At 61.3% G+C, this 42,587-nt stretch carries 37 protein-coding genes and 4 pseudogenes (1 of these 41 cut by a window edge); 20 read left to right on the top strand and 21 right to left on the bottom strand.

Annotated elements, in window-relative coordinates:
- The 4 genes and pseudogenes from scpB to C8D77_RS01855 all read left to right on the top strand — a co-directional run.
- On the top strand, positions 1-681 hold the 3' portion of the coding sequence (gene scpB / locus C8D77_RS01845; protein ID WP_109658889.1) for an SMC-Scp complex subunit ScpB. The gene continues 18 nt to the left of window position 1, outside the view; the window shows 681 of its 699 coding nt (coding positions 19-699); its start codon lies off the left edge, out of view; it ends in the stop codon at positions 679-681.
- Positions 682-920: 239 nt separating this feature from the next.
- Positions 921-1,067 (top strand): annotated as a pseudogene (locus C8D77_RS37450) (hypothetical protein); the annotation flags it as partial.
- A 294-nt stretch (positions 1,068-1,361) separates the two neighbouring features.
- Positions 1,362-2,216 (top strand): annotated as a pseudogene (locus C8D77_RS01850) (serine hydroxymethyltransferase); the annotation flags it as partial.
- Between the two features lie 106 nt (positions 2,217-2,322).
- Positions 2,323-3,720, top strand: a complete 1,398-nt coding sequence (locus C8D77_RS01855) for an L-serine ammonia-lyase (RefSeq protein WP_109658891.1) — start codon at positions 2,323-2,325, stop codon at positions 3,718-3,720.
- A 104-nt stretch (positions 3,721-3,824) separates the two neighbouring features.
- On the opposite strand, the pseudogene C8D77_RS01860 reads toward C8D77_RS01855, so the two are convergent.
- Positions 3,825-4,611: pseudogene (locus C8D77_RS01860) on the bottom strand (Tn3 family transposase); the annotation flags it as partial.
- Positions 4,612-4,729: 118 nt separating this feature from the next.
- On the opposite strand from C8D77_RS01860, the gene C8D77_RS01865 reads away from it, so the two are divergent.
- Positions 4,730-5,080, top strand: coding sequence for a transposase (locus C8D77_RS01865; RefSeq protein ID WP_146211758.1), 351 nt, complete (start codon positions 4,730-4,732; stop codon positions 5,078-5,080).
- Positions 5,059-5,877: an IS3 family transposase gene (locus C8D77_RS01870; RefSeq protein ID WP_245951679.1), complete on the top strand. Its 819-nt coding sequence runs from the start codon at positions 5,059-5,061 to the stop codon at positions 5,875-5,877. Before C8D77_RS01865 ends, C8D77_RS01870 begins: the two co-directional genes overlap by 22 nt.
- 632 nt (positions 5,878-6,509) lie before the next feature.
- Here the strand turns inward: C8D77_RS01870 and C8D77_RS01880 are convergent.
- The 9 genes from C8D77_RS01880 to C8D77_RS01920 form a co-directional block, all read right to left on the bottom strand.
- Positions 6,510-7,955, bottom strand: coding sequence for an amidase (locus tag C8D77_RS01880; RefSeq protein WP_109658893.1), 1,446 nt, complete (start codon positions 7,953-7,955; stop codon positions 6,510-6,512).
- Positions 7,956-8,019: 64 nt separating this feature from the next.
- Complete coding sequence (locus tag C8D77_RS01885) at positions 8,020-8,847, bottom strand: polysaccharide deacetylase family protein (protein WP_210266351.1); 828 nt, start codon at positions 8,845-8,847, stop codon at positions 8,020-8,022.
- Between the two features lie 11 nt (positions 8,848-8,858).
- Positions 8,859-9,593, bottom strand: a complete 735-nt coding sequence (locus C8D77_RS01890; RefSeq protein WP_210266352.1) for an SDR family NAD(P)-dependent oxidoreductase — start codon at positions 9,591-9,593, stop codon at positions 8,859-8,861.
- Complete coding sequence (locus C8D77_RS01895; RefSeq protein WP_170136650.1) at positions 9,586-10,341, bottom strand: SDR family NAD(P)-dependent oxidoreductase; 756 nt, start codon at positions 10,339-10,341, stop codon at positions 9,586-9,588. Before C8D77_RS01895 ends, C8D77_RS01890 begins: the two co-directional genes overlap by 8 nt.
- On the bottom strand, positions 10,338-11,054 hold the full coding sequence (locus tag C8D77_RS01900) for an ABC transporter ATP-binding protein (protein ID WP_109658896.1): 717 nt from the start codon (positions 11,052-11,054) through the stop codon (positions 10,338-10,340). Before C8D77_RS01900 ends, C8D77_RS01895 begins: the two co-directional genes overlap by 4 nt.
- Entirely contained in the window at positions 11,047-11,847 is an 801-nt protein-coding gene (locus C8D77_RS01905) for an ABC transporter ATP-binding protein (RefSeq protein WP_109658897.1), read from the bottom strand. The genes C8D77_RS01900 and C8D77_RS01905 overlap by 8 nt, the downstream gene beginning before the upstream one ends.
- Entirely contained in the window at positions 11,844-12,752 is a 909-nt protein-coding gene (locus tag C8D77_RS01910; RefSeq protein ID WP_210266353.1) for a branched-chain amino acid ABC transporter permease, read from the bottom strand. The genes C8D77_RS01905 and C8D77_RS01910 overlap by 4 nt, the downstream gene beginning before the upstream one ends.
- A gap of 1 nt (position 12,753) precedes the next feature.
- Positions 12,754-13,626: a branched-chain amino acid ABC transporter permease gene (locus C8D77_RS01915; protein ID WP_109658898.1), complete on the bottom strand. Its 873-nt coding sequence runs from the start codon at positions 13,624-13,626 to the stop codon at positions 12,754-12,756.
- Between the two features lie 82 nt (positions 13,627-13,708).
- Entirely contained in the window at positions 13,709-14,860 is a 1,152-nt protein-coding gene (locus C8D77_RS01920; protein ID WP_109658899.1) for an ABC transporter substrate-binding protein, read from the bottom strand.
- A gap of 113 nt (positions 14,861-14,973) precedes the next feature.
- Between C8D77_RS01920 and C8D77_RS01925 the strand changes: the two genes are divergently transcribed.
- Entirely contained in the window at positions 14,974-15,741 is a 768-nt protein-coding gene (locus C8D77_RS01925; RefSeq protein WP_109658900.1) for an IclR family transcriptional regulator, read from the top strand.
- 28 nt (positions 15,742-15,769) lie between these two features.
- On the opposite strand, the gene C8D77_RS01930 is transcribed toward C8D77_RS01925, so the two are convergent.
- Entirely contained in the window at positions 15,770-16,582 is an 813-nt protein-coding gene (locus C8D77_RS01930) for a MerR family transcriptional regulator (protein WP_109658901.1), read from the bottom strand.
- Positions 16,583-16,726: 144 nt separating this feature from the next.
- Between C8D77_RS01930 and C8D77_RS01935 the strand changes: the two genes are divergently transcribed.
- The 11 genes from C8D77_RS01935 to C8D77_RS01980 all read left to right on the top strand — a co-directional run bounded on the left by C8D77_RS01935 (position 16,727) and on the right by C8D77_RS01980 (position 29,535).
- Positions 16,727-18,007, top strand: coding sequence for a 4-aminobutyrate--2-oxoglutarate transaminase (locus C8D77_RS01935; RefSeq protein WP_109658902.1), 1,281 nt, complete (start codon positions 16,727-16,729; stop codon positions 18,005-18,007).
- Positions 18,008-18,009: 2 nt separating this feature from the next.
- Positions 18,010-19,494 carry an NAD-dependent succinate-semialdehyde dehydrogenase gene (locus C8D77_RS01940; protein WP_109661157.1) on the top strand — a complete coding sequence of 495 codons (1,485 nt, stop codon included), beginning with the start codon at positions 18,010-18,012 and terminating at the stop codon, positions 19,492-19,494.
- Between the two features lie 727 nt (positions 19,495-20,221).
- Positions 20,222-21,769, top strand: a complete 1,548-nt coding sequence (locus C8D77_RS01945; protein ID WP_109658903.1) for an ABC transporter substrate-binding protein — start codon at positions 20,222-20,224, stop codon at positions 21,767-21,769.
- A 61-nt stretch (positions 21,770-21,830) separates the two neighbouring features.
- The gene (locus C8D77_RS01950; RefSeq protein ID WP_109658904.1) at positions 21,831-22,769 is read left to right on the top strand and encodes an ABC transporter permease; all 939 of its coding nucleotides are present in this window, start codon (positions 21,831-21,833) and stop codon (positions 22,767-22,769) included.
- Between the two features lie 11 nt (positions 22,770-22,780).
- Positions 22,781-23,632 (top strand): ABC transporter permease, encoded by an 852-nt coding sequence (locus C8D77_RS01955; protein WP_109658905.1) that lies wholly within the window; start codon positions 22,781-22,783, stop codon positions 23,630-23,632.
- Complete coding sequence (locus C8D77_RS01960) at positions 23,629-25,281, top strand: ABC transporter ATP-binding protein (protein WP_109658906.1); 1,653 nt, start codon at positions 23,629-23,631, stop codon at positions 25,279-25,281. The genes C8D77_RS01955 and C8D77_RS01960 overlap by 4 nt, the downstream gene beginning before the upstream one ends.
- Positions 25,271-26,722 carry an amidase gene (locus C8D77_RS01965; RefSeq protein WP_109658907.1) on the top strand — a complete coding sequence of 484 codons (1,452 nt, stop codon included), beginning with the start codon at positions 25,271-25,273 and terminating at the stop codon, positions 26,720-26,722. The genes C8D77_RS01960 and C8D77_RS01965 overlap by 11 nt, the downstream gene beginning before the upstream one ends.
- 12 nt (positions 26,723-26,734) lie before the next feature.
- Positions 26,735-27,664 (top strand): MurR/RpiR family transcriptional regulator, encoded by a 930-nt coding sequence (locus C8D77_RS01970; protein WP_109658908.1) that lies wholly within the window; start codon positions 26,735-26,737, stop codon positions 27,662-27,664.
- A gap of 29 nt (positions 27,665-27,693) precedes the next feature.
- The gene (locus tag C8D77_RS01975) at positions 27,694-28,884 is read left to right on the top strand and encodes a serine hydrolase domain-containing protein (RefSeq protein WP_109658909.1); all 1,191 of its coding nucleotides are present in this window, start codon (positions 27,694-27,696) and stop codon (positions 28,882-28,884) included.
- Positions 28,885-29,112: 228 nt separating this feature from the next.
- A complete protein-coding gene (locus C8D77_RS37455) occupies positions 29,113-29,256 on the top strand; it encodes a hypothetical protein (protein WP_170136651.1) in 144 nt (47 codons plus the stop codon).
- Between the two features lie 6 nt (positions 29,257-29,262).
- Complete coding sequence (locus C8D77_RS01980) at positions 29,263-29,535, top strand: hypothetical protein (protein WP_109658910.1); 273 nt, start codon at positions 29,263-29,265, stop codon at positions 29,533-29,535.
- A 335-nt stretch (positions 29,536-29,870) separates the two neighbouring features.
- On the opposite strand, the gene C8D77_RS01985 is transcribed toward C8D77_RS01980, so the two are convergent.
- From C8D77_RS01985 to C8D77_RS02030, 10 genes are all read right to left on the bottom strand, one after another.
- Positions 29,871-31,328 (bottom strand): NAD-dependent succinate-semialdehyde dehydrogenase, encoded by a 1,458-nt coding sequence (locus C8D77_RS01985; protein ID WP_109658911.1) that lies wholly within the window; start codon positions 31,326-31,328, stop codon positions 29,871-29,873.
- An 18-nt stretch (positions 31,329-31,346) separates the two neighbouring features.
- Complete coding sequence (locus tag C8D77_RS01990; RefSeq protein ID WP_109658912.1) at positions 31,347-32,390, bottom strand: tartrate dehydrogenase; 1,044 nt, start codon at positions 32,388-32,390, stop codon at positions 31,347-31,349.
- A 205-nt stretch (positions 32,391-32,595) separates the two neighbouring features.
- Positions 32,596-32,949 carry a cupin domain-containing protein gene (locus C8D77_RS01995; RefSeq protein ID WP_109658913.1) on the bottom strand — a complete coding sequence of 118 codons (354 nt, stop codon included), beginning with the start codon at positions 32,947-32,949 and terminating at the stop codon, positions 32,596-32,598.
- Between the two features lie 193 nt (positions 32,950-33,142).
- Complete coding sequence (locus tag C8D77_RS02000; protein ID WP_109658914.1) at positions 33,143-34,837, bottom strand: GMC family oxidoreductase; 1,695 nt, start codon at positions 34,835-34,837, stop codon at positions 33,143-33,145.
- Positions 34,834-35,631, bottom strand: a complete 798-nt coding sequence (locus tag C8D77_RS02005; RefSeq protein ID WP_109658915.1) for an ABC transporter permease — start codon at positions 35,629-35,631, stop codon at positions 34,834-34,836. Before C8D77_RS02005 ends, C8D77_RS02000 begins: the two co-directional genes overlap by 4 nt.
- A 3-nt stretch (positions 35,632-35,634) precedes the next feature.
- Positions 35,635-36,507 (bottom strand): ABC transporter permease, encoded by an 873-nt coding sequence (locus C8D77_RS02010; protein WP_109658916.1) that lies wholly within the window; start codon positions 36,505-36,507, stop codon positions 35,635-35,637.
- Between the two features lie 82 nt (positions 36,508-36,589).
- Entirely contained in the window at positions 36,590-37,630 is a 1,041-nt protein-coding gene (locus C8D77_RS02015) for a polyamine ABC transporter substrate-binding protein (protein ID WP_109658917.1), read from the bottom strand.
- A 60-nt stretch (positions 37,631-37,690) separates the two neighbouring features.
- Positions 37,691-38,995, bottom strand: coding sequence for an NAD(P)/FAD-dependent oxidoreductase (locus C8D77_RS02020; protein ID WP_170136652.1), 1,305 nt, complete (start codon positions 38,993-38,995; stop codon positions 37,691-37,693).
- Positions 38,996-38,998: 3 nt separating this feature from the next.
- Entirely contained in the window at positions 38,999-39,730 is a 732-nt protein-coding gene (locus tag C8D77_RS02025; protein WP_109658919.1) for an HAD-IA family hydrolase, read from the bottom strand.
- Positions 39,731-39,761: 31 nt separating this feature from the next.
- The gene (locus tag C8D77_RS02030) at positions 39,762-40,853 is read right to left on the bottom strand and encodes an ABC transporter ATP-binding protein (protein ID WP_109658920.1); all 1,092 of its coding nucleotides are present in this window, start codon (positions 40,851-40,853) and stop codon (positions 39,762-39,764) included.
- A 234-nt stretch (positions 40,854-41,087) separates the two neighbouring features.
- Here C8D77_RS02030 and C8D77_RS02035 point away from each other — a divergent pair, with 234 nt between their 5' ends.
- On the top strand, positions 41,088-42,053 hold the full coding sequence (locus tag C8D77_RS02035; protein ID WP_109658921.1) for a LysR family transcriptional regulator: 966 nt from the start codon (positions 41,088-41,090) through the stop codon (positions 42,051-42,053).
- 184 nt (positions 42,054-42,237) lie between these two features.
- A pseudogene (locus tag C8D77_RS02040) lies at positions 42,238-42,587 on the top strand (serine hydrolase domain-containing protein); the annotation flags it as partial.

The raw sequence follows: 42,587 nt of genomic DNA on the forward strand, positions 1-42,587 counted from the left end.
CGCCGCAAGCCGAACGAACAGCCTGTGCTGCTCGACACGGAACTGGACCACCTGCCGCCGGAGCTGCGCTGGCGCGAATGGATGGGCCGCGTCGAAGCGGTGATCTTTGCGGCAAATGAACCGGTGACACGCAGTGTCCTCGCGCGGGTGGTGGGAAGGAATTGCAATCTCGAGCTGATCATCGACGACATCCGCGCCGAACTCACCGGCCGCCCCTATGAACTGGTCGCGGTCGCCGGCGGCTGGCAGCACCGGACCAAAAAGGCCTTTGGCGACGTCATCCACGCCGCCTTCGGCCAGCAAGGCGGCCAGGGCGAAAAAGAGCTGTCGCAGTCGGAGGCTCTTGTCCTCATGTGTATCGCCTATTTCCAGCCGATCACCCGTGGCGAGCTGTCGTCCTTCTTCGGCAAGGAGGTGTCGCGCGACCTGATCGCCGTGCTGCGCGGGCAGGACCTCATCGCCTCGGGGCCGCGCAGCCCGCAGCCGGGGGCGCCCTACACCTATGTGACGACGAAAACGTTCCTGTCGCAGTTCGGGCTCGACACGCTGCGCCAGCTGCCGGATTTCGAGGCGCTCGCGGACGCCGGGCTGCTGTCGAAGGAGAAGCTCTTGGCCGGTGACATTCCGACGAGACTGGCTGCTAATCATTTAGAAGATGAAGAGCTACAATCCAACGCATAGTGTTGCCTGAGCCAGCCAAGTTATTGCAACGGAGCTTGGGATTGTGCCATGCAGTGTCAGGCACTGGTCAATGATTTCGCGGGGGGGTGAATTGGCGGAGGCTCTCATAGCTCATCCGCGGTGGACGGACTACCGCGAAAAGGGTGGTCTCGACCCTCTGGGAATGCAAAATAGCAGCATCGACCTCGTCTCGCTCCAGTATGACGAGGTGACGTGACCCACCATCTTCATCGGCACTCGGACGCTCCACCGCACTCGCCATCGTCGAGGGCGGGCGGACGAAGGCCGGCCAGACCATTCACGTGCCGATGCCGGACAAGACCCAGTCAGCCGAGATCGTCGGCATGGTGTTCGTCGATCCGGAAGATAAGCGCCTCAATGTCTAGGAGACGACCATGCTGCAGGAACGTCACCCGCTGATGGGTCACCGCATCTCACCGGCCGAGGGGGCCTCCCTCGTCATCTACGACGCCGAGGATTCTTCGCGCTTCAACCTCGGCATCGCGCCGGAAAATCTAGGAGCTGCCTCGATAGCCTTTGGCAGCGAACTGCCGGCAACGATCGGCGCGACCACGACTTCGGGCAAAAGGCAGGCGCTCTGCCTCGGTCCGGACGAATGGCAGCTCTACGCGCCAATCGCCGAGAGCACCGCCATTGAGGCCGCGTTCGCCGCTTTCTACACTAACTGTCCGCATAGCCTGGTCGATGTCGGCCATCGCGAAATCGGTATCGCCATCGAAGGACAGCAGAGAGCGCTCGAAACCAAGCCGAAGCTCATCATCGCCGGCGCCTCGGCCTATCCACGCGCGATCGACTTTGCGGCTTTCCGCAGAATCTCCGACGAGGTCGGGGCTTATCTTATGGTCGACATGGCGCACTATGCCGGATTGGTCGCTGCCGGCCTCTATCCAGACCCGCTGCCGCATGCCCATGTGGTCACCACCACGACGCATAAGACGCTACGTGGCCCGCGCGGCGGCATGATATTGACCAATGACGAGACGCTGGCGAAGAAGTTCAATTCGGCAGTGTTTCCGGGCAATCAAGGCGGCCCGCTGATGCACGTCATCGCCGCCAAGGCGGTAGCCTTCGGCGAAGCCTTGCGACCCGACTTCAAGGCCTATGCCGGACAGGTGGTCGCCAACGCCCGGGCTCTGAGCGAGACGTTGATTTCGGGCGGTCTCGACATCGTCTCGGGCGGCACCGACTGCCACATGGTGCTGGTCGATCTGCGCCCCAAGGCCGTCAAGGGCCGTGACGCCGAGCAGGCGCTTGAGCGCGCCGGACTGACCTGCAACAAGAACGCCATTCCGTTCGATCCCGAAAAGCCGGCGGTTACGTCAGGCGTGCGGCTCGGCACCTCGGCCGGCACGACACGTGGCTTCGGCGAAAAAGAATTCCGGCGGATCGGTGCATTGATCCTGTCGGTGGTCGATGCACTAGCCGAGGCTGGGCAGGAGGGCAATCGTGCAGTCGAAGAGAACGTTCTGGCCGAAGTCCGCGACCTCTGCCGCCGTTTTCCTATTTACCAGTAGCGCCAGTTCAATGGCCAAATCTTTCGCGAGTTGTGCCCTGTCCACCCGGCAGGGCGGTCTGGTGATGCACGCTTAATTCGCCAGCCTGATGGGTCGGAGCAGTCAGATGTTTCTCAGTGTATTCGACATGTTCAAGATCGGCATTGGTCCGTCGTCCTCGCACACGATGGGCCCGATGACGGCAGCGGTCCGTTTCCTGCAATCGCTGAACAAGCACGCGGTAGCGCGTGGCGAAACATCCAAGCCCGCCAGCTTGCGCGTTACCCTCTATGGTTCATTGGCCTTTACCGGCAAGGGCCATGCGACGGATCGTGCCGTGGCGACCGGACTGCTCGGTTATACGCCTGCCGACCTCGACCCAGATGAGGCGGAATCGCGGCTCACGGATTTGCAACGCACCAAGACGCTGCGGCCTGTCAATCTGCCGCCGCTTTCGTTCGATCCGGGTCTTGACGTTGTGTTCAACTACGGGCCGGCGTTGCCCGGCCACGCCAATGGGCTTGTTTTCGAAGCTTTCGACGCGGATACCCGTCTGTATTTCGCAGAAACCTTCTACTCGATCGGCGGCGGCTTCGTCGTCACGGCGGCAGAGCGGGAAGCACGTGAGGCGACACCTGCCGGCAAGGTTGCACGCTGGCCTTATCCGTTCGACACAGCGGCGTCGATGCTGCGGATGGCCAGGGACACTGGCCTTTCGATCGCGGCGATGAAGCGGGCCAACGAGCTCGTGGTACGCCAGCCGCGCGACCTCGATGAGGGCGTGGCACGGATCTGGGCGACGATGAGCGCCTGCATCGACCGTGGGCTTGCGCTTGATGGCGAACTGCCGGGCGGCCTTCGCGTCAAGCGGCGCGCCAAGAAGATCCTTGAGCAACTCCAGCAGGAACGCGGCTCAAATCGTGCCCAGCCGCACGTCGCGTCCGACTGGCTCAGCGTCTACGCCATGGCGGTGAACGAGGAGAATGCGGCTGGCGGGAAAGTAGTGACTGCGCCAACCAACGGTGCTGCGGGCGTCGTTCCGGCGGTGCTGCGCTATTATCTCGACCATTGCGTAGGCGCCGACCCGGCGAGGGTGTCTGAGTTCCTTTTGACTGCCGCCGCAATCGGCGGGCTGATCAAGCACAACGCCTCGATCTCGGGCGCGGAAGCCGGCTGCCAAGGCGAGGTTGGGTCGGCTGCCGCAATGGCCGCCGGTGGGCTATGCGCCGTTCTCGGGGGCACACCGGAGCAAGTGGAAAACGCGGCCGAAATCGCGCTCGAACACCACCTCGGCATGACCTGTGATCCAGTTGCAGGGCTTGTCCAGGTGCCCTGCATCGAGCGCAACGGCATCGGTGCTACCAAGGCGGTGGCGGCCGCGTCCCTCGCGCTTCGAGGAGACGGCTCGCATTTCATGCCGCTCGACAATTGCATCGAGGCGATGCGCCAGACCGGCGTTGAGATGAGCACCAAATTCAAGGAAACAAGCCTCGGCGGCCTCGCCGTCAACCTGCCCGAATGCTGAGCAACGCTCCCAAGGATAGGCAGGCGCAACTCAGCCGCGCGCGGGAAGGTTTTTCGCGACTTCGACAAAATGGGGTCAGAACAAGAGCAGTGCGAAATCGTACGCTAAGGTCGAACGAAGTGAGCGGCTCGCCGTAGTCCAGCCGGGAGCCTCAGCGACCGGAATCCCTCCAGCAGATGCTGTTCGCTGTCCCAGGTGTAGATGCCGGTCAGATCGATGTGTTCCCAGCTCAGCGGCGAGATGTGCCTGAGCAGATAATCCGGAACCTGGCGACGCATGCTGCGCAAGACGACCCGTTCTATGTAGACCGTGTTCCAATGGACGATGGCGCTGACGACGAGGTTGGGGCCCGGATGCGCGGAAGGCTTGGCTTTCAATTGATAGGTCCCGGATCTCTCCTCGCTCGTGGAAGAAGACGGCGCGCTTCAGCTTATGCGCGGCCTCGCCCTTGTTGAGGCCGGCCTGACAGCGCCGGCGCAGTGCTGGGCTCGAATACCATTCGATCATAAACAGCGATCGCTCGATCCGGCCAAGTTCCCGTAGCGCCTTTGCGAGCCGACTTCCCTTCGGGGATGCTGACAGCTTCTGCATCACGGCGCGCGTCGTGATCGACGCCGCCAGATGGAGCAGATCGTCCCGATGGTCTAGAATCAGAGTGGCGTTGATCGGTGCCCCGATGTGGTTCGATAGCGCCGGGTATGTATCGCCTTTGTCGAATGTGTGGAATTTCCGGTCCTTGAGGTTGCGCAGCTGAGGCGCAAAGCGGTTGCCGATCAGGGCGAACAGTCCGAAGACATGGTCGCTTGCACCGCCCGTATCGGTGAAGTGTTCCTGGATCTCGAGGATCGTGTCCTGATCGAACAGCCCGTCGAGCACATAGAATCGTCGTGAGCGGCGGTGTGGATCGGCGTGCAAAAAATTGGATGCCGATCTGAGTGCGCCCCCCGGGCCGGACAGATTGAACAAGCGGAATTGACTTGGAAGCCGGGCTTTCGAAGGATGGAAGCCCATGGTGACTTATCGCACGCACAGCATCGAGTTCAAACGTCAAGTAGTGCAGGAGTACCTCTCCGGCGAGACGCTGCATGGTCTCGCCAAGCGGCACAAACTGCCGCGCAACCTGATCCGCATCTGGGTCCAGAAATACGAGGCCGGCTCCTTTGACGAGGACGTGGCGGCGGCTGACACGATGCAGACGTATGAGGCGCGGATCGCAGCGCTGGAGCGACTGGTAGGCCGACAAGCATTGGAAATCGAGTTTCTAAAGGGGGCTCTGAAAAGCGCACCACGTCCCAGAAGCGGGACTACATCCGTAATCACCGGCCCGGCGGTGTCTCCATCGCTGAAGGATGCCGGCTGATGGGGATCGCGCGATCAACCTACTACGATCAGCCGGAAACCGCCGTGGATGACTCAGCGCTCGTCGAGACGATGGGTGAGATCTCCGACAGCTTCGAAGCTTACGGCTATCGCCGCATGCAGGCGGCGCTGCGGCAGCGCGGCATCGTCGTCAACCACAAGAAGGTCAGACGGTTGATGCGCGAGCATGATCTGCAGCCCAGGATTAGGCGGCGCTTCATCGCCACTACGGACAGCGATCACGAGTTGCCGATCTTCCCGAATTTGGCGAAGAACGTGACACCCGACGGCCCGAACCAGCTCTGGCTGAGCGACATAACCTACGTGACGATAGCGGTGGGCTTCGTCTACGTCGCGGTCATTTTGGATGCCTGGTCACGCAAGGTCGTCGGTTACGCCATCGGCCGGTCGATCGATGCGCGCTTGACTGTTGCAGCATTGAAGGCGGCAATCGAACGACGAAAGCCACCGCCGGGCTGCGTCCACCACTCGGATCGAGGGTCGCAATATGCCGCACTCCTCTACCGCAATCTTCTCGCCGAGCACGATCTTATTGGATCAATGGGCCGGCGCGGCAATCCCTACGACAATGCGAAAGCGGAAAGCTTCATGAAGACGATGAAGGTCGAAGCCGTCTATCCGATGGCCTACGAAACCTTCGCCGACGTCGCTGAGGACCTTCCCCGCTTCATTGATGAGGCTTACAACACCCGCCGATTGCACTCAGCGCTCGGCTATCTCAGCCCACAACAGTTCGAGGACCAACAAGCCCGGCAGATGGTCAAAACTGCGGCTTGATCCTGTCCGGCCCGGGGGGGCGCACTACACGCCGCCAAGTTCCTCTCGGAAGAGGATGGCCCACGCGTCACCGTTGTTGCTGGACGTGATGCTATGTCGCCAACCCCGAATGTCTTCATGGAAGCCCTCAAGCAGCACTCCAGACCGGCAGCATTCTTGGCTTCGAAGGCGCCAGGTCCGTTGCCGGCGATATGACGGGCTTCGAACAGCGCTGCGACGTTCTCATTCCGGCGGCGATGGAATTCTCAGCTCGCGCTGTTTGGGTGGCGGGAAGTTGTCATGCTGGATTCTTAAACAAGGATCGTCGTCCACCGGTTATGCATAGCCGACACGACGCCTCATCCACAGACGGCCTCGATCGGCTGAGAGAGCAACGCTCAAGAGAATAGTGCCGGACCAGGCCGTCATCGTCGATCGGAATGGCGAGTAGAGTCTTTCGTTCGTGTTCTTTGAGAAGCGCACCTCGGGCCCACTTTCCACTCCACCCTAGAACGGTAGTGGCCAAGCCTTTATCCAAAGCAGCCTAGCGGTACAGGAGGCAAATGACGTATTCACAGCCAACATCCGGGCGTTCACTTTTCCGCCACAGCGAAAGGTTCTGAACAGCTCTTGTTCTGTCCCCGGGATGCTATCTATAGGAAATTAGTCAAGTCAGGCCATCCCTGGGCTACGCTCCAGAGCGCGCTTCCTTCCAGTTGATGTGACAGGGCCAGCACCATGTCCTCTCGGCCGAAATGACCGATGAGTTGTACGCCGACGGGAAGACCTTCATGCCGCCAAAGTGGTAGACTTGCGGCTGGCTGGCCTGACGCGTTCGCTACTGCCAAAAACGGAGTAAGCTCGCTAGCCTTGCGCCGGAAACCGCGAAAATCAGCCTCTTTGGTTGAAATGGTCCCTAGCGTCGGTGGAAGGGTCGTAAGGGTGGGGGAAAGAACGAGATCGTATCCGTCGATCATCGCGGCCATCATCCGGCCGGTAGCGTGCAGCCTATCGACGGCCGCGACATAGTCAGGTGCCGTAGTGCGTGCACCGATGAAGTAGCCGTCCAGAATAGCTGGCTCAAGCTCGTCCGGTCTTGGATCGCGGCCTAACGCCGAAAGCTTTACACGGACGGAAAGTGCGACGTTAGAAGCCATGACGGTGATAATGGCATCGATGAAGGCACAATAGTCGAAGTCCGGTGGGTCGATGGCGATGATCTCATGGCCAAACGACGCACAAAGCTCGGCCGATTTCCGTACGGCCTCCCGGCAAGGTCCATCCATCGCCAGACCCCATGGATCCTGCCAGACGGCGATCCGTAGGGGGCGCTCCAAAGTTACGTCTAGGCTCGCTTCGAAGCTGCAGCCGGGTGGAGCTGCGTAGGGTGCGCCGGTCTCCATTCCCGCGGTGAGGTCAAGAGCGCGTGCCGTGTCGCGTACTGTGCGAGTCAAAACGCCATCGCAGGCAAGTCCGCCCCAGCCTTCGCCACGAAAAGGGCCCAGCGGAACGCGGCCGCGGGACGGCTTGAGGCCGAAAACGCCGCACGATGAAGCGGGAATGCGAATGGACCCACCGCCATCGCTGCCATGCGCCACCGGGACAACGCCGGCCGCCACGGCGACGGCAGCGCCGCCGGACGATCCGCCGGACGAACGCGTCGGGTCGAAAGGATTGCGGGTAGGGCCGCCATTTCGGCGCGCCTCCGTCGTTGGCGCCATGCAAAGTTCAGGCACCGTAGAGCGCGCAAACGAGATGAAGCCCGCCTCGCGGAACCGCTTGACGAGGGTCGCGTCGCTTTGGGCCTTCGTCGCCTCGAAGAGCGAAGACCCGATACTCGTCGGCAGGTCCGTTGAGGCAAGGCCTGAATCCTTCAGGAGAAACGGCAGGCCGCTGAATTTTCCGGCAACCACCTCATGGCGGAAAGCCTTCGCCAAGGCGCCTTCGTAATCCTTGTAGGACAGCATATTGGTGAGGGCATCGACGCGTTCGGCCGCCTCTATCGCGATCCGCATCAGGTCCAGCGCGCTCACCTCGCCATTGGCCAGAAGTGCGGCAAGAGCTATGCCGTCCCTGGACCGGTACTCTTCAAAATTCATGACATCTCCGTTCGAGAGGAAGCCGTCTTCCTTCGGTGCAGCCTTCTAAAGGTATGAAAAAAGATTACTTTTCGGACTTGCTCCAGGCCTCCGCGACCTGATGTCCCTGGGCGAACCAGACACCGGGGAAGGTTTTTACCCACTGGATGAATTCTCTGAGCAGCGCGATGCGGGACGGCCGGCCGATGACCTGCGGGTGCATCGTCAGATTAAAGAGCCCGCCCCAGCGGTAGATTTCGCGGAACTCGTCCTGCCATACCTTCAGGATATGGTCGTTGGTGACGATGGTGCGTGGCGCGCGCACCGAAAACAGCGCGAATGGCGCGTCGTCCAGGCTCCAGTGAACCGGAAGCTCGATCGGACCATCTGTCCCGTCATCGAGCGTATGCCGATAGGGGTTGATGGTGTCCATGAAGGAGCTGTCGTAGAAAAAGCCGTATCGCTTCAGGAGGCCGATCATATTCGGCGAGGTCTCCCAGGCCGGCGATCGATAACCGGTTGGAACGATCCCCACCGTCTTTTTCAGGGCTTCCTGGCCCTTGACGAGGATTTCCTCCTCCCGTTCCGGCTGGTCGGGGTCGACCCATTCATGCAGGTAACCGTGATGGCCGACTTCGTGGCCTCTGGCGACGATCATCTCCAGGCGGGCGGTGTGTCTTTCGGCCGTCCATCCGGGCACAAAGAAGGTTCCCCGCACACCGGCATCTTCCAGGGTTTCGAGGATCATCGGAACGCCGACTTTGGCGCCATAGACGCCTTGCGACAGCGTCCCCGGACGGCGCGCATTATCGGGATCCCGCGACAGCCAGAGGGTTTCGGCATCGAAATCGAAGGAGAGCATGACTGCAACGCGATGGCCGCCAGGCCATTTGACAGGACCGAAATGTTCCATCTCTCTATTCCTTAGAATGTGCCTCGGGACGAGAGCCAGCCGCCGTCGACGGCAATGATCTGACCATTGACGAAGGATGCCTGATCGGAGCCCAGGAAAGCGATCACTTCAGCCACTTCCATGGGATCGCCGATCCGTCGCAACGGCGTTCCGGCGATCATCGCGCTCCGGTATTCGGCATCCTTGTCAATCTTGTCGCGGGTCATCGCGGTGAGGATGCAGCCGGGTGCGACGGCATTTACCCGTATCCCTTCCGGACCGAGTTCCGCGCTCAATTGCCGTGTCAGCTGCGAGATGCCGCCCTTGCTGGCGGCGTAGGCGGTGGTGCCCACGCGCCCGACCTCGCCATAAACGGATGCGAGGTTGACAATCGCGCCGCCGGGCTGGCGCAGCAACGGCAGCAGTTCCCGCGTCAGCCGGATGACGGAGCGTAGATTGATGCTGAGGATCCGGTCGAGCAGGGCGTCATCGGTTTCGGCGATGCGTTTCGAGCCGCCGACGCCGGCGCAATTGACCAGGAGATCCAGCCCGCCAAGCGCGCTGGCCGCATCGGCGATCCGCTTCGGTGCCGCCTCTTGGGAGAGATCGACGGCGACAACGGTTGCAGCGACGCCGCCGAGCTCGGACACGTCTTGGTCGACCGCCACGATGGAGGTGCCGCGCGCGATGAGCAGATCGAGTGTCGCGCGGCCGATGCCGCTGTTGGCGCCGGTAACGACAGCAGTCTTGCCCTCAAAGCTATGCAAGGCGACCTCCATCGACCGGCAGCGAAACGCCGGTCGTATAGGATGCGGCGTCGCTGGCTAGATAGAGCACGGCCTGCGTCACCTCGTTCGCCTCACCGAAACGTTTCATCGGATGAAGATCCCTATAGATCTGCCGACGCATTTCCGCTTCTGCGCCGGCGGCCGCGAAGTTCCGCTCCAGCATCGGCGACGAGATCGATCCGGGGCAGACGGAATTGACGCGGATGCCTTCCTCGGCGAGCGATAACGCAAGGCTGCGGGTAAGCAGCGCCACGGCTCCCTTGGTCGTCGAATAGGCACCGAGCGCATGCGAACCGGTCAGGCCGGCCGTCGAGCCATAGGTCACAATACATCCCTTGCGATGCCGCAGCGCGCCCAAGGTGAGCTGGACAGCAAACAGTGTGCCGCGCACATTGAGCGACAGCATCTGGTCGAACTCTTCCGGATCGACTTCCAGAAGCGGTTTGCCGCTGCCAAGGGTCCCGCCGGCGGTCACCAGGACGTCGATACCCAACTCTAAATCCATGCCGTCCCAGGCCTGCCGCATGTCGGCAACTGACGTGAGGTCGCAGCGGACCGCAATGGCCGGTCTGCCGATCGCGGCGCGGAGTTCGCCGAGCCGAGCCTCGTCTCGATCGACAAGGTAGAGGCGCTCGGCGCCTTCGCGGGCAAATGCCTGCGACAGATCGGTGCCGAGAGTGCCGGCCGCGCCGGTGATCAGGACCGTTTTCCCGGCAAACCGCGTCACGATTGTCCTTTCCCGAGATAAAATTCGCGCAGTTCCTCGACCTTGAGATCGGGGCCATTCTTGCGCGAATAGGCGAAACGGCCCTCACGCAGGATATGCACCTCGTCAGCGAGTTCGAGCGCCATCGAGACATTCTGTTCGACGAGAAGCATGGTCAGGCCGCGCGCTCTCAGCTTGCGGATAATGTCGGAAATTTCGCCTACCACCTTCGGTGCGAGCGCTGCCGAAGGTTCGTCCAGCAGAAGCATGCTCGGCCGCGCCATCAAAGCGCGACCCAGCGACAGCATCTGCCGCTCGCCGCCGGACAGAAGTCCGGCCGGTGCCTTGTAACGGGCCTTGAGGCGGGGAAATTCGGCATAGACCATCTCGACGTCTTCGGCGATGCCGGGCTTATCCTTGCGCCGGTGATAGGCGCCGACGGTGATATTCTCATGCACGCTCAGGCCGCCGAGGACTTCCTTGCCTTGGGGCACGAGGCATAAGCCCGCCGCCGCCATGGCATGGGCCCCCTTGCCGTCGATCCGCTTGCCGTCGAGCAGGATTTCTCCGCGGGTCGGCTTCACTAGGCCAGCGAGCGTCTTGAGCGCCGTCGACTTGCCTGTTCCGTTGCCGCCGAGAATCGCGCTCAGCCCGCCCTTGGGTACGGTGAAGTCGAGACCGTAAAGGATTTGAACTTTGCCGTATCCGGCATCGATACTTTTGCACTCAAGCATGGGAAGACCGCCCCAATCCGATATAAGCTTCGATGACCTTGGGGTCCTGAACGACGACATCCGGCTTGCCGTCTGCAACTTTTTGTCCGTAATCGAGGACGACAACCCTGTCGCAAACTGCTTGAACGACGCGCATGACGTGCTCGACAAGCAGGATCGTGACGCCGAATTCGTCGCGCATGCGGCGGATCATTTCGATGAGCCGATCGACGTTGATTGGCGAAAGGCCGGCTGCCGGTTCGTCCAGAATGAAGATACGCGGGTTCGTGGCGAGGCCACGCGCCAGTTCGACCATACGCTGCTGTCCGATCGAAAGATCGGTGGCGAGCTTGTGGGCGTGCTTCTCCATTTCGAACAAGGCCAGCATGTCGCGCGCCTTGCAAGCCGCCTTTTCGTGCCACGCCATAGCATTGCGACGGTTCAGGAAGGATGACATGTACCCGGGGCCAGATTGCTCCTGCAGCGCCAATACGATGTTCCGTTCAACCGTCAGGCTCGGGAACAGCCTGATCATCTGGAAGGTGCGGACCACCCCGTGTCTTGCAACGACATGCGGTGCGGCACCGGTAAAATCCTTGCCGTCGATCAGCACACGGCCGCTGGTGGGCGCAAGAACGCCGGTTAAAAGATTGACCACGGTCGATTTGCCCGAGCCGTTTGGACCGATCAGCCCGACGATCTCGCCTTCGTTGACCGAGAAGTCGAACGCATTCAGCGCCACCATCCCCTGGAAGTTCTTAGTGAGTGCTTCCGCCCTGATTATCGGAGCAATGTTTTTCTGTTCACCCGTCATCTTGCTCTCCAACGAGAGAACTTGCCCGCGAGCCCCTGCGGAGCAAACATCGTGACCAGGATCAACACGCCGCCATAAAAGATGTGCTTGTAGTCGGTAAGTATCGAAAGCATTTCGGGCAGTGCGGTCAGCAGCACTGCACCGAGAACTGGACCCCAGAAACGTCCGCGACCGCCAAGAACTACCATTGCCACAATCGATGCCGAAGCGAGGACAGTATAATCGTCAGGCGTCACACCGCGTATGTGATAAGCCAGAAGGACGCCCGCGCCGCCCGCGAAAGCCGACGATATTGCCAATGCGACAAGTTTGACGGCCTTTGTATTCATGCCGATCGTACGCGCCAGGGTCTCGTCGTCGCGGATCGCCTGCAAGGCGTCTCCTAAGCGCGATTGCGTGAGAAAGCGGATCGCAATCAGACAGATCACCGCAATCACCAGCACCAGGTAGAAGTATGACGATAGCGTGGTGAAGCCTGCGACTGGTTCGACTTCGATCCCATATTGTCCGCCGGTGAAATCGGTCCACTGCGACAGAACGAGATAGACGATGGTCTGGAATGCGATTGTCATGATCGCCAGGAAATGTCCTTGTGCCCGCAGGAGCGGCAGGCCGAGCAAGAAACCGAACAGGCCTGCGACGATCATTCCGAGCGGCAGATTGAGCCAGAACGTGGTTCCGAAGTCCCGGCCGAGGATAGCGGCGGTATAGGCGCCTATTCCAAGGAAGGCGGCATGGGCGAAGGAAAAAAGGCCCGTCCAGCCCATCACAATATCGAGGCTGCTGGCCAGGATGACGTAGATGCAGACGACGATGGCGATATTGATCGCGTATCCGCCGCCGAACACCGTCGATACGATGGCAAGCGTCGCCGCAGCGACGAGGATGAGAAAAATCGCACGCACGTCAGGACCGATCCGTCTGGATGCCGAACAGACCTTGCGGACGTATGGTCAGAACGCCCATCACGAAGATGAAGCCGACGATGTCGCGCAGTCCATTGCCGAGATAGCCGGTGACGAGGGATTCGACGATGCCGAGAGCAAGGCCCGCGATGATTGCACCCTCGATGCTCCCCATGCCGGCCAGAACCACGATCACAAAGGCTTTCATGACGATCAGGCTGCCGGCATTTGGCTGAACGGTGAAGACAGTCGCCATAAGCGCGCCGGCCAGTCCGGCAAGAGCCGCGCCGATGGCAAAGGTCACCACGCCGACACGACGGACATTGATGCCGCAAATCCGTGCCACGGTCGCATTTTCCGACATGGCCCGAAGAGACAGGCCGATCCAGGTGTATTTCAGCACCACAAGCAGGGCGGTCACCGTGACGGCTGCGAGGGCTACGATCGCAAGGCGCTCGCTGGTCAGGAAGATGTTGCCGATCTGAATGGCGCCACGTGGCAGGCCGCTCCTGGCAAGCATCGGTTCCGGTCCGGCAATCTTGAGCACGATGTTCTGCAGCAGGATCGACAGTCCGAAAGACGCGATGATGACGTTTGTCGGATCCTTCTTGGCGATCGGCACGAAGATGGCGCGCTCGATGAACCAACCCAACATCACCATCACAACGATAACAAGCACGATCGAGGGAAGGGGGCCGATGCCCAGGACCTGGGTTCCGACCACGGCCACGTAGCCGCCGAGCATGTAGAATTCGCCATGGGCGAAGTTGACGATTTTAAGGATGCCAAAGATGAGCGTCAGGCCGAGCGCGACAAGTACATAGCTCGACCCGACGACAACTCCGTTAGCCAGGAATTGCTGGAAAAGTATCAATGGTGGAATCCCTGTCCGGGCGTGAAGAAAGAAGCGGCTCCCGGGGGCGGAATCTCTCGCCTCGCGAAGCCGTCGCTGCTGCTTAGTCGAAGGGAAGCCATTCGCGCTTACCATTCTTGACAATCGCAAGGCCCACCTTGAACTCGACGCTTCCCTTGTCGTCGAACTTTGCCGTCGTGCGGTCCGGTCCTTGGGACAGCGGGAAGTCCGGCATGTTGAGCAATTGCTTCTGCATCGCGGCACCGTCCGGCTTGCCCGCGCGGCGCGCTGCCTCGATAAGAAGGCCCATGGAATCGAAGCCGATGGCGCTGTAGACGTCAGGCTCTTTCTTGTAGGCGGCCCGGAATTCCTTGGCGAATTCTGCGCCATGCTTGTTCGGCGTGCTGGGTTCGAACATCGAAGATACGGCGAAGCCTTCCGACGCCGGACCGGCAAGTTCGATCAATTTGTCGCTCATCATCGAACCCGATCCGACGATCTGGGTCTGAACGCCGAGTTCGCCGGCCTGCTTGATGATCTGGGCGCCTGAATCCATCAGGCCGGCGATATAAACGGCCGAAGGCGACTGGGCGCGAACGTTGGTCAACGATGAATAGAAGTCTTTGTCGCCAGGATTGTATGCTTCCATGGCAACGACCTTGCCGCCGATACCCTCATAGTTCGACTTGAACTCGTCGGCCAGCGATTTGCCGTAAATCGAGTTTTCGTAGAGCACCGCCACCGTCTTCGCGTTCAGCTTTTTGAGCGTGTCGGAGGCGGTCTGCTTGGCCTGGGCCCTGCTGCCGGGAAAGGCGCGGAAGAACCATGGGTCTCCGGCCGTATTGGCATCGGTGACGGCGGAAGACGTCGAACCGGCCGAGATCATCGGTACCTTGTATTCCTTGGCGACCTTGCTTTCAGCCGCAGCGACGGCGCTAACATAGGTGCCGCTGATGCCGACGACGTGGTCCTGCTCGATGAGCTTGCGGACCGCGGTTACACCCTTCGTCGGATTGCCTTCGTCGTCCTCGATGAACACCTTGACGTCCTGATCGAAGACGCCGCCCTTCTGGTTTGCCTGCTTGACGGCAAACTCGATGCCTTCGCGGATCGATGTGCCGGCAAGCGAAGCCGGGCCGGACAGCGGCAGTGAGACGCCCAGCTTCAGCTGTTCTGCAAACGCTGCGGATATCGCGACGGACGAGATCATTACGGAAAGTCCAGCGGCAGCAGCCGCTTTTACCCAAATAGCCATGTTCACCTCTTTAAGTTGGGCTGCCGCAATTTTTTATATTGTAATGCGATATAACTTATCTTATTATGGTTTAATCGGGCGGTCAAGCGCTGAGCCTATGGAGGGATGCACCTGTGAGCGATGACGATTCGTTGTTCGTGAAATCGCTGGCGAAAGCATTTCAGCTGCTCGAGGCGTTCGAGAAGAGTGGCGATGGCGGACGCCTGACACACAAGGATATGAAACAGCTGACCGGTCTGGATGCCAGCACGGTTCAGCGCATGTCCCATACGCTGGTCAAACTCGGTTATCTTGAGCGCGGGCAGAACCGCACCTACGTCCTCGGCAAGAAGTTCCTCCATTTCACCTTCGAGTACCTGCGCCATTCGCAGACGATCCAGCGAGCCAGCCCGATCCTCATGGATCTCCAGAACGAGACGGGGGAGCGTGTCGACCTCAGTCTCTTCGAGGATGTGGAAATCGTTTATGCGCTTCGCCGGCAATCGAAGCGTGAGACCTTCTTCGCCACCCTGACCGGTCGACGCGTTCCGTCGTTTGCCGCGTCCGGCGGGCGGGTGGTGATGTCCCATCTGCCGCGCGACGTCGTAGAAGACATTATCGACAGATCGGCTCTCGTCCCGCAATCGCCGAAGACGGTCACGTCGCGAACCGAGATCCTTGCGGAGATCGATAGAGCCCGTGAACTTGGTTATGCATTATGCATAGAGCAGATGCTGATCGGCGAAATCGTACTTGCATCGGCGATTTTCGACGAACGCAACACGCCGATCGGCGCGGTGCATATCGCCGGCTCGCTGTCGGACTGGGATGCCGACTCTTTCTGCCGCAAACATGCGCCGTTGGCTATTTCGGCCGCGCGGATGATTTCGAACAGATCCTGATCCCGGCAGGGATCTGCGGGCGCCGGCGTCAGAACGTCGCCGGCGTATTGATCCAGATCAGCGTTGTCTGACTGTCGGAGAGATTGCGCCAGGAATGCGGCCTGTTGCTCTCGAAATAGAAGCTGTCTCCGGTGCGCAGTTCGAAGAACTGGTCGCCGTCGAGCACGACCTGCAGCTTTCCCGCCAGGACGAAGATGAATTCTTCTCCCTCGTGACGGTAGGAGCCTTCGCTGGAGGCGCCGGGCGCAAGGTCGAAACGATGACATTCCATCTGCCGCCGACCCGGGACGAGCGCATGGATGGTGACGCCCGACGAAGTGGTCGGCCACGTCGCCCATTCACCGCTGCGTACGAGCGATGCGCTTTCTTCCTGCCCCTGCTGCCCGCTGAGATCGGCGACCGTCGTCCCGAGGTGTTTTGCCACATCGTGCAGCGCGGTGATCGAGATTCCCTGCGACGTCCGCTCGAATGTCGATAGCTGCGACAAGGAGGTCCCTGTTGCACGCGCTACTGTTTCCAGCGTCTGCCGTGCCTGCCGTCGCAAGCTCCTGACCTTCATCCCGATGGGCATGTCGTCGCCAGCGACATGGCCTTGCACGGCGGGGCGTGATTCCTGCTCGTCCTTCAGCCCTTCCTTGATGGCTGCCGGATTGAGACCTTTTTCGCTTCGCATCCAGGCAATCGTCTGCAGCCGTTCGACGAGCTCGGGATCATAGAGTCGCTGCCCCGAGGGCGTGCGGATCGGTTCGACCAGCCCCTGCTGTTCCCACAGCCTGAGTGTCGAGGGGGAAACGCCGGCGCTGCGCGCCGCTTCGGCAATTTTCAGAGGATTCTTTTGCATATCCCGTGGGCAGGTTCTCGCAGGGTGAAATTTTCTAGCGGTCACAAGACGCATCTTGCAAGTCTACAGAAAAAATGTAGATATTTTTTTGACTGAGACGTTTCGTCCTCACCACCAGTCTTCCGTTTTTCAGGGATTGCTTCCATGCAGAATATCGAACTCGCAGACCGTCGCTCCGACGCCATTTCGCGCGGCGTTGGCGTTATCACGCAGGTCTATGCGGAGCGCGCCGAAAATGCGGAGATCTGGGATGTCGAAGGCCGCCGCTATATCGATTTCGCTGCTGGCATCGCGGTGGTCAACACGGGACATCGGCACCCCAAGGTCATCGCTGCGGTCAAAGACCAGCTCGACCATTTTACCCATACCTGCCATCAAGTGGTTCCCTACGAGAATTATGTGCGCCTCGCGGAGCGGCTGAACAAAGCCGTTCCGGGCAACTTCAAAAAGAAGACCGTCTTCGTCACGACAGGTGCGGAAGCTGTGGAAAATGCGATCAAGATCGCCCGCGCCGCGACCAACCGCTCGGCGATCATCGCCTTCACTGGCGCCTTCCATGGCCGCACGTTCATGGGCATGGCGCTGACCGGCAAAGTGGTCCCCTACAAGGTCGGTTTCGGCGCTATGCTGCCGGATGTCTATCATGTGCCTTTCCCGGTCGAACTGCATGGCTACACGGTCGACGATTCGCTCACCGTGCTCGACAAGCTGTTCAAGGCGGATGTCGATCCCAATCGTGTGGCGGCGTTTATCGTCGAACCCGTTCAGGGCGAGGGCGGCTTTTACGAGGTGCCAAAGGCGTTCATGCAGAAGCTGCGCGAGATCGCCGACAAACATGGCATCCTGCTGATCGCCGATGAGGTGCAGACCGGCTTCTCGCGCACCGGCAAGCTGTTTGCCATGGAACATCATGGCGTGGTGGCAGACATCACCACCATGGCCAAGGGCCTTGGCGGCGGCTTCCCCATCGCAGCCGTGACGGGCCGCGCCGAGCTGATGGACGCTCCGGGGCCCGGCGGGCTCGGCGGCACCTATGCCGGCAATCCGATCGGCGTCGCCGCCGCCAATGCCGTTCTCGACGTGATCGAGGAAGAGGGCCTCAACGACCGGGCGACGTTGCTTGGCAACCGGCTGAAGCAGCGCCTGCAGTCGCTTGCCGACGCCGTGCCACAGATCGCCGACATTCGCGGGCCGGGTTTCATGAACGCCGTCGAATTCAACGTGCCAAGGAGCAAAATGCCAAATGCCGAGTTCACCAACAAGGTGCGCGAAAAGGCGCTGACCAAGGGCCTGATCCTGTTAACCTGCGGCGTTTACGGCAATGTCATCCGTTTTCTCGCGCCGCTGACAATCCAGGACGAGGTGTTTTCCGAAGCGCTCGACATCCTGGAGGAAACCTTGCGCGAATGCGCCAAGGAGGCATGACAGTGAGCATTTCCAACGCTTTGCTTGCACGTTTGAAGGATCCGTCGCTTGTTACTGACAAGGCCTTGATCGCCGGTGAATGGCTGTCGGCGGCCGATGGCGGCAAGTCCTTTGACATAACCAACCCCTCGACCGGTGACGTTATCGCGACCCTGCCGGACATGGGTCGCGCGGAGGCGGCCCGCGCTGTCGATGCCGCCTACAAGGCGCAGAAGGACTGGGCAAAAAAGACGGCCAAGGATAGAGCCGCGATCCTTCGCAGGCTCTACGATCTGATGCTCGCCAATGCCGACGATCTTGCCGCCATCCTGACCATGGAAATGGGCAAGCCGCTGGCCGAAGCCCGCGGAGAAATCCTCTATGGTGCCTCTTATGTCGAATGGTTCGGCGAAGAGGCCAAGCGCGTCTATGGCGATACGATCCCAGGCCACCAGCAGGACAAGCGGATCATCGTCCTCAAGCAGCCGGTTGGCGTCGTCGCGGCGATCACGCCGTGGAATTTCCCAAATGCGATGCTGGCGCGTAAGTTCGCGCCGGCTGTCGCTGCCGGCTGCGCCGTGGTGTCGAAGCCTGCGGCCGAGACGCCGCTTTCGGCGCTGTCGCTGGCGCTGCTGGCGGAACGCGCCGGACTGCCATCCGGCGTCTTCAGCGTCGTCACCTCGACCGATTCCTCGTCCATCGGCAAGGAATTCACCGAGAACGCCAAGGTGCGCAAACTGACCTTCACCGGCTCGACCGGCGTCGGCAAGATCCTGATGCGTCAGGGTGCAGAGCAGATAATGAAACTTGGTCTCGAGCTCGGCGGCAATGCGCCGTTCATCGTTTTCGACGATGCCGATCTCGATGCGGCGGTCGAAGGTGCGATGGTGTCGAAATACCGCAACAACGGCCAGACCTGCGTCTGCGCCAACCGGCTCTACGTGCAGGCTGGCGTCTACGACGTGTTTGCCGAAAAGCTGGCGGCAAAGGTTGCGGCGCTCAAGGTCGGAGACGGTTTCGAGGACGGCGTCAATGCCGGCCCGCTCATCACCCAGAAGGCCGTGGAGAAGGTGGAAGAGCATATCGCCGATGCCCTTTCCAAGGGCGCCAGCATCATGCTGGGCGGCAAGCCCGCCGACCGAGCGGGGTTGTTCTTCCAGCCGACCATCCTGACCGGCGTGACGTCAGACATGAAGGTCGCCCGCGAGGAAACCTTCGGACCGGTTGCGCCGCTGTTCAAGTTCGAGAGCGAGGAAGAGGTGATCGAAATGGCGAACAACACCGAATTCGGGCTTGCCTCCTATTTTTATGCCAAGGACCTGTCGAAGGTGTTCCGCGTCGCCGAGGCGCTCGAATACGGAATGGTCGGCATCAATACCGGCCTGATCTCCAACGAGACGGCGCCTTTCGGCGGCATCAAGCAATCCGGCCAGGGCCGCGAAGGCTCGAAATATGGTCTCGAGGACTATCTGGAGATCAAATATCTTTGCCTCTCGATCGAAGGATGAGGGCTGACCCGCTCATTGCTTACCTCCTGAACACGGCAACGGCCGGCACCGAAATGGTGGCATGGAAACCGTCGTCCGGCCGATCGCAGCCAGCGATGGAACAGGAATGGCGGCGGCTGTGGACCGCCTATCTCGACTCCAACGAAACCAGCGTGACGGAGTTTATCAGACCACCTTCAGCCGCTTGGTTTGGAGGGCGAATTTGAGCCCAACGGCTTCATCGCCATGGTGGATGAAAAGCCGGTCGGCTTGTGCAGTATCCAGCATAGAACGCCCTGGTCGACCAAGAACAATTGTTATCCGCAGGAGCTCCATGCCGATCCCGAGGGCTAAAGCACGGGCGTCGGGAGGGCCATCATCGAAACGGTCTATGCAAAGGCCGACGAACTTAGCATACGCCAGCCTATTGCGGCCGATCCGGTCATAGATCCCGCGCGCCGTGGCATTGTGCCTCTGGTCAGCCAATAGACGTTGGGCCAGCCTACGAGCACGCGCTACGCGCCATGCCCATAACGTATCGCGATCCACGCGTTTGGAGTTCGTTCGAACTCGTGATCAGCACAAAGTTTGCCATGGAGGTCCCATCGCTGGCCTGGGCGCTGCGGCTTCCCATCTAAGAGCGCGTATGTTAGATTTGCAACTATCTTGTTGACACAAGTTATCTATATCACATAAACCTCTGCCTCATGCCGAAAGGCACAAGACAAAATTTCGGGAGGAGAACTAGATGAATTCCTTGAGCGGATCCCGCACGCGGGCTGCCGGCGCGGTGTTGCACGGGGCTGTCCTCGTCGCGATGGGTTTGTGTTGGGCCGTTCCGGCCTTCGCCGACGATGTCATCCGCGTGGTTTCGCCCTACCAGACTACGACGCTCGATCCGATGCGCTCCGCGGCGGCCGGCAACATCGAAACCTACGGCCAGCTTTATTCGCGCCTGCTGCGCCGCAACTACGAAACCGGCGCGCTGGAGCCGGGGCTTGCCGAGAAATGGGAGATTTCGCCGGACGGCAAGACATACACCTTCCATCTGCGCGAGGCCCAGTTCTCGGACGGTTCGCCGATCACGGCTGCCGACGTCGCCTTCAGCCTTGACCGTATCCGGAGCGACAAGAAATCGGCTTATCCTGCGCCGCTGGGCTCCGTGGAATCGGTGACCGCGGCGGATGCGAAAACCGTGGTGATCACCCTCAAGTCAGCCTTCGCGCCGTTCCTCGGCAATGCGGAAATCTGGAACATGGGCATCGTCTCGAAGGCCGATGTGGAGAAGCGCGGCGAGGAGGCGGCTTTCGCCACGGTCCCGGTTGCGTCGGGCCCGTATGAAGTCAAGCAGTGGAAGCCGAACGAGAAGCTCGTTCTCGAACCCAATCCGCACTACTGGCGCAAGGGCTATCCGAAGTCGGACGCCACGGTCGAACTGATCGAGATCGCATCGCCCGAAACCCGCATCGCCATGCTGAAGGCCGGCGAGATCGACGTGGTGCGCGCGGTGCCGTGGACGCAGATCGACGAGCTGAAGGCGACCGAGACGGTGGATATGCGACTCGAGCCTTCGACCACCATCTACATGACCCTGCTCAACCACAAGCGCGAACCCTTCTCCAATCTGAAGGCTCGGCAGGCGGCAGGCATGGCGATCGACAACAAGGCCATGACTGCGGCCATCACGCGTGGCTATGCCGAACCCGCGAATACCACGCTGCCGGGCAGCATCGACTTCCATGACAAGGATTATCCGGGCATTCCCTACGACCCCGCCAAGGCAAAGGAATTGCTGGCCGAATCCGGCATGGTGGGGCGCGAGGTAAAGATCCTGGCGACAGCCGATGCGCCGTCGCAGCAGACGGCACTGCTGATCCAGGCCCAATGGCAGGCGATCGGGTTGAAGCCGGTGATCGTCAATGTCGATAGTGGCGCCTGGTGGGATGCCACCGGCAAGGGCGATTACGACGCTGCCGCCAATTGGTGGTACAACGAGACCACCGATCCTGACCTCGCCGTGCGATGGGCCGTATGCGGATCCTGCGGCTCGAACTCCTACAGCACCTTCTATGAGAACCCGAAGGTGGACGCGCTCGTTGAGCAGGGAACCAAGGAGGCCGATCAGGCCAAGCGCGCGGAAATATACAAGGAGATCCAGAAGATCACCACCGAAGAGGTCGCGCAGATCCCCCTCTATTATGCGCCGAATGCGGTTGCCTATTCCAAGCGTCTCCAGGGTCTCAAGCTGACGCCCGCGCTGCAATGGACGCTGGAAGAAACCTCCCTCGGCCATTGAGCCGCCTCAAGCGCGCCCCGCGACAGGGGCGCGCCCTTGACGCTCGAACCGGAGAACCGGATTGCCCCTTCTGCAACTCATCGCGCGGCGCCTGCTGCAATTGACTGGTGTGCTTGCCGGCATCAGCCTCGTGACGTTCCTGCTCTTGCACATGGCCCCCGGCGATCCCGCTCGGCTTCTTGCCGGGGAGAGGGCGAGTGCTGAAACCATCGCGGCGATCCGCTCGCAATATGGGCTTGACCTGCCTCTCTGGAGGCAGTTCCTGACCTATCTCGCAAACTTGTTTTCGGGTGATATCGGTTTGTCGCTTCGCTTTCAGCGGCCGGTCAGCCAGCTTATCGAACAATTCATGTGGCCGACACTGTTCCTGACCGTCTATGTCATTTGCCTCGCCGTCCCGCCGACGGTCGCGCTCGCCATCCTCGGTGCGCGCCGGCCCGGCGGCGTCGCCGACCAGATCATTCGTCTGGTGGGCATTGCGGGCCTCACCATTCCGGTGTTCTGGCTGGGCATCATGATGTCGCGCCTCTTCGGCGTTAGTCTCGGCTGGTTCCCTGTGTCGGGCTACGGCGCGGGCTTCATCGGGCATCTCCACCACCTCTTCCTGCCTGCAGTGTCGACGGCCATCTGGCTGGTGCCGGTTCTGACGCAGAGCCTGCGCGCTGCCCTCATCGAGAAGACAACGGCCGATTTTGTCACGGCCGCGCGGGCGCAGGGCGCCACGGAACGGCAGATCTTCTGGCAGACCATGCTGCCGAACGCCGTGCTGCCGACACTTAACCTGCTCGGCGTGATGGTGGCCTTCATGATCGGTGGCGCGATCATTGTCGAAACCGTCTATGCGGTGCCGGGCCTCGGCACGCTGATGGTCAACGCGCTGCTTGGCCGCGACTACTACGTCGTGCAGGGGCTGACCCTGGTCTTCGCGGTCTCGACCGTCCTGATCACGCTGCTCGTGGATTTGCTTAGCGCCTTCATCGATCCGCGCGTCCGGCTTTGAGGAGATCGCACATGGCTGAAAGCCCCGTTCTGGCGCAGACCGCGCCCTCGATCCGTCGCATCACACCCACCATGCTGGTTGCGCTCGTCGTCCTGTTCGGATGGCTGGCGCTGGCGCTGGCGGCCCCGGTGATAGCGCCCTGTGACCCAGATGCCATCGACATCATGAACATGCTCTCGCCGCCGAGTGCCGCCCATTTGTTCGGCACGGACCAGGTCGGCCGCGATGTCTTCTCCCGAGTTCTGTTCGCAAGCCGCATCGATCTGCTGCTGTGTGTTGCCGGTGTGCTTCCACCGCTGCTGATCGGCACGACCATCGGGCTGCTGAGCGGCTATTTCCGTGGTGTGGTCGATAATGTGTTCATGCGCATCTACGACCTCACTGTTGCGTTCCCCTTCTTCGTCCTGGTGCTGGCCATCGTCGGCGTGCTCGGGCCAGGGCTCCTCAACTTCATCTTGGCGCTGACGCTTGTCGGATGGGTCAGCTACGCGCGCCTGATGCGGGCGCAGGTGCTGACGATCCGCGAAAGCGAGTATATCCAGGCGGCCAAGTGCCTCGGCTATTCGCCGGCCGCTATCCTCGGCCATCATGTGCTGCCCAACGCCATAGGGCCCGTCATCGCCTACGCGGTCAGTGATGCGGTGCTCGTCATGCTGGCCGGCGCGAGCTTCGGCTTCCTCGGCTTGGGTGCGCAGCCGCCAGCTGCCGAGTGGGGCGTCATGATCGCCGACGGACAGGCATTCGTGCAGCAAGCCTGGTGGATATGCCTGTTCCCCGGTCTGGCCGCGATTTCGCTTGGCCTCGGCTTTGCTTTGCTCGGTGATGGGCTGGGACAGATACATCGCAGGGGAGCTACGGCATGAGCCGGCCGGAGACTGGCAAGCCGCCGCTGCTCGACGTCAAGGACCTCACCGTCAGCTTCGGCGGCTTTGCGGCGGTCAAGAACGTTTCGTTCACGCTCCAGCCGGGAGAGATCCTCGGCATCGTCGGCGAAAGCGGCTCGGGCAAGTCCGTGACCTGCCGTGCCGTGATGCGGCTGCTGACCGGCGCGGCGCGCGCCCAGGGTACGGTGGCGCTCGACGGGCAGGATCTTTTGGCGCTTGGGGAGGAAGAACTGTGCGCCATTCGCGGCCGCGACATCGGCATGATTTTCCAGAACCCGGCATCGCATCTCAACCCGCTGCGCCGCATTGGCCAGCAGGTCGCGGCACCGATGATCCGGCATCTCGGCATCGGCAAACGCGAAGGTCTTCTGCGGGCGGTCAAGCTGCTGGAGGACGTCGGTATCCACGAACCGGAAAAGCGTGCGCGTTCCTATCCGCATGAATTTTCCGGCGGTATGAAACAGCGGGCGATGATCGCCGCCGCCATCGGCTGCCAACCCAAGTTGCTGATCGCCGACGAGCCGACGACCGCCCTCGACGTCACCGTGCAGGCCCGCATTCTTGAATTACTCAAGGAGCTAAACCGCAAGACCGGGCTTGCGATGATCCTCATTTCGCACGATCTCGGCGTCGTCGCGGATATCTGCTCGCGCGTCGTGGTCATGCGCAATGGCGAGGTGGTGGAGCAGGGGCCGATCGACGACGTCATCAACCGGCCACGCCATGCCTATACAAGGCTGCTGATCGAATCCCAGCCCGGCCGCAAAAGCTATGGCTCGGTCGGCAGCCCGGATCGGGGAAAATCGCTGCTTCGCGTCGAAAACCTGTCGGTGACATTCCCCGCCGGGCAGGGCTTGCTCGGCGGCAATTCCTTCCGCGCCCTCGACGGCGTCGATCTGGAGATCAACACGGGCGAAACGGTCGGCATCGTCGGCGAAAGCGGATCGGGCAAGAGCACGCTCGCCCGGTCGATCATTCGCCTGAACACGCCGAGTGGCGGCGCGATCCGTCTGGACGGACAGGATGTCGGGGCGCTCGCCGGCGAGGCGCTGACGGCGTTCCGCCGTCGCGTGCAGATGGTGTTCCAGAACCCGTACGATTCGCTCAATCCGCGCCTGACGATTGCCGAGGCCGTCGCGGAGCCGATCTGGCGGCACGGCATTGCGGACCGAAAGACGGCGCGGGAAGAAGCCGACGCATTGCTGGAGATGGTGGAATTGCCGGGCAGCCTGCGCGATCGCAAGCCGCAGCAGCTTTCCGGCGGCCAATGCCAGCGCGTTGGCCTTGCACGGGCGCTGGCGCTGAAGCCGCAGCTTCTCATCGCGGACGAAATCACCTCGGCCCTCGATGTCACGACACAGGCGCAGATCCTGGAGCTGCTCGTGCGGCTCCAGCGCCAGCGCTCGCTGACGCTGCTCTACATTTCGCACGATCTTGCCGTGGTGAGCAGCCTTTGCCAGCGCGTCTATGTCTTCAAGGCCGGGCGTATCGTCGAGCAAGGCGTGGCGCAGCAGGTTCTGTCCACACCACGGGATCCCTATACGCAGGCGTTGGTCGGTTCGCTGGCCCGGCTGCCGACGACCCAGACAATCCCCCTTTCACAAGGGGTAGCGACCCATGCGACTTGATGAATATGCAGCCCACGACGGAATCAGCCTCGCCAGCCTGCTGGCGAAAGGGAAGGTCACGCCGAGGGAACTCGGCCGATGCGTCGAACAGGCCGTCGCGGCGGTGAACCCTGCGCTGAACGCCGTCATCGAACTCTATCCGGACGCGCTAGAAAGCCTGCCGGAGCGCGCGTCCGCCACCCCCTTCGGCGGCATTCCCACCCTCACCAAGGACTTTCCGGTCGAGGCGGGCCGGCCCGCCGAGTTCGGTAGCCGCCTTGCACAGGGTTTCAGCGCCGGCCACGATGCCGTCTACTGGACGCGTTTGCGAAAGGGCGGACTGGTCAATGCCGGACGAACGGCCAGTTCCGAATTCGGCGTGCCGGCGACGACGGAATCGCCACTCTATGGTGCCACCCGCAATCCGTGGAACCCGGAACGTGGCGTTGCCGGCTCAAGCGGCGGCGCGGCGGCCGCCGTTGCTGCGGGCATCGTGCCTTTCGCGCAGGGCAGCGACGGCGGCGGATCGATCCGCAACCCGGCCGCGTTCTGCGGCTTGATCGGTCTGAAACCTTCACGCGGGCGGGTTACCGGCGCGCCGAATGCGAATGCCCCGCTTCTGGGACTGGCGACGGCCTTCATGCTGACGCGCTCTGTGCGCGATACGGCCGTGCTGCTCGACTTGTGCCACGGTCCCGATGCCGGCGACGGCTATGAAATTGCGGCGCCGGCAGGCACCTATCGCGATGCCATGCAGCGCCCGCCGCGGGGGCTGCGGATCGCTCTGTGTACAAAGTCGTGGTCGGGCGTTCAGCTCGACCCGGAGGTTGCGGCAGCAACAAGGTCTGCCGCGGAACGGTTCGCAGCTCTCGGTCACCATGTCGATGAAGCGTCACCGGACTTCGATTATCCCGCCTTCCTCCATGCGCAGAAGGTCATCTGGGCCGCGGATGCCGCCGCGCATATGCCGGCCATGGCGCGGTATATGAACCGCTCGCTGGAGGAAGCGCTTGGTACAAGCGTATATGCTCTTTATCGCTGGGGGCTCTGCATCAGCGGCGCACAGCTTATCGACGCGCTTGCCGTCTATGATCGCGTGACCCGGCAGGTCGGGCGCTTCCTTGCCGGATATGATCTCTTGCTGACGCCGACCAGCACCATTTTGCCGGAACCGATCGGCACCTTCGATCCCAATCGCGCCGGTATCGACGCCGATGGCGTGTTCGACGATCTGGCGCCGAAGGAGACGTTCACCGCGCTGTTCAACGCGACAGGACAGCCCGCGATATCCCTGCCGCTCGGGCGCAGTTGGGACGGCCTGCCCATCGGCATCCAGCTCGTGGCCCGCTTTGGACGGGAAGACCTGCTGCTTGCGGCTGCGCGGCAAATGGAGGAAGAGCTAGAAAGCGCTCCCGGCATCTGGGGACAGGGGCGTCCGGCCATTCACGCCGGCAACTTCTAGGAGTCAGTCACTGTGGCGAAAGCACGAAGCGGCAAGGATGCCGCGGGATCGAATGGCGTTGAGGAGAAGATCGACATCGAAGCGATCCTGCGCGACCGCATGTCCGGGTTTTCGCCGTCGGAGCAAAGCCTTGCGGCCTATATCTTGGACAACATCCAGATATTGCCCTTCGAGACCGGCAGCAGCATAGCGCAGGCGGTCGGCGTCAGCGAGATGACCGTCACGCGGTTCGTTCGCGGCCTTGGCTTCGAGAACCTGCGCGACCTCAAGAAACGATTGCGCGTGGCGGTCACGGAGAAGGACAGCGAAATCGATGACTACATGGCCCGCTTTCAGATGCGCGAAGGCCGGCAGCAGATGCTGCAGGAAAGCTTGCGGCTGGAGCTGGATGCCATCGTGAAGGCCTATGCGTTGACCACGTCCGAAGTGTGGGACGAGGCGGCGAGCCTGCTGGTGAAGGCGCGCACCATCTATGTCGTCGGTTTCCAGGCCTCGAAGGGCCTGGCGCTCGATTTCGCCAGCCGCCTGCTGTGGGCGCGTTCCAACGTCATTTTCGTCGACAACACCTCGGGCACGTTCGGCGAGATCATCAACGCAGATCCCAAGCACAGCGCCGTCGTCCTTGTTGACACGGCCTCCTATGCGACGCGCGGCATCAAGCTGGTGGAGAAGCTGAAGTCGATGGACATGCCGCTGGTCATCGTCACCGACAAGTTCAGTCACTGGGCCTTTGCCTATACGCGCTTCGTCTTCGAGGCGCATACGCATGTGAAGACCTTCTGGGATTCTACGGCAAGCCTCAGTGTCGTGCTCAATCTGCTCATCGACGCCGTTGCCACCAAACTCGGGCCGAAGGCTAAGCGCAACTTCGCCATGATGAGCGACATGGGCACCCTCTTCGGAGAATTCGTCGGCGGCAGCTATCTGCGCCGTAACGATTGATCCATTCCAAACCGCAAGCGAGAGCATGCATGAGCAGTATTCCGCCATTCCGTGATCCGACTGCCCCCGGCAGTTCTCTCGTTCCGAGGCAAGACTGGGATCGCGCGCCCTGGAACCGCTGGACTTTCCAGCATGTCCGGGACCTGCTGCCGACTACGCAGGTCTGGCGCGGAGCAGGGCCGGCAAGCCTGCTGCCGGCGGATCTGCGGGATATCGACGCCATTGCCTTCGCGGCGGAGGGGCAGGCCTATACCATTGGCAGCTTCCTCGAGACGAGCTATGCCGATGGCCTCCTGGTGCTCCATGGCGGCAAGATCGTCGCCGAGCGCTACCTGAACGGCATGACACCGCATACCCAGCACCTGTCGCAATCGGTCGCCAAGTCGGTCGTCGGCACCGTGGCGGGCATCCTGATCGGCCGCGGAGTGGTCGATCCGGCCGCGTCCCTGACGCACTATCTGCCGGAGCTGGAGGCGACGGCCTATCGCGGCGCGACCGTCCAGCACGTGCTCGACATGACCAGCGGCGTGGCCTTCGACGAGACCTATACCGCGCTCGATTCCCACATGGCGCAACTCGATGTCGCCAGCGGCTGGAAGGATCGTTGGAACCCGAACTGGCCCACAAATGTCTGGGACCTGATCCTGTCTTTGAAGGATCTGGAGTGCCCGCACGGTACCTCCTTCCGCTACCGCTCGATCGAGACGGATCTCCTGTCCTTCGTTCTACAGCGCGCCGCCGCTGCCCCGCTTGGAGAACTCGTCAGCCGTGAATTGTGGGCGCCGATGGGGGCGGAGGAGGACGCCTATTTCACCGTGGACGCTGCCGGCTATGCTCTGGGTGACGGCGGGTTCAATGCGACTCTTCGCGACTATGCTCGTTTCGCCCTGCTGCATCTTCGCGGCGGCGAGATCGATGGCCGGCGTATCGTGTCGACCGAGTGGATTACCGGGACACGGTTTGGTGCTGACCCGACACTCTTCGGCGGCGTCTATCAAGAGGTTCTACCCGCCGGGGCATATCACAACCAGTTCTGGATCGAGGATACCGTACGCGGCGTCTATATGGCCCGCGGCGTCTTCGGACAACTGATCTACATCGACCCGGTGGCGGATTTCGCGGCGGTTGTCCTGTCGAGCTGGCCGGAATTCGTCAGCTCGACGAGGATGCGGACAGCGCTGGCGGCCGTCAGGGCTATCCGAGGGGCGCTGTCGTCGTAGCGAGCAGGTTATCCCCGTTCTGGTCCGCAGCCGCGCTGGCGCTCGCCCTGGTCGCGTGGCCAGGTGCGGTTGGACGTCCCGGCCCGCTTGAGGGCATAGAATCGAGGGGGAAGAGACAATGAAAACAATTCGCAACGTGTCCGACCTGCGCGTGGTCATGCACCGCAACGAACGGCCGATCTATTTTATCTCGGCCACCAACTTCAACCTGCTCGGCATTGACCAGTGATGCGAAACTTCAAGTTCATCAGCTACATAGACTGCTTCGACGGCCGCCACCCCAAGGTGATGGTGCCCTCGCGCCAGCCGCACAACGAGTTCGCCTCGCTCGCCTCCGTGCCCAATACGCTCGGACCGGCCAAGACCTATTAAGAGCTGATGGCTTGGGCGAAGAAGGCAGGAATCGGCACCGACCTCGTTGTCCAGACGGCGTTCGGCGACAGCGGCCACACCACCTTCTTCATCTCCAATGAGCAGGAATACGGCCGTCACGCCAAGGAGATCCAGGCGCAGGACGAGGTCATGATCATGAACCGCATCAATTGCCGGGGCGCGACTATGGAAGCCTGCGCCACCCGCTCCGGCACGCTCGTCGGACCGCTGCTCACCGAGGTGGTGAGCCGTCGCGAGCTGACTGGCAACGCTCATTGAGGCGCTCGTCTCGATAACGTTCCTGAAGCTGAGCCCGACCGAGTAGATAGGTCTAATACAACTTTGCCTCGACAGCGGATGTGGCGGGCGGTGCGGAGCACAGTCAGGATGGTCATCTCAGTCGGGACGCTCAGCCGCCGGTCACGGATCTTCTGAATTGCTTCAAGACGATGCGGCTCTTTTTGCGGCTATGTGACCAAACGCATGACGGCTCCCGCAACAAGCCCGTCTCGCGCCAGGCTCGGTGAAGTCGCCAGCTTTCCTAGCCGACGGAACCGGAGGCCGGAGGGTTACAATGATGGGCCGCACGCAAGAAGACATGCATCCTTCGCGGTTCAGCTCAGCCCACCAATGTGGAAGGTTTTCATTTCCAGATACTCCTCGATTCCGCACTGAGCACCCTCCCGGCCGAGGCCGGACTGCTTGACGCCGCCGAAGGGGGCGACTTCGGTAGAAACAGAGCCGGTGTTGAGACCGACCATACCGAACTCCAGCGCTTCGACAACGCGCCAGGAGCGCTTCAGGCTTTCGGTATAGAAATAGGCAGCAAGCCCGAAGGGCGTTGCATTGGCGATGGCGATGGCCTCGGCTTCCGTTTCGAACCGGAACAACGGGGCGACCGGGCCGAAGGTTTCCTCGCGGGCAAGCAGCATGTCGGTCGTCGCGCCGCCGAGCACCAGGGGCACGGCATATTGCTTGCCCTTGGGCATGTCGGGGCGCTTCGAAAGAATCTGCGCGCCCTTGGCAAGCGCGTCCGCTACATGGCGGTCGATCTTGTCGATAGCGGCCTCGTTGATCATCGGGCCGATATCGACCGGCGCGCCCGTGCCGGGGCCGACCTTCATCGCGGACACGCGGGCCGACAGTCTGGCGGCGAAAATGTCATAGACACCCGACTGGACAAGAATCCGGTTTGAGCAGACGCAGGTCTGGCCGCCATTGCGGAACTTGGAGACGATGGCACCTTCGATAGCCAGGTCGATGTCGGCGTCGTCAAACACGATGAACGGCGCATTGCCGCCAAGCTCAAGGCTCAGCCGCTTGATGCTGTCGGCGGCGCCGCGCATCAGAACCGACCCGACGCGGGTCGATCCGGTAAAGGAGATCTTGCGCACCGTTTCATTCGCCATCAGCTCGGTGCCGATCTCGGCCGGCATACCGGTCACGATGTTGATCACGCCGGGTGAAATACCGGCGCGTTCGGCCAGCACTCCGAGCGCAAGGGCGGAGAAGGGGGTGAATTCCGACGGCTTGACGACCACGGTACAGCCTGCGGCAAGGGCGGGCGCCACCTTACGGGTGATCATCGCGTTCGGGAAGTTCCAAGGGGTGATGATGGCGCAGACGCCGACCGGTTCTTTCAGTATGACGATCCTGCGGTCCGCTGTCGGCGAGGGGATGGTCGTGCCACCGACACGCCGGGCTTCCTCGGCGAACCATTTGACGAACGACGCCCCGTAGCGGATTTCGCTAAGCGCTTCCGACAGCGGTTTGCCCTGCTCAAGCGAGAGGATCAGGGCCAAATCCTGCTCATGCTCGAGCATCAGGCGGTGCCACGCTTCCAGCAGAGCGCCGCGCTCGGCGTGGGTCTTGGCTTTCCATGGCGCAAAGGCGGCATCGGCGGCCGCGATCGCCTCACGGGTCTCAGCACCGCAGACGTCGGGAACATGGCCTAGCGTCCCTTGCGTCGCGGGGTCCGTCACCGGCACCGAAGCGCCCGAGGCCGCGTTGCGCCAAGCGCCAGCGATGAGGCATTGCTCGCGGAACAGGCTTTTGTCGTTCAGGGTTTTCATGGCGAGATCCTCTTCAATTTATGCGAGCGCAGCCAGGACAGCGGCGGTAATCGCATCCGTCCTGTCCCTGCCGGGCACTGTGCCGATGCCTTGCGCGGTGGCGGTCTCAACGGCTTTGATGATGTCTGCGGCCGCCGCCGCTTCGCCGAGATGATCGAGCATCATGGCGGCGGACCAGATCGCCGCAATCGGATTGGCGATGCCGAGATGGGCGATGTCAGGGGCGGACCCATGTACCGGTTCGAACATCGACGGTGCGCTACGTTCTGGATTGATGTTAGCGGATGCGGCGAAACCGAGCCCGCCCTGGATCGCGGCGCCGATATCGGTCAGGATGTCACCGAACAGGTTGGAGGCCACAACCACATCGAGGCTCTCCGGCGCCGTGATCATGCGTGCGGCGAGCGCGTCGACGTGATAGCTGGTCACTTCGACATCAGGATAATCCGCCTCCAGCTTTCGCGTGATCTCGTCCCAGAACACCATCGAGTACTTCTGCGCATTGGACTTGGTGACGGAGGCCAGCTTGCCCCGCCGCGCCCGCGCCTGCTCGAAGCCGAAGCGCAGGATGCGCTCGACGCCGGCGCGGGTGAAGATCGATGTCTCCACCGCAACCTCGTCCATCGTGCCAACATGAACGCGGCCGCCGGCCCCGGAATATTCCCCCTCGGTATTTTCGCGGATGCACAGGATGTCGAAGGCGCCGGCCCTCAAAGGTCCTTCGACGCCCGGCAACAGCCTGTGCGGACGGATATTGGCATATTGCACGAAGGCCTTGCGGATCGGCAGAAGCAGACCGTGCAGCGAAACGGAATCCGGCACTTCGGCGGGCCAGCCGACGGCACCAAGCAGAATAGCATCGTGACCTCGCAGGGTCTCGATACCGTCTGACGGCATCATTGATCCGGTTTCTTTGTAGAAGGCGCAGGACCATGGAAAGCTCTTGGCTTCGAGCGCGAAATTCCCACGTTTGGCTGCGGCTTCCAGGATTTGCCAAGCGGCTTCAATGACCGGGCCGCCGATGCCGTCACCTGGGACAAGCGCGATAGTGTAGGTTGTCATGTGTTCCCCTTACGGAGCGATCAGCACGCTTTGACTCGCGGTTTGGCCTACCGCCTTGGGGGCCGAATTCTTGCCGATGCCGGGGCCTAACAGCCGCCAGTCGACTGGATATTGGCGCGCGAGCGGCCGTGGCGACGCACATTTCCTGCGCGTGTGCTGCCCTCTGGTGACCCGCCTGGAGGGCCTGAAATCCCGCAGCATCATGTCAGCTGACGGTGACGTAAATCTTGCGGACGGTCTCGACCGTGCGCCAGACGCCGGCGAAGCCAGGCTTCATGACGAAATTGTCGCCGGCGCGATAGGTTGCGGTTTCGCCGTCCTTCTCCGTCAGTTCGACGACGCCGGAGAGGATGTGGCAGAATTCGAAGGTCGTGCCCTTGATCGAATGGGTTTCACCGGGGGTGGCCTCCCATACGCCGGTGTGAACGGTCTCCTCGCGCGAGACGTCCTGCGCCCATGTTTTGAATGACGGGTCGCCGGATATCAGACGGTTTGCTGCGGCCTTGGATTCGCGGGGCGGGGCTTGTGGGTCGGTTTCGATGCGCTTGATGAGGGGCATGGTCGTTTCCTTCTGGGATGTTTCAATTCCTGCACTGGCTCGCGAGTATGGCGCCGACCGTCGGAACATTGCCGTTGACGAGGTTGAAGCTTGGCCGACCGCGTCAAAACCATGCGCCGTCGATCTGAGATTTCCGCACACTTTCCATTGTCGAGTCCGGTGTCCGGCCATTCTGGCCCGATGGCTTTTCCGTTCAGTTCGCAGCGCGGATCATGTCGGCGATGCGCTCGGCCATCATGATCGTTGGAATGTTTGTGTTGGCGCACGGAATCGAGGGCATCAACGATGCATCGCAAACACGCAACCCTTCCGTTTGGTAAACCTTGCCGAAAGGCGACGTCACGGCCATCGCATCATCGGGCGTCCCCATGCGGCAGGTGCCGGAGGGATGCCAGGTTCCGGCGACATGCCGGGAGACGAATTCGGTCAGCGCGGCATCGTCCTTCAGCAATCCATCCACGGTCGTCCCCATCGTAATCACCGAATGCACAAGAGCTGCGCGTAGTGGCCCGGCTATGTCGAGCATTGCCGACAGGGCACCCCGCTGCACCGCATTCCAGGGACCTGGAACGGCGACTTTCGCGACGCGCGGCGAGTAGCTGGAGGGGAAAACGGTGCCGCGAGCGCCGTTCATGGTCGGATCAAGCAAAGTCTGCGCACCGAGCCGCAAGGCGCTCTTCAGCCGCTCAAGATCCCGCTCGTCGCTGAGCATGCGGAAATCGACATCCGGCTCCGCATCGGGATCGGCGCTGGAAAGACGCACAACACCGCGCGAATAGGATTTGTTGACCCAGAAGAACAGGCTGCCCATGCGCAACCCGACGGAATGCCAGCCCGAGCGCGACAGGATGGCCGCATGCATGTCGCCGTACGGCGTTCCCTCAAGGTTGGAGGAGAAACGCCAGACCGCCTGTTCGTGATGCTCGCCTTTGTCGCGCACCCGCATGTGCGAGGGAAGGAAGGCTGCAACGGCAATCGAGGGGTGCTCCATCAAGTTTCGTCCGACCCCGGATCTCGATGCGACAACCGGAATGCCGAGAGCCGCAAGCTCATTGCCAGGCCCCACGCCGGACCGCTGCAGGAGTGCCGGAGAATGTATGGCGCCGGATGCCACAATCACCTCGCGGGCCATAATCTTCCCAGCGTGGGGCCCGGATATCTCAGCGCCGATTGCGCGGGCGCCATCGAAGAGGATGCGCGTTGCCACGCTGTCGGTCACGATTTTGAGGTTCGCCCGTTTGCGCACTTCGGGCGTCAGATAGGCGATGGAGGTCGGCAGGCGGTCGCCCGCATCGCTAACAGCGATCGCGCCGCGAAAGGCGCCGTCCTGCCAAGGGCCGTTCTGGTCTGGCTTGATTGGATGTCCCCGTGCCTCCAGCGTTTTCATCACGCGTGCGACAAAGGGCGAGATCTTTGCATCGCTGACGCGGCGGATGGTCAGCGGGCCATCCATGCCATGCAGCGGCCCTTGAAAATCTCTGTCTGCCTCGATCTTCCTGAAATAGGGCAGGCACTCCTCCCAGCCCCAGCCCGTGGCCCCCAGCGACACCCATTCGGCATAGTCGGAGGGCGCGCCGCGATTGGCCATCAGCGCGTTGATGGCCGAGCCGCCGCCGAGAAGTCTGGCCTGCTCATAGCGGCGCGACAGACGCGTCGCGCTGTTGGAGCGAGCGTACCCCATCATCGCGGTAAGGGAAGACCAGATGTTGCGTGTGTCGAGATAGGCGCGGCCGGGATAGCGGCTGCGCACCGCCTCTGGAATGTCGTCGGCGGATATGTTGCGTCCGGCTTCGACCAGCGTCACGGTGCGGTTTGGATCCTCCGACAGCCGTGCGGCAAGGACGCAGCCGGCCGAGCCGCCCCCCAGGATCAGATGATCGACGATCATCCGGCTTTCTCCGTGCGTCGTTTGCTGCCGCGCGCATTGATCGCCACCAGCATCAGCATGATGAAGGAAACGGCAGTCAGGAGCGAGCTGATCGCGGCGATTGTTGGGTCAATCTCATCGCGCAGCGCCGTGAACATGCGCTTGGTCAGGGTCTGATATTCACCGCCCGAGATGAACAGCGAAACCACCGTTTCGTCCATCGCGGAGATGAAGGCGAACAGCAGGCCCGAAATGACGCTGGGCCGGATCTGCGGCAGGGTGACGATGAAGAAGGTGCGCAGCCGATTCATACCCAGGCTGCGCGAGACCATCTCCTGCGTATGGTCGAATTTGCGCAGGCCGACCAGCACCGAGGTGATCACATAGGGAAGTCCGAGCATCGTATTGGCGAGAATGAGGCCCGTCATGCTCGCCAGCAGCCCAACTTGCGCATAGACGAGAAAGACGCCGACGGCGGTGATGACGATGGGCACCACCAGCGGCAAAAGCAGGACGAGCTGCAAGCTGCGCACCAGTTTCGACGAAGTCATGTTGAGCGCGTAGGCGGCAGCCGTTCCGAAAATCGTGGCCAGCACGGCGCTACTAACCGCGACGATCAGGCTGACACGGGTCGCCTGCATCCAGGCGGCGCTGTCGAGATAGGCCTCATACCAGCGTAGCGACCACGAGGGCGGCGGGAAGGTCAGGAACCGGGCGCTTGAAAAGGACATCGGCACAATGATGACGATCGGTATGACCAGCCAGGCCAAAATAAGAGCGACCACGGCGTAAAGCAGGAGACTGGAAGCGCGCATGCCTCACCTCGTTCCGATGATGCGTTCGAAGGGAATGAGAAGGCTGGCCAGCTTGAACACGAGGAAGACGCAGATCATCAGCACGACGCTGATCGAGGAAGCAGCCCCCCATTCGTTGTAGACTTGGATATTGCGCGATACGAGCATGGAAACCATGTAGGTGCGCCCGCCGCCGAGCAATTCTGGCGTGATGTAGAAGCCCAGCGTCAGCACGAAGACCAGAACCATGCCGGCGATCATGCCCGGCAGCGACAGCGGCAGGAAGACACGCAGAAAAACATGCAATGGAGATCCGCCGAGGCTCGAGCCGGCCATGACCAGCTCCTGCGGGATCTTCTTCATCGTGGCGTAGAGAGGCAGCACCATGAAGGGCAAAAGGATGTGGATGGTGGCAAGCACGGTGCCGAATTCGTTGTTGACCAGCAACAGCGGGCTGTCGATCAATCCGGCGCTTTTCAGCGCGGAATTGACGATGCCGGTGCGCTGCAAAAGGATGAGCCAGGCATAAGCGCGCACCAGAACGCTGGTCCAGAAGGGCAGAAGGACGAGAGCCAGAACGATCATGCTCCAGCGCTGTGGCAGTCCCGCCGCCACATAGGCGACGGGATAGCCGAGCAGAACGGTTGCCAACGTGACGACGAAGGCAATGCGGAAGGTCTGCAAAAACGTCATCCAGTAGACGGAATCGGTTAGAAACCGCTGGTAGTTGACGATGGTGAAGCCGCCATCCTGCCAGATCGACTGCCACGCCAGCCAGCCGAGCGGCACGATCAGAAGCGCACCGACGACCAGAAGCGCGGGCGCCAGGAGCAGAAGCATCAGCCTCTGCTCGCTGCGCTCGTGACTGTCGGACGGGCTTGCTATCGATATCGTCATCAATGACCCTCCCAAGACGTCTTTGCGCTTTCTGATGCAGGTCGTTTTCCCGAAGCCGCTGCGCACTTGCGGGCGACATGCTTTACTGCTGGATAAAGGACGCCCAGCGTTTTTGCGCGTCTTCGCCAGCCTTCGAGCTCCACCATTCGTCGGACACCAGAACCTGTTTGGCGGCATTCTCGGGGGAACTTGGCATTTCGGCCGCGCGCTCCGGTGTGATCTTGCCGGTCTTGTAGGCTTCCGGGTTGCCCGGACCGTAGTCGATATAGGCCGGGAAGTTCGCTTGAATATCCGGCGTCATCGCCGCGTTGACGAATTTGACCGCCGTATCGAGATTAGGCGCACCTTTCAGGATGCACAGCGAGGTATATTGAAGGAAGCCTTGATTGAACGTGTAGCTGACGGGGATGCCCTCCTTGGCGACTGCGGTGACGCGGCCGTTCCACGCCATTTCCATATCAACTTCACGATCGGCCAGAAGCTGCGCCGACTGCGCGCCCGATGTCCACCAGACGGTGATATAAGGCTTGATCTCCTGGAGCTTCTTGAAGGCTCGATCGACATCGAGCGGATAGAGCTTGTCGGCCGGTACGCCATCCGCGAGCAGGGCCGCCTCGAGCGTTGCCAGCGGATGGTTGCGCAGCGCCCGCGTGCCGGGAAATTTCTTCACGTCCCAGAAATCAGCCCAGCTTTTCGGCGGATTGTCGCCAAACTTATCCTTGTTGTAGGCGAGCACGCTTGAATAGAATTCGTAGGCCACGGAATAAGGGCTCTTGTACTGCGCAGGCATCTTCTGTGCATTGGGGATCTTGGAAAAATCGAGCTTTTCGATCATGTCTTGCTGTCCGCCGCGAATGCAATCCTGCGTCGGTGTGTCGACGACGTCCCAGACCGGCTTGCCCGTTGCCGTCTGGGTCTTGATGACTGGCCAAGCATCCGGCGCGCTGTCCTGGTTGATGGTGATGCCAAGCAGGGCGGCCACCGGATCGAGGATGGCCTTGGTCTGGGCCTCTTGATAGGCGCCGCCTTGCGAGACGAACGTGATCTGTTCCGCCGACGCAAAACCGACGGAAAAGCCGATGACTGAAGCGGAAAGCACGAGCGTGGAAAATTTCGGTAGCATGTCCGTTCTCCTCTTGTTGGCAGGGTTTCAAACCCTGTTTTGACGTTTGAATGCTGGGTCTTAGCGCCCGATTGCATCGAGGAACTGGTACCACCCGGCGACAAGCCGGACAGCGGGTTCCCGGATGGGATAGAAAGGAACGGCTTTCAGCCGTTGCGAAGTCAGAAGCCCGAGATCCGGGCTTTCGCCGGCCACGATAGCGGCGACGTGTTTTCCCATATTGGAGGCCAGCGCCACGCCGGTGCCGTTGTACCCGACCGCATAGACGATCCGGTCATCAAGCCGGCCGGCATGCGGGATGCTGTCCATCGTCATCGCGACCAGACCGGACCAGCGATGGGTAACAGTCGCACCGGCAAGCTCTGGGAACTGACGAACCATAGCCTTGTGCAGGGCGGTAAAAGCGCTTTGCGAATCCTTCTTTCCGAAGGCGCCGCGCCCGCCATAGAGCAAGCGGTCTCCGGCCTTGCGGAACCAACGCATCATTCGCCGCGTCTCGGTGTAGCTGCGGTCCTTGGTCAGAAGATTGGCCCCGGGTTTTCCTGTCAGCGGTTCCGTGGCGATCATGGCCGAACGAAACGGGATGATCGAGGTGCGCACGGCAGCGGTAGCTGTCGTCAGGTCGGAATACGAATTGGTCGCAACCACCGCCTGTGCGGCGGTCACAGTACCGGAAGGCGTTTCCAACAGAACGCCCATCCCCTCGCGCTTCAGCCGTGTGATCGGCGTGTTTTCGAAAATGTCGATGCCGGCAGCTTTAAGCCCGGCCGCGATGCCGAACACGAAATTAAGCGGATGGATGATGCCGCCGTGCGTGTTGAGCATTCCGCCGACGAAATCCCGAGATCCGGTTTCCGTCCCCATCTCCAAGGCCGTCAGAATGGAACAGGCCGGGTCGCCGAGTACCTCGTGCAGCCACGCAGCTTCTTTTTTCAATCCTTCGAGCGAAACCGCATTGTGCGCGCATCGCAGCGATCCGGTCGAACGGTAATCGGCGGACGCAATGTTATAATCCTCCACCAGTTCGCCGACATGCTCGATCGCCTCAATACCGAGATCGTGCATCCGTCGGGCGGCCTCCAAGCCAAACCGTTCGGCGATCTGCGAAAATGCAATGCGGAATTTTCCAGAAACCACGCCACCGTTGCGACCACTGGCGCCCCAGCCGATGCGGTTCGCCTCGAGAACCACCGATGACAGGCCTCGGCGAGCGAGATACCGGGCCGTTGAAAGGCCCGTGTAGCCGCCGCCGATAATCGCCACGTCGTAGTGGCGATCTCCCGGAAGTCTGCTGAAAACAGGCCGTGGACAGGCCGTCTCCTGCCAAAGCGAGTGGATATCGGGGAAGGGCGGGTGCGCGGTCATCACTCAGGCCGCGCTGGCGATCCTGTGACCTGCGGCCAGATCCGCGTCCACAGCGTCTGCCAGTTGCTTTAGCGAGGAGAAATGGAAGTCGGGTGTGGTGAGCACCTTGGGTTCCGGTGTGCCGCCAAATCCTGTCTGGCCCTGACGTCGCTCGATCCAGCAGGTCGTGTAGCCAAGCTCCGTAGCGACGCCGATATCGTGATGCTGACTCTGGGCCACGTGCAGGATTTCCGATTGCTTGTAGCCGGAGGCGGACTGACGGCCCTTGTTGAAGGCGAAAAACTGTGGATTGGGCTTGGCGCATCCGGCTTCGTCACAGGTGACGCTGTCGTGAAAGGGACTGCCAAGCGTGGCCGAATAGGCCGAAAATGCCGTGCGATCGGCATTGGTCATTGCCACCAAGCGGAAATTGCGCCGCAACCGCGCCAAAGCCTCGACGGAATCGGAAAAGGCCGGCCACCGCAGGACCGCGAGCTGGAAGGCTTCCGCCGTTGCCTCCGCTCGGGTGAAGTCCATTTCCGTTGCCAACGACAGATAGACATCTTTCATGGCGAAGGATGAGCGGCCGTAGAACTTGTCGCGGCCGCGCTTGTAGGATTCGAAAATCGCATCGTCGGAGGCAGCCTTCGCCTTGTCGCCGCCGAGCGCGCGAACGGCATTGAGCACGCCCGTTTCGAAGTCGATCAACGTGCCGACGACATCGAAGGTCATGACCTTGAATTCGCTGAGTTTCATTATGCGGTTTCCTTTTGGCAAATCAGGGCGTTCAGGGGGCGTCCGGGACGACGATCGTGTCTTCGGGGTGCAAGGCTACCGTGATCGGTTCGCCGGGTTTCTTGAGGTGCAACCGTCCGGCATGATTGCTGGGAAGCCTGAGGCTCAGATCTCCGCCGGAAGACAATTTCAGAAACACCCGGATACTCTCGCCCTGATAGAGCGTCTCGGTCACCGTCCCCGAAAGCCTGTTCGACGCGTGCGGCGCGTTGTCATCGGCGACCACAAGTTTTTCAGAGTGCACCGCGAGAGACAGCGCCTTGCCTTGGGGAACGCTGCGCGATGTGCGCAGAACGGCATCGCCGAGCGTTACTGTATCGTTGCCGGCGCGTGTGACGGGCAAAAGAGTTGCCTCCCCGATGAAGCGCGCGACGAAGGAATCGGCGGGATGGTCATGCAGCTGTTCGGGTGTGTCGATCTGGACGAAGCGGCCCTTGTTCATGATGGCGACGCGATCGCTCATTGTCAGAGCTTCCCGCTGGTCGTGCGTGACATAGACGATCGTCGCGCCGAGCTTGCGGTGCAGCCGTTTCAGTTCGATCTGCATGGATTCGCGCAATTGCTTGTCGAGCGCCGACAGCGGTTCGTCCATCAAGATCAGCCGCGGCTCGAAGATGATGGCGCGGGCCAGTGCTACACGTTGGCGCTGCCCGCCGGACAGTTCGTGGACGCGCCTGCTCTCGAAGCCGCCCAGTTCGACCATATCGAGCGCGCCTTGCAGCTTGTCGGCCCAGTTTGATTTCGGCAGGCGACGTGCGCGCAGCGGAAAGGTGATGTTTTCCCCGACGCTCATATGCGGGAAAAGAGCATAGTTCTGGAAGACGATGCCAATATCGCGTTTGTGCGGAGGCTCGAATGTAATATCGCGGGTGCCGAGCCAAATTGACCCGGATGTCGGTTGGACGAAGCCGCCAAGAAGACCCAGAAATGTCGTCTTCCCCGATCCGGACGGACCGAGAATGGAGACGAACTCGCCTGGAGCGACCTCGAGACTGACATTGTCCAGTGCGCGAAAATGTCCATAGCTCTTGCTGGCCGCGCGAATGGAGGCACCTACGCGATCCGCTTTCGTTGCATCAATCATATGATTCCACTACGAAATTCATCAGCGGCGCTTTGGTGGGGCGCATGCTGCATTCTGTGATGAGTAGAAGTCTGAATATGTATTTCATGCCGGCACCTGCCCCGTGCCGTCTGAGTGCGCATTCCATTCCCGAAATTTTTCTTGAAGGTCTTGCGCCTTCCATGACAGCCAGGAGACCAAAGAAAGTGTGTCTTCGCAATTGAAAAAAAGTTCGGGATGATGTTACATCATGTAATGGAAAAATTGAGACGCTCCTTGCCATCCATGAACGGCCTCTTTACTTTCGAAGCCGCCGCGCGCTGCGGCAATTTTTCCAGGGCAGCGCAGGAGCTGAACGTGACGCCCGCGGCCGTCAGCCGTATGGTTGCACGGCTGGAAGAGCATCTCGAGACGACGTTGTTTGTGCGTCAACCTGGCGGAGTCGGCCTGACCGAATCTGGACGGCTGCTGTTTGACGCGATTGCCAGAGGGTTTTCAGTCATCGAAAATGCCTTACGCGAGATCGAGGATCGCCGCATCGGCATTCAAACGGTGTCGCTGTCGGTTTCGACCGGGTTCACCACCCACTGGATGATGCCGCGCATGGCAGATTTCAAAAAGGAGTTTCCGGCTGTCGATCTGCGTTTTCAGCTGGTCATGGGCGCGCTCGCGGGGCCGGTGAACGATGTGGATCTCGGAATGCGCTTCGTCGGTGGATCGGACGAGCGACATGAGGCCGTCTTCATCATGCCGGAAATCCTCATCCCCATCTGTAGCCCCTCCTACAGAGAAAGCCATGGTTCGGAGGCAACCGATGTGAAGCGGATGCCCGACACCACGATCAATCTGAGTGACGCGCAGCCGAACTGGTCCAGTTTATTCTCCCCACTGAACGAGGGTGACGCTGTCAATTCGATGATTTTTTCCGACTATGCCATCGTCGTTCAGGCCGCATTGCTCGGGCAGGGCGTGGCGCTCGGTTGGCTGAACGTCATTGCCCACTGGCTTCGGACGCAGGCTCTGGTGCCGGCGCGCGAGCAGCTCATGATTACGGGCCGCCAGTGCCATCTCGTCCGCCTGCGCGACAAACCCGCACGCCCAATCGTTACGCAGGTAAGGGACTGGATGATTGGCGAACTGAATGCCGACATTGTAGCGGTTGATGCGCTTTATCCAACGCTTGGGCTAAAGTCGGCAGGCCGTTCAAAATCCACCGAGTGATCCGCCCACATGCATAGATTGCAGCATTCGCTTTTGAAGGTTCGCTCATTTCTATAAGCCTGCCTAAAAGACTGGCGCTCAGGCGAAATCCATTTAAGCGAGCATTGCCGCGCTCTCGATCGTTCAACGCCACGCCGGTCCGGGACGATCTGCGGGTAGATGGCGACAAAAGGCCGGCTATGATCTGGGTGACGGCGGGTTCAATGCGACTCTTCGCGACTATGCTCGTTTCGCCCTGCTGCATCTTCGCGGCGGCGAGATCGATGGCCGGCGTATCGTGTCGACCGAGTGGATTGCCGGGACACGGTTCGGTGCTGACCCGACACTCTTCGGCGGCGTCTATCAAGAGGTTCTACCCGCCGGGGCATATCACAACCAGTTCTGGATCGAGGATACCGTACGCGGCGTCTATATGGCCCGCGGCGTCTTCGGACAACTGATCTACATCGACCCGGTGGCGGATTTCGCGGCGGTTGTCCTGTCGAGCTGGCCGGAATTCGTCAGCTCGACGAGGATGCGGACAGCGCTGGCGGC

Source organism: Mesorhizobium loti (assembly GCF_003148495.1).
Taxonomy (GTDB): Bacteria; Pseudomonadota; Alphaproteobacteria; order Rhizobiales; family Rhizobiaceae; genus Mesorhizobium; species Mesorhizobium loti.

Excerpts from the sequence above, each read along its gene's own strand:
- C8D77_RS01855 (WP_109658891.1), top strand. The coding sequence starts at position 2,323 with ATGTTTCTCAGTGTATTCGACATGTTCAAGATCGGCATTGGTCCGTCG.
- C8D77_RS01865 (WP_146211758.1), top strand. The coding sequence starts at position 4,730 with ATGGTGACTTATCGCACGCACAGCATCGAGTTCAAACGTCAAGTAGTG.
- C8D77_RS01880 (WP_109658893.1), bottom strand. The coding sequence starts at position 7,955 with ATGAATTTTGAAGAGTACCGGTCCAGGGACGGCATAGCTCTTGCCGCA.
- C8D77_RS01885 (WP_210266351.1), bottom strand. The coding sequence starts at position 8,847 with ATGGAACATTTCGGTCCTGTCAAATGGCCTGGCGGCCATCGCGTTGCA.
- C8D77_RS01900 (WP_109658896.1), bottom strand. The coding sequence starts at position 11,054 with ATGCTTGAGTGCAAAAGTATCGATGCCGGATACGGCAAAGTTCAAATC.
- C8D77_RS01905 (WP_109658897.1), bottom strand. The coding sequence starts at position 11,847 with ATGACGGGTGAACAGAAAAACATTGCTCCGATAATCAGGGCGGAAGCA.
- C8D77_RS01920 (WP_109658899.1), bottom strand. The coding sequence starts at position 14,860 with ATGGCTATTTGGGTAAAAGCGGCTGCTGCCGCTGGACTTTCCGTAATG.
- C8D77_RS01930 (WP_109658901.1), bottom strand. The coding sequence starts at position 16,582 with ATGCAAAAGAATCCTCTGAAAATTGCCGAAGCGGCGCGCAGCGCCGGC.
- C8D77_RS01935 (WP_109658902.1), top strand. The coding sequence starts at position 16,727 with ATGCAGAATATCGAACTCGCAGACCGTCGCTCCGACGCCATTTCGCGC.
- C8D77_RS01945 (WP_109658903.1), top strand. The coding sequence starts at position 20,222 with ATGAATTCCTTGAGCGGATCCCGCACGCGGGCTGCCGGCGCGGTGTTG.
- C8D77_RS01955 (WP_109658905.1), top strand. The coding sequence starts at position 22,781 with ATGGCTGAAAGCCCCGTTCTGGCGCAGACCGCGCCCTCGATCCGTCGC.
- C8D77_RS01960 (WP_109658906.1), top strand. The coding sequence starts at position 23,629 with ATGAGCCGGCCGGAGACTGGCAAGCCGCCGCTGCTCGACGTCAAGGAC.
- C8D77_RS01965 (WP_109658907.1), top strand. The coding sequence starts at position 25,271 with ATGCGACTTGATGAATATGCAGCCCACGACGGAATCAGCCTCGCCAGC.
- C8D77_RS01975 (WP_109658909.1), top strand. The coding sequence starts at position 27,694 with ATGAGCAGTATTCCGCCATTCCGTGATCCGACTGCCCCCGGCAGTTCT.
- C8D77_RS37455 (WP_170136651.1), top strand. The coding sequence starts at position 29,113 with ATGCGAAACTTCAAGTTCATCAGCTACATAGACTGCTTCGACGGCCGC.
- C8D77_RS01980 (WP_109658910.1), top strand. The coding sequence starts at position 29,263 with ATGGCTTGGGCGAAGAAGGCAGGAATCGGCACCGACCTCGTTGTCCAG.
- C8D77_RS01985 (WP_109658911.1), bottom strand. The coding sequence starts at position 31,328 with ATGAAAACCCTGAACGACAAAAGCCTGTTCCGCGAGCAATGCCTCATC.
- C8D77_RS01990 (WP_109658912.1), bottom strand. The coding sequence starts at position 32,390 with ATGACAACCTACACTATCGCGCTTGTCCCAGGTGACGGCATCGGCGGC.
- C8D77_RS01995 (WP_109658913.1), bottom strand. The coding sequence starts at position 32,949 with ATGCCCCTCATCAAGCGCATCGAAACCGACCCACAAGCCCCGCCCCGC.
- C8D77_RS02000 (WP_109658914.1), bottom strand. The coding sequence starts at position 34,837 with ATGATCGTCGATCATCTGATCCTGGGGGGCGGCTCGGCCGGCTGCGTC.
- C8D77_RS02005 (WP_109658915.1), bottom strand. The coding sequence starts at position 35,631 with ATGCGCGCTTCCAGTCTCCTGCTTTACGCCGTGGTCGCTCTTATTTTG.
- C8D77_RS02010 (WP_109658916.1), bottom strand. The coding sequence starts at position 36,507 with ATGACGATATCGATAGCAAGCCCGTCCGACAGTCACGAGCGCAGCGAG.
- C8D77_RS02015 (WP_109658917.1), bottom strand. The coding sequence starts at position 37,630 with ATGCTACCGAAATTTTCCACGCTCGTGCTTTCCGCTTCAGTCATCGGC.
- C8D77_RS02020 (WP_170136652.1), bottom strand. The coding sequence starts at position 38,995 with ATGACCGCGCACCCGCCCTTCCCCGATATCCACTCGCTTTGGCAGGAG.
- C8D77_RS02025 (WP_109658919.1), bottom strand. The coding sequence starts at position 39,730 with ATGAAACTCAGCGAATTCAAGGTCATGACCTTCGATGTCGTCGGCACG.
- C8D77_RS02030 (WP_109658920.1), bottom strand. The coding sequence starts at position 40,853 with ATGATTGATGCAACGAAAGCGGATCGCGTAGGTGCCTCCATTCGCGCG.
- C8D77_RS02035 (WP_109658921.1), top strand. The coding sequence starts at position 41,088 with ATGGAAAAATTGAGACGCTCCTTGCCATCCATGAACGGCCTCTTTACT.